Below are 55,840 nucleotides of genomic sequence, written 5' to 3' on the forward strand. Positions count from 1 at the left end.
CTGCGCGCGAGCCTCTCCTGCGCAGCCACCGCGTCGCCCGTTTCGTACAAGCGAAACAGCGGTGTGCCGCCGATGAGCCGCCAGCTTCGCGAATGCGCCATTGCATCGAGGCGAACACAGTCGCGCGCGAGCCGCGCCGACGTCGCCTCGGCCCAAGTCTGATCGCGCAAGGCACGACAGCCGATTTCGATCGCCGCGCCCGAAACAGGCCATGGACCCGACACGGCGGCAAGCTTGTCGATGTCGGCGGCATGACCGATGGCGAAGCCGAGCCGCAGGCCGGCCAACCCATAAAACTTTCCGAAGGAACGCAGGATCAACAGTCCTGGTCGATCCGCGTCCAGTGCAAGCGACAGCTGCGGATCGGGATCGGCAAAGCTCTCATCTACAACGAGACGGCCGACGCGCGGCAACAGCGCGAGCAGATCCTTGCGCGAATGGCACCGCCCGTCGGGATTGTTGGGATTAACGACGATGGCGAGGTCTGCACCCGCCAGCGCATCGAACTCCGTAATCTCGTGGACATCCAAGCCGGCGGCCGACAGGACGCCGGCGTATTCATTGTAGGTCGGCGCGAGGATGCGCGCCCGCCCCGGCGCCGCGAGTTGCGGCAGCAATTGAATGGCGGCCTGAGCACCGCCCATCGCAACGATCGGTGCGCTCGTGCGGTAGCCGTGCCGCGCCGCCTGATGCAATGCCTCGATCTCGGAGCGTGACGGCAGCGCGCTCCACGCGCGTGCGCTTACCTCGCCCACGGGATAGGGCACCCGGTTGATCCCGGTCGACAGATCGATCCAATCCTCTGCGCGTCCGCCGAAACGCCGCTGGGCCAGATCGAGATTTCCACCGTGCTCGCGCATGCCCCGTTGTTTCACGCGAAAGCCAGGATCGCAAGCACGCCGGCGACCAGCAGCATGGCGCGACGATAGACTGTCAGCGCCTCGGTGATATCGGCGGCGCGCGGATCGCGCGCACCCTCGTTCAGCCAGGGCTCGTTGGTCGCGTTGCCGTGATAGATGCGGGGGCCGCTGAGCCGCACGCCGAGTCCGCCCGCCATCGCCGCTTCCGGCCAGCCGGCATTGGGCGAGCGATGCCGGCGCGCATCGCGCGTCATGCACGCCAATGCCTCCGACCGTTGCGGTGCCAGCAGCACGAACAGAAATCCGGTCAGCCGCGCCGGGATGAAATTGGCGACATCGTCGATGCGCGCTGCCGCCCAGCCAAAGGCTTCGTGTCGTTCGCTGCGGTGGCCGATCATGGAGTCCAGCGTGTTGATCGCCTTGTAGGCGAGGATACCGGGCAAGCCCAACAGCGCGCCCCAGAACACCGGCGCGACGATGCCGTCGGAGGTGTTTTCGGCAAGACTCTCGATTGCCGCGCGCGCAATGCCGGCCTCATCGAGGCTTGCGGGATCGCGGCCGACGATGCGCGAGACCGCGTCGCGCGCCGCGGCAACGTCGCCGGCCAGCAAGGGCGTGGCGACGGCAGCCACATGATCATGCAGCGAGCGCAGCGCGACCAATGGCCAGGCCAGGATGCCAATCAGCACGATCTGGATCCAGCCCGAAGGAAGCAGTGATTGCAGCGCCCAGCCGAGCGCCGCGGAGAGCGCGATCACCGCAAGCGCGCCGGCGACGCCCGCGGCTCGGCGCAACGCCGGCGGATCGGACGCGCGATTCAAGGCGGTGTCGATGCCGGCAATCAGCCCGCCCAGCCAGGTGACGGGATGCCCGATCCGCGCGAACAGCCACGCCGGCCAGCCCAGAAGGGCATCCACCGCCATCGCCACCACCATCGCGCCCGCAAAGTCCACATCCAGCTCCTGTCCCGCCCCTGTTGCGCAAGACGGCGGCCTAGCGCAAGCCCCTCGCTGCCTGATTTCGGCTTTGTCTTTGGCCGCGTTTGATGATTAGTGCTGCGGCAGGAGACCTTTATGGCCATCATCTTGATCACCGGCGGGGCGCGATCGGGCAAGAGCACCCGGGCGGAGGCGCGCGCGCGCAGCTTTGCCGGCCAGCCCGTCTACGTCGCGACGGCCGAGGCGCTCGACGGCGAAATGCAGGAACGCATCGCAAGACATCGCGCGCGGCGCGGAGCCGATTGGATCGAGCGCGAGGTGCCGCTCGATCTCGTGCCCGCGCTGCTCTCGACCGAAGGTGGCGGCGCGAGGCTGGTGGACTGCCTGACGCTGTGGCTCTCCAACCTGATGCATGCGGCGCGCGATTGGGAGCGAGAGGTGAGAGAGCTCGCCGACACGCTGCCCCGCCTCAACAGCCCCGTCGTGCTCGTCACCAACGAGGTCGGCCTCGGCATCGTGCCCGACAACGCGCTGGCGCGCAGCTTCCGCGATGCCGCCGGAATCATGAACCAGATCATTGCCGGTGTCGCCGACGAGGTCGAGTTCGTCGTCGCCGGCCTGCCGTTGAAGCTGAAATGATCCCGCGCGCCGAGCACCTCAAGGACATCCTCGCCGATCTCAAGATGGCGACATCGTTCGTGACGATCCTGCCGGTGGCATCCTCGAAGCCTGCGGGCGACGGCGCCGTTGCGCGGGCAATGTGGGCGCTGCCGGTCGCGGGACTGCTGGTCGGCCTCGCCGGCGCCCTCACTTACAAGATCGCCATTCGCTTCGGACTGACGCCGAGCCTTGCCGCCCTCCTTGTGCTAGCCACGACCGCCCTCATCACCGGCGCGCTGCACGAGGACGGACTTGCCGACACCGCGGACGGCCTCGGCGGCGGCCGCACGCGCGAGCGCAAGCTCGAGATCATGCGCGACAGCCGGATCGGGACCTATGGCGTCTGCGCCCTGATCCTATCGTTCGGCCTGCGCTGGAGCGCGCTTGCGACGATCGCAAATCCATGGGCCGTCATGCTCGCGCTGTGCGCGGCGCACGTTGCTGCCCGTGCCGGCCTGCCGGCCTTCATGTCGCTAGTCCCGTCGGCGCGGCCTGATGGCCTCTCTGCCGGCGCCGGGGCGCCGCCCGGGCGCAGCGTGGCCATCGCCTTCGCGCTTGGAACGCTTGCGCTTGCCCTGACGTTGGGGCCGGGCAAGGCGCTGGTCGGCCTGATCCTGCTGTCACTGGCCGGCCTGCTGCTGGCGCGGCTTGCCATCCGCCAAATCGGGGGGCAGACCGGCGACATCCTCGGCGCGTTCGAGCAGACGGGCGAGATCCTGATCCTGCTGGTGGCGGCGTCCTTCCAAATGGGGCGATGACCTCATGGTCGAGTTCGACGATAGCTTCCGCCAGCACTTACGCGAGCTGTTCGTGTGGCGCCGCGACGTGCGCCGCTTCCGCAGCGATCCGCTGCCGGAGGGGGCGATCGATCGCCTGATCGAGACCGCCTGCCTCTCGCCTTCGGTCGGCCTCAGCCAGCCCTGGCGCTTCGTGATCGTCAATGATGCTGCAACGCGCCGCGCCGTGGTCGAAGATTTCAGGACGTGCAATGCCGACGCGCTGAGCTGCTACTCCGGCGACCGCGCCGCCCGCTATGCCACCTTGAAACTGTCCGGCCTCGAGCAGGCGCCCGGCCATCTTGCCGTGTTCGCCGACATGGGCAGCGACATCGGCCACGGCCTCGGCCGCGCGACCATGCCTGAAACGACGGAATATTCCGTGGTCGCCGCCATTACCGCGATGTGGCTCGCCGCCCGCGCCGAGGGCATCGGCCTCGGCTGGGTGTCGATACTGAACCCTGCGCGCATGCACGCTGTTCTCGACGTGCCTGACAGCTGGAAGTTCATCGCCTATCTCTGCATCGGCTATCCCGAGATCGAGTGCGACCGGCCCGAGCTGGAGCAGGCGAAATGGGAGCAACGGCGCAGCGCGGACGCGTTCACGCTGCGGCGCTAGGCCGCCGGGCACCAGATCGAAAGCCTGCGAACGAACATTCACATGCGCCTTTCGTCGATTGTGGGCACCCCGCTTTCGCGCTAAGCATCGAGCAAAGCAAGGCGATCGTGCAACGTAGTCCATGACGGGGCGATCTTTCGTTTCCTCGGCGGTCAATCGCCGCGGCTTCATTCGCCTCGCGACTGCATCGGTCGCGGGATGGATCGCGCTCGGCGCAACGCCGGATCGTATGCGGATCGTCGCCTCGCTCACCGCATTGCCGCTCGACGACGAGCTGACCAGACGCGGCATGATCGACAGCGCGAGCTCTCGCCTGGGCAACCTCGTCGCCGGCTTGCGGCAGCGCGGCTGGGTCGAAGGCGTCAACTTCCGCCTCGAGCTCCGTTCCACCTTCGGCGCGCCGGACCGGCTGAAGATGGCCGTCCAGGAATTGCTCGACCTCAAGCCGGACGTGATCCTGACGGGGTCGACGATCGAGACCGCCGCCGTCCTTGCCGCCACCAAGACCATCCCGGTCGTGTTTGCGACCGCGAACGATCCGGTCGGCAACGGCTTCGTCGAAAGCCTCGCGCATCCCCGCGGCAACGCCACCGGCTTCACCAACAGCAGCGCCGAGATGGGCGGCAAATGGCTCCAGCTGATCCGCGAGGCCGTGCCCGACGTCGCGCGCGTCGGCATCCTGTTCAACCCCGCGACCACGCCGCGCGGCGGACGCTTCTTCCTCGAATCGATCGAGCAGGAGGCTGCCGCATCCGGCGTCTCCGTGATCCCCGCGCCCGTCAACGCGCCCGCGGAGATCGACGACGCCGTCAAGCGCTTTTCCGAACTGCCCAAGGCGGCGATGGTCGCGCTGGTCGACAGCTTCCTCGGGTCAACCGCAAGGCGGTGGTCGCGGCCGCCGCCAAATACCGCGTGCCCACGATCTATCCGTTCCATTACTTCATCGATGCCGGCGGGCTGATGAGTTACGGCCCAACGCTCGAGGTGCGCTCGGCCGATTACGTCGACCTGATCCTGCGCGGCACCAAGCCCGGCGACCTTCCAGTGCAATCGCCGCGCAAATACGAGCTGTTGATCAACCGCACGGTCGCCCGCTCGTTCGGCTTGACGATCCCGTTCACGCTGCTCGCGCGCGCCGACGAGATCCGCGAGTGAACGATCCCGGCGACCAGGAACCTTCGCGCACGCCTTCCGGCCGGCTGTTCAGGAAATATCTCTACTCGATCGTCGCCCTCGCCTTCGCCGCGCTCGCCATCAACACCAGCTTCGACGTCTGGTTCTCCTATCGCGAGCAGAAGCAGCTGCTGGCGGCGACCCAGCGCGAACAGGCCGCCTCCGCAGCGATTCAGATCGGCCAGTTCATCGGCCAGATCGAGGACCAGATCAGGTGGCTCGCGCGCCTGCCGCCGGAGCTGTCGACCCACGAGGACGAGCGGCTGAACGCCATCCGCCTCCTGCGCCTCTCGCCTGCGATCGCGGAGATCGCCCAGCTCAATTCGGAAGGCCGCGAGCAGCTGCGCGTATCGCGCCGGATCGCCGACAAGGTCGGCAGCAACGCCGATCTCTCCGCTTCAGCCGCCTTCCGCGGTGCCAATGACAGCCGGGCCTATTACGGTCCCGTCTATTTCTTCGGCGACACCGAGCCCTTCATGACGCTCGCCACGCGCGGCACCGGGCGCGCTCCCGATGTGATCGTCGCCGAGGTCAATCTGCGCTTCATCTGGGACCTCGTCACGGGAATCAGGGTCGGCAACACCGGCAAGGCCTATGTCGTCGACCGCATGGGCGTGTTGATCGCGCATCCCGATTTATGGCGGGCGCTCCAGCGCAGCGATCTCTCCGGCCATGCCGACGTCCGCGCCGCGCTCGACGGCATCGGGCCGCCTTCGGGCGGCCTCGTCAAGGAGGATCTCTCCGGCCAGCGCGTGCTGTCGACCTATGCGACCGTGCCCTCGCTCGGCTGGCTGGTGTTCGTCGAGCTGCCGCTTACCGAAGCCTACGCGCCGATCTATGCCTCGATCGGCCGCTCGACCTTCCTGCTCGTGATCCTGCTCGCCTGCGCGGTGCTGGTCTCGCTCATTCTCAGCCGGCGCATGACCGTGCCGATCCAGCTGCTGACCCAAGGAGCCAGGCGGATCGGCAGCGGCGACCTCAACTCGCGACTCGCGATCAAGACCGGCGACGAGCTGGAGGCGCTCGGCGAGCAGTTCAACCGCATGGCGGCGCATTTGCGCGAATCCTACGCCACACTCGAGCGCAAGGTGATCGAGCGCACCTCCGAGCTGGAGAAGGCCCGCGACCACGCGCTCGCCGAGCACGACGCCGCCGAGCGCGCGCGCAGCGCGGCGGTGGCGGCCAACGAGACCAAGTCGCGCTTCCTCGCCGTCGTCAGCCACGAGCTGCGCACGCCGCTCAACGGCGTCATGGGCGTGCTGCAACTCTTGGACGACGGCAGCCTCAGCGAGGCCCAGCGCCGCCATCTCGCCACCGCAGCGGCGTCGGGCGAAACGCTGATCGCGCTGGTCGATGCGGTGCTGGAATATGCGCGCCTCGAGGCCAGCACGGAAATGCTGGAGACGCGCGACTTCCGTCTCGACCAGCTCATCGAAGCCGCCGGCGACCTGATGCGTCCGCAAGCCCTCGACAAGGGCCTGAGCTTCGATCTCGCCTGCGATGACACGGTCGACACCGCCGCGCATGGCGATCCCGTCAGGCTCAACCGCATCCTGCTCAACCTGATCGGCAATGCGATCAAGTTCACCCCGAGCGGCGGCATCGGCGTGAGCGCGGCAACCGAGCGGCGCGGCGATCACCTCCTGCTGCGCATCATCGTGCGCGACACCGGCATCGGCATCGAGCCCGAGCTGCACGAGCGGATTTTCGAGGATTTCGTCCAGGCCGACGACAGCATCGCGCGTCGCTTCGGCGGCACCGGCCTCGGCCTTGCGATCGCGCGCCGTCTCACCCGCCTGATGCGCGGCGAGCTCAAGGTCGAGAGCGCGCCCGGCGCGGGCAGCACGTTCACGCTCGAAGTGCCGCTCGGGCTTGCCGGAAGCAGCGTGGCGCAAGGCGCGCTTGCGCCGCCGTCGCGGCAGCTCCGCGTGCTCCTGGTCGACGATGACCCCGTCAATTGCGAGGTCGGCGCAGCGATCCTGCACCGGCTCGGCCACCACACGACGATCGCCAGGAACGGCGCCGCAGCCGTCGAGCTCGCCCGCGATCAGGCCTTCGACGTCATCCTGATGGATCTGCACATGCCCGACATGGACGGCGTGGAGGCGGCCTTCCGGATCGGCGAGCTCGGACTTGCCAAGATGCCGCGCCTCATCGCCGTGACCGCCGACGTCTCCGGCCGCGCCCGCGATCGGCTTGCCGGCGCCGACATCGCCAAGGTCGTCAGCAAGCCGATCCTGGTCAACGCGCTGCGCGAGGCGATCGAGGATGATCTGGTGGCCGAGCCGGCAGTCGCGCAACGCCCGGCGACCGAACTGATCGATCGGCCTTTCCTCGACGACCAGCGGGAGCTGCTGGGCGCCGCGCAAATCGACAAGCTCCAGCAGCTTCTCCAGCAGACGGGAGAACGATTGATCCACGACATCGCCGACGCCGCGGCGGCGGGCGATCACAAGCACCTCGCACGATCCGCGCATCAACTTGGCAGCGCGGCAAGTGCGCTCGGCCTCGTCCGCCTGTTCGAGCGCAGCCGCGACGTCGAGCTGGCGGCACCCGCGATGTCACCTGCCGAACTCGATAGTGCCGCACGCGAACTCGCCGAGATTCGGCAGGCGTCGATGCAAGCGCTGAATGATCTGCTTGAACCTGCCGGACAGCAATCTGTCAGCTAGATTTGCGCAGGTCGGAGCTCCCAAGCGTTCTCTCCTGCGGCACCAGCGGCTGGCCAAGCGGAAAGATCAATCCCACGACTCCAGCCGGTTCTTCAGCAGGTCGCCCGGCCGGCGCTGTGTTTCCGGCCGGGGCAGCGCGCCCCCCAAGAGATCAACTACCTTCGTGCGGGACCTGTTAGCATTCGCTATCACGAGCCCGAAGTTTTAACGACCAGCTTTATGTTGAGCAGGTTGACACCCTTGAATGGGTTCGGCGCGCTTTCGATGGTTCCCGTACCCGTTGCATTCGCGTAGGCACCAGTGCCCGACAGAATCGTGTATTCGCCCGTCGATTTGCCGTCTTTGGCCGATCCGGTGTAGCGCGCCGTAATCGAGCCTTCCTCGAACGTGTAAGTGCTATAGCCGAAGAAGGGGCCAGACCCTTTGAGCTGGTCCGAACTATTGACGAACTCTTTCACGCCGATACGGCCATCGCTGAAGACGGCCACTCCGAAGAATTTCCCGGACACGACCGTCTGTCCTTCAACATTTGCGGCCTCTATGACCTTGAGGTCGAGCGGCTTGGTGACGAGCTTGAACTCGAGCACCCGCTCACCGGCTACGGCGGTTGACGCCGCGACGGCCAATGCCACACCAGAAAGGAAAAAGGTGAGAGACTTCCGCATAGCTTCCTCCTGCGCTTGTTGAAACCAAGTCGAGAAGTGCGGGCGACTCATCGAGCCAGGCTCTTCGCGGTGGCACGGAAGAGAGCCCTCGGCAACGCCCGACAGCGGCTGAACTCTCTCTGTCCTGAGGCGAAGTCGGGACGCGAATATGAGTCCCAAGCCACGGGAAGAAAGTTCAAGTCTCCGTTGCGATATAATCTTATCCAGCCACTGCGCGGGACTCTCAGCAGAGGCACAATCATCATGGCCTCTGCTGGTTGCCGGACTTCATCTTATCATTCGCGCAAGAGTAATTCCGAGGAATCACTGTCAACAACGCTGACAATGGGAGAACCCATGCCACTCGCAATTTCAGCGGCAGAGTCCCTAGACTGGCGCTGCGAGCCGTTGCCCCGGCAGATTCGTGGCTTCACGACCCAGCCTCCGCACGTCTGCGCCCGCCAACTTCCTCATCCTCCCGCCCGAAACGCTCCACCAGAAAATCGATGAACAGCCGCACCTTCACCGACAGATGCCGCGTCGGCGGATACACCGCATAGAGCGCAAGCGGCGGCGCGGAATAATCATCCAGCACTGTCCGCAACTCGCCTTTCCGCAACGCATCGGCCGCAATGAACTCCGGCAGCAGCGCCAGTCCCCTGCCCTTGATGGCGACATCGCGCAGCACCTCGGCATTGTTGACGCAGAGTGACCAGGCCGGCTGGATCCAGTGGTCGCCGTCGCGGCCGGTGAGCTTCCACTGATTACCCGTGAGCAGGAAGCCGTAGGTCAGCGAAGCATGCTCGCGCAGATCCTGCGGATGCTTCGGCGTGCCGTGCCGGGCGAGATAATCCGGCGACGCGCAGATCATGCGCGCCACCGGCATGATCTTGCGCGCGATCAGGCTCGACGATTCCAGCTCCGCGATCCGCAACGTGACGTCAAAGCCGTCCTGCACGGGATCGAGCAGATCGTCGCTGAGCACGATCTGGAGCTGCAGCTCCGGGAAGCGCGCCATGAAATCGGCGAGGACCGGCCCGAGCCGCATCGTGCCGAACGACATCGGCGCGTTGACGCGGAGCAGTCCCCGCGGCGCCGATTGCGCCTGCGTCACCGCCTGGTCCGCCGCTTCGATCTCCGAGAGGATCACGACCGCGCGCTCGAAATAGCGCTGGCCGTTCTCGGTCGGGCTGGCGTGCCTTGTGGTGCGGTTCAGAAGCTGGACCCCGAGGCTCTCCTCGAGGTCGGCGATGTATTTGCTGATCGCCGAGCGCGACAGCCGCAGCTGCCGGCCGGCCTCGGCAAAGCTGCCGCTTTCCACCACTTTCACGAAGGCCCGGAGGCTGCCGAGCTTATCCAAGGGATCGCCCCGTCGACTGTTTCCAAATCGTAGACATAGCCGTCATATTTGCATGGATTGTCTCCAATCCAAAGCGGAACGATATTTCCGGCCAGAGCAAGACCGCTCCCCGAATCTGGAGGACGACAATGTCTGGACTGCACCATGTCACCGCGATCGCTGGCGATCCCATCCGCAATTTCGGCTTCTACACGCGGGATCTTGGCCTGCGCTTCGTCAAGAAGACGGTCAATTTCGACGATCCCGGCACCTACCATTTCTATTACGGCGACGAGACCGGCCGCCCCGGCACCATCCTGACCTTCTTTCCGTGGGCGGGCGTCTCGGCCGGGCGCCGCGGCGTCGGCGAGACCCATCAGACCGCCTTCCGCGTGCCGCAGCGCTCGCTCGGCTATTGGACCCAGCGCTTTACTGAGAAGGGCATCGCGTATGAGGCGTTGGAGAAGCGCTTCGGCGAGTCCGTGCTGCCGTTCACCGATCCCGATGGCATGGCGCTCGCGCTGGTCGGCATTCCCGGCGCCGAGAATGAGCCCGGCTGGAGCAATGGCGACGTGCCGGCCGAGCATGCGATCCGCGGCTTCCACGGCGTGACCCTGCTGCTCGACAGCGCAGCGAAGACGGCGGCCATCCTCACCGACGTGTTCGGCTTCAAGGAGAGCGGGCGTGAGGGCTCGGTGATCCGCTTCAAGGCACCCGGCGACGCCGAGGGCAGGGTCGTCGACATCTACGAGGCCAAGGGCTTCCTGCGGGGCCATCAGGGCGGCGGCTCGGTGCATCACATCGCCTTCCGCGCGGCTGACGATGCCGAGCAGGGCCAGATGGCCGAGAGGCTCGTGAGCAATCACGGCCTGCACCCGACCGAGCAGCGCGACCGCAACTACTTCCGCTCGATCTACTTCCGCGAGCCCGGCGGCGTGCTGTTCGAGATCGCGACCGACATCCCCGGCTTCGCGGTCGACGAGCCCGTGGCGAGCCTCGGGCGCGAGCTGAAGCTGCCTGCTTTCCTCGAACCGCACCGCAAGCAGATCGAGGGCGTTCTGCCGAATCTGGAAGAGACCGCGTCATGACCGAGACTGCATTCATCCATCGTTTCGAGCCCGCAGGCGACGCGGGCTCTCCACCTCTGCTGCTGCTGCACGGCACCGGCGGCGACGAGAACGACCTGCTCGGCCTCGGCCAGATGATCTCGCCCGGCTCTGCCCTGCTTTCGCCGCGCGGCCGCGTGCTCGAGCACGGCATGCCGCGCTTCTTCCGCCGTCTCGCCGAAGGCGTGTTCGACGAGGAGGACGTAGCTCGCCGCGCGAACGAGCTCGGCGACTTCGTCGCGGAGGCGCGGCAACGCTACGGCCTCGCCGCGCCGATCGCAGTCGGATTCTCCAACGGCGCCAACATCGCCGCGGCGCTGTTGCTGCTGCAGCCGGACGTGCTTGCCGGCGCGATCCTGCTGCGCGCGATGGTGCCGTTGTCGGATCCGCCCAAGGCTGCGCTCGGCGGCAAGCCGGTGATGCTGTTGTCCGGTCAGGCCGACCCGATCGTGCCGGCGAGCAATTCGGCACGGCTCGCCGCACTGCTGTCGCAGGCAGGTGCGAGCGTCACCCACAAGGTGCTGCCGGCAGGCCATCAATTGTCGCATACTGACGTAACGCTCGCCCGCGACTGGATCAGCAAGGCGGACGCCAAGGCCGCATGATCGAGCAGCGGCGCATCGTTTGAACGATGCGCCGCTGCCATCACTCGAACCAGCCGCGCCGCTTGAACCAGATCAGCGGCAACAGGCCACTGGCGATGATTGCGAGCCAGGCCAGCGGATAGCCGAAGCTCCAGTCCAATTCGGGCATGTGCTTGAAGTTCATGCCCCAGATGCCGACCATGATGGTCGGCGGCACGCCGACGACTGAGACGATCGTCAGGATCTTGAACAGCTCGTTCTGCTGGATGTTGATGAAGCCGAGCACGGCATCGAGCAGCAGCTGGATCTTGTCCGACAATCGCGTCTCGTAATCGCTGAGCGAGACGACGTCCTTGGACACGGCTTCCAGACGCTTCTTCGAGGATGCCGTGATCCACTCGCTGCCGACGTCGCCGGCAAACGCGGCAACGCGGCCCACCCCGAGCAGGACATCGCGCGCCTTGGCGAGCCGGTCGGCCAGCTCGCCGACAGTCTCCAGGGCCTCCCGCATCCTGCGGCTGGAGCGCACCGGGCGCTGGGTGCGCACCAGCCCGCCCCTAAAGACACCGCGCGAGAGCTGGTCGACCTTGCCGCCGAGATGCTCCAGGACATCGGCGCCGCGATCGATCATGGCCTCGAGCAGGCTGACGAACACGCACATGCCGTTCTCCAGGCTGTCATCGGAGCCGATGCGCTTGCCGATGTCGTCGAAGATCGGCAGCTCTGCGAAGCGCACCGTCACCAGCACATGCGGACCGATGACGAAGCCCACCGGCGTGATCTCGGCCTCGTCGGCCTCGGTGACCCGGACCGCGGGCGAACTGAGATAGAGCGTGCCGTGGTCGAAGATCAGGCGGCTCGACGCCTCGATCTCGCTGAGCGAGTCTTCCGAGGGAATGCGGATGCCGAGCAGCCGCTCGACGAACTGCTTTTCCTCGTCGGTACCGTTTAGAAGATCGGCCCAGATGACCTCCGTGGGCATTTCCGCGCCGATGCCGTGCCAGTCGTCGGACGGCCACCTGTAAAGTCTGAGCAAGAACCGAACTCCGTGGCCGCATCGTCATGCCGGATGGCGCCGCCGACTAACGCATGAGAGTTCCAGACGTTCAAGACCCTCCAAGTGACAGCGGCATTCCAGGGGACATCGAGATACCGACCCGGAACACGGTCGAGCGATGCACGTTGACGGACGCGCGGGTGATCCATGGATACGCGTAGTGCATCCCGACATGACGACATTCCTAGGTGTTGAGGCCTGCGACCTGACCGCCCCACCGCCGGCGGCTGACGCGATCCTGTTCGGCGCGTCGGATGCCACCCCGTACCTCGCAGGTCAGACCAGCCATGCCGCAAGAGCGCCCGACGTCATCCGTCGCGCGCTGCGTCACTATGAGAGCGATCTCACCCGCTGGGATTTCGATCAGGACGCCGAGCTGCTCGATCCGAGCAAAATGAGGGTCTTGGACGGTGGAAACGTCCCGACCGACCCAATGACGCCGGAGAGCAACCGTGATGCCATCAGAGCAGCCACGCAGGCCGTCCTTTCGGTCGGCGCCGTTCCGATCCTCCTGGGCGGTGATGATTCCGTCCCCATTCCTTTCTTCGAGGCGTTCCAGGACTGCAAGGGACTGACAGTCGTGCAGATCGACGCCCACCTTGATTGGCGGGATCAGCGCAACGGATCGGGCTATACCTTCTCCAGCACGATGCGGCGCGCCAGCGAATTGCCCTGGGTCAAGCGCATCGTGCAGGTCGGCTTGCGCGGCATCGGCGGCTCCGGTCGCGCCGAATTCGACGATGCAAAGGCGTGGGGCGCGAAGATCTTCACGGCAAGACATGTCCAGCATCACGGGATCGCAAGCGTGCTCGACGCGATCGAGGATGACGGCGAGTGCCTGATGACCATCGATTGCGACGGTCTCGATCCATCGGTCATCCCCGGCGTGCTCGTCCCGCAGCCGGGCGGCCTGTCCTATTTCGACATGGTCGATCTCATACGGCGCGTCGCGGCAAAGTCCAGAATAGTCGGCCTGGACATCGTCGAATTCGTTCCCGAGCGCGACGTGCAGAATCTTGGAGCGATTGCGGTCGCGCGGATCATCTGCAATGCGCTGGGTTGCGTTCGCAAGCGGAAGGTATAATTGCTACGGCATCTGAATCGTGGCGGCGATCGGTGCGCACGCCTCGTCCTTCGAGACGGCGCTAACGCGCCTCCTCAGGATGAGGCTCATCAGCATCAGTGCCCGTTGAAACTGCTTCCGCGCATTCGATCCTCATCCTGAGGAGCCCGCCCAAAGCGGGCGTCTCGAAGGATGGCCGCAGCGAAAGCGCCCAAATGCTTCTGGCGCAACAACAGAGGTCTCAAGTCCACCATCCCTCACCCGGATAGGCAACACTCTCCGCGGAAGAGATTTCCATCCCCACGCCCCTTCGAAGACGGCTGGCGTAGAATGCGAGAGGCGTCCCTTCATTGTGCCGGCACCAGCGCACCTCGCCGATGAAGAGCGTGTGGTCGGCGATATCGATCGATTGGACCACATCGCAGGCGAACTGCGCGATGGCCTGCGGGAGCACGAAAAATCCCTGGCGAGGGACGAGTGGCGGAGCGTCGCGCAACGAAGGCCTTCCGGCAAAGTGCGCGCAGAGCGCAGCGTCTTCCGCATGCAGGACGTTGACCGAATAGACGCCGGACCTGGCGACAGCCTGCCACGTCCGCCCGTGCATGAGAGAGACAAGCACCGTCGGCGGATTCGCCGAGACGGTCGTGAAGCTGTTGGCGGTCATGCCGAGCGGCGCACCATCCTGGTCGACGGTCGCGACGACCGTAATGCCCGTTGCGAACCGCGATGCGGCCGCGCGAAAACCGGCCGGTTCGGCATGATAGCCCATTACGCGCCTTCGATCGTGAAATGGCAGAGCGTCGCCCCCTTGGGCGAATAGTTCGGCACGTCGGCTGCGACCTTCCGGCCGATGCTTGAGCCGAGCGCCGCCTCCATCGCAGCCGCGTCGGGGAAGAAGGCCTGGAAGATGCAGAAAGGCGCCTCCCCCGGTCCAAGCCGTTGGGGGAAAGCGTAATGATGACGCACCAGACCAGGCAGCGTCGCTGCCAGGGGGACGTGCTTGTCGACGTAATAGACCCTGAAGGCCGAGGGATCGTCGGGCGTCGGGTAAAGAACGGTCAGGCAGTGCATTGGTGTTCCTCTCAGACATGGTTCAGCCAACCGCCCGGGAGCGGGACTGATTCCGTATTGCGGCTCGTCGTTAGGCCGCGATCTTGCCGCAGTTATCGATCCAGGCGTGGATGCGCTTGTCGCTCGCCAGACGATCCCACTGGCGCTCCGGATAATTGAAGTTCTCGGTGAACTCGTCGCAAAGCTCCCGGTCCTGCGACATGGCGAAAATCAGCCGGCCCATGGCTTCCGAGGGCGGCTGCAGCATCATGTTGGTCCAGCGGGCCGCGGCAAGCACGCGGTTCTCGCGCGCGCGGTCGACGTCCTCGACGAAGCGCGCATCGAATGCCACCGCATCGACGATCGCCTTGCCGAGTTCGAAGGCCGCATATGAGGCCATGTTGGCGCCCTGGCCCATCAAGGGATCGACGACGGAGTGAACGTCGCCCAGGGCAATGGCGAGCTTATCGCCGTCGAAAGCCACCCAGGACTGCCGCACCGTTGGCACCACCGCGCCCTGCAGCAGGTCGAGCGGCTGGGCCAGCCCGAAGCGGTGCGTGTCGATCCGGTTGTAGGTGTGCGGATGATGCTTTTCAAGCTTGTCCAGAAGGGTCTGGCGGAATGCTGCCGGGCTCGCATCGTAGCTGAGCGAGACCAGGTCGGCCATGTCGCCGCCGGGAATGTTTTCCATCAGCAGCGCCGTTTTCATGCCGCCGAAGGTCAGCGTGGGAATGACGATCATCTCGCCATGGCCGGGCGAGACGGACAGGGTGACGCCGCGCGGATCGTCGCCATCCGGGCTGCCGTGATCGACGCCGTCGTACAGGCCAACGCAAAGCAGGCGCTGCGGCCGGCTGTACGGAGAGAGTTCGGGCCGGTGAGCGAACATGCGCCCGAGGGCGCCCTTGCCGGTGGAGACGACGAGAAGGTCGAAGCGCGAGACCAGCGCCGGGATGTCGTCGTCCTGAATGCTGGCATATTCGATCCGGCCGCCGCGATCCTCGAAGTCCTTCATCAGTGCCGGCAGGTAGATCCGATAATCCACCGCGCGGCTCGGCCGCTGAAATGCACCGCGGAACAGGAGCCCGCCGTCCGGGAAATTGAAGTAATGATCGTGGTGGTGATAGACCACTCCGGGATCGTCCCAGTGGTTCACCCCGAGCTCGTTCTCGCGCGCGATGGTGACGCTGTGATGCGCGACGGTGTTCATCAGCCGCGTCGCCGCATATTGCTCCGGGGCGCGATCCGTCAGCACGGTTGCCGCGATGCCCTGCTTCTGCAGGTAGAGTGCCAGATGCAGGCCGCCGATGCCGGCCCCGAGAATGCCGATCGATTTGCTCATTCGTGTCCTCCCCTGATCGCAGGAAGGCTAGACCGGACCAGCCATGCCGTATATGGAATGGTCAGAATAATATAAATTCCGGCGAGGAATGAATGGACCGGATCGAGGCGCTGCAGACCTTCATCCGGGTGATGGAGGCAGGGAGTTTCACCCAGGCCGCCGACGACCTCGGTTTGGGGCAGCCGGCGATCAGCAAGCGCATCGCGCTGCTGGAAGCCGAGTTTCGCTGCCGGCTGTTCGTGCGCACCACGCGCAAGCTGCGGCCGACCCCGGAAGCCGACCGCGTCTTGAAATACGCCAAGGACATCGTCGCGCTGCTCGAGAGTGCCGGCGCGCCGACGCAGAGCCGGGTCGGCAATCCGTCAGGGACGTTGCGGATGACGGTGCCGACGTCGTTCGGCCGCTTCTTCTTCCGTGAGATCTTCGCCGAATACACCCGCCGCTATCCTGATGTCCGGCTGGACGTCAGCTTTACGGAACAGTTTGTCGACCTCATCGAAACCGGGACCGAGCTTGCGATCCGGATCGGCAGCCTCAATTCAAGCTCGTTGGTGGCGCGCAGGGTGGGCACCATCAAACGGCTGCTGGTGGCGACGCCCGCGCTGCTTGCGCGTCATCAGGTGCCCTCGCTGCCGGATCATCTGCGCCGCATGCCCTGCGTCACCTATTCACGCCTGTCGCAGAAGAATCAGTGGACGTTCGAATCCGAAACCGGCCGTTACGTCGTGGACATCGCGCCGGCGATGACCTGCGACGATGCGGACGTGATGACGCTGGCTGCATTGGAGGGGATCGGCGTCGCCGTGCTGCCGAACTGGTGTACCGTCGAGCACATCGCGGCCGGCCGTCTCGTCCATGTGCTGCCCGACTTCGTCGTGCCGCCGCTGCCCATGCATGTCGTCTATCCCGACCCGCAATGGATGTCACACCGGGCACGACTGTTCCGCGATCTGATCATCGAGCGTGCGGACGTCTTTGCGCTCGCTGATCGCTTTCGAAACGCCGATCTCGCCCCTTCGGCAACCACGGAAACTGGCTCGTTCCGTTGAGTGTTCGGCGTCTGTAAAGGGTCACAACGCGAAGAACTCAGGTTGAGCAAACGCGGAAGTCGCGCTCATTCGATCAGCTCGTTGCGCAGATAAGTCCTTGGGCTCAGATTTCATTTCGTTAGCCCGGGCAATGTGCCAGCACGCCGGTTGATGGAAACGCGGTCGGGGATGAGAAAAAAAAGGAGCTTCCGATTTCGGCGCAGCGGAGTTGATACCGCACGGGATCAACACAGTGGTACCCTGACCTTCCGCCGCCGCTGTGGAGCCAAGTCGCTCGGGCGGGGGTCGCATGGTGGTCGGCACGAGCCGGAAAGTTCCACTCCGGCGGCCTGCCTGTGACGGCGTCCGTATAGGCAAATCGCGGAACGACGCTCCGACGTCGATTTTCGGGGAGCACACGCGTCATGGATGAAATCCTGCGTTGGGTGGCGACAGTCGGCACGATCGGCGCCGGGCTGATCCTAGCTGCCCGGGCGCGGCCACTCATTACCGGCTGGGCCTTCGTCGTACTGAGCGGTGCATCGGTGATCTGGATCGTCGTCGGCTATCTAACAGCGGAATATGCGCTGATGGTGCAAAACGCGGTGGTGACACTTATCAACGTGTTCGGCGTCTACCGATGGCTGATCTGGAAAGGAAATGTATGAAAGCGTTCTGCCTGCGCGCTCTGCCGTCCGAGCGCCAATTGTCGGCACGCAGGTTACTTCCGATTTCCGCGATGAGCCGAGAACAGAGACGCTGCCTGGACCTGCACCTCTGGGCCACATTCGGACATGTGCGTCGTTAGGCTGACGAAGGTCCTTCAACAATCTTCCAATACGAGTCCTTGCGGATCACCTCGTCCGCGCGAAAAGTGTAAAAGTCACATCCTCGGACCTCGATCTTTTTTCCTTCGCCTGTAGTGCCCGTTAGCGTCCATTTTGAAATGCCCGTGTTTGCCATCGTATCCACAAAATGCTCGGCGTCACCGTAGTGAACATCCGGTAAGCCTTCAAAGCGCGTCGCGAGCCCGTCTCGTACGTTGCGTTTGCCCTCGAAGCGAGATCCCCAAGGCTTGCTTCCCCTCGGCATCTCCAAGACACAATCGTCAGCAAAGAACTCCATGATGGAATCCAAGTCGTGCGCGTTGAACGCTTCACACAGCGCCGTCAATTTCGATCGAATGTCCATCCTTACCTCCATCGAGTTCTCGAAGGGGATACAATAGCACAAGGGCACACAGGTGAGTTGAAGCGGCCGTTTAGACGTCTGGTCGATGTCGCCTTCGGATCAAAAGCGCCGGTTTGAACGGCGCCGCTTCACTCCCGGTGTGCCCCGATTAGCAGCCCATTTCTGATCCAAACCGAACTTCGCCATCGGGCCAGCAACGGACTCATGCACCGCAGCAAACTACGCCCTCATTCGATGACCTCGTCGGCGCGGGCGAGCAGCGATGGCGGCATGGTCAGCCCGAGCGCCCTGGCAGCGCTGAGATTAACAATAAACTCGAACTTAGTTGGCTGTTGAACTGGAAGATCCGCAGGCTTGGTGCCCTTCAGGATCTTGTCTACGTAGGTCGCAGCGCGCCGGGACAAATCCGATAGGCTCGCGCCATAAGCGATGAGGCCTCCAGCCTCCACAAACTCCCGAACGCCGTGGATGGCGGGGAAGCGATTTCTCGCTGCAGACAGCCTCGGGCCAGTTGTGGATACTGGCAATGTTTCAGTTCAATTCTCTTCAGAGAGCATTGCACAACTTCTAATGAAGTTGTGAACGGCCGTTGAAAGAGCCCGTGGTAGATTGAGCGAATGGGCAGAACGATAAAAACCGTCCTTCATGTGATCTGGGCGATTTGCACGATTACGTTGGGCACCGTGATTGGCGCGGCGACCGGCTGGGCATCTCACGGATTAGTCGGGGCTGCTGCGGTTGGCTTCGTCGGGTTTTGTGTCGGAGCGCTGGCGGCTGCATCACCTGAAGCGGTGCTTCAGTTCCTGCACCGTTAGAGGTCCAAGCAGACTTCGATCCCTCGCCTCGACTATGGCAGCTACGGGCCAATAGCCGACGTTCACCCGTCTTCGCTCCTCCCAGGTCAGTCGCGATAGCCCTTGCACTTGGTCTCTTCCTTGTACTCGCCGTGCTTGCCCCATTTGCGCTCGATCTTGCAGGGGCCTCGGCGGTACTCTTGCTTGTATTCGCGATCGTAGTTGTAGGCGCGGTAATGACCACGATCGTAGCCCCAGCGCCCCTTGCCGCTTTCATCTTTCCAGGGATCGGCAAAACAGGGCGATGCGAGTAGTCCGAGGGTGACGATCACCAGAAGAGACTTCATCGAGTTGCTCCGCCTGAGGTCGGAGAGGCACCAGGTCGCGGGAAATGGGGATGCGAGCCGGTGCCTCGCCTTAAACGCGGCATCAGCGATCGGGAAAACGTGGCAAACGACCTATCGTTCCGGGCCGGGTCTGCGTCCCGTTCGCTCCCTCAGGGTGCCGGTTCGCTCTCCTCAAGAGGGCCCTAGCGCCATCGAAAGAATCATGAGGAGACCGATGGCGGCTATTGCCCAAGCCAATAGATGCATCATCCACGTAGGGCGATTACTGAACATTCCCTACTCCTCAGCGGAGCCAACGGGCGCGCGCGGAATAGCTCTAATCCTTGTTTAGAATTCGCTGAAGGGGGGCAAAGTTTGATTGGCCTCATCTCTCGAGCCATCCAATGCAGCTGACCAAGACATTGGCGACTTTGCTCGCGGGCCGTTCGGTTTTCCCCGTGCAGGCGACGGCTCTCCATAATCGCATCATCCGCGCGCTTGAGCAGTTCGTCGGATAGGTTCGTGGTTTGAGCAGCCAACTTTCCGTGTGGCACGGGTTATCTCCAAGGCTTGAGAGAGCTAAGGAATACCCACTTTTGTAACTTAACGCGGAGTGATCGGGCGAGTTCCCGCACTCTGTGTCCTCGCGTCCCCTCCCTCAGGGATAGGGCATCCACCTAACGGCTGCATTTCCGCAATGGGTCAAAAGCGGCGGTCGGGCAAGCTCAAGCCCCGCGTCCGCTCTGGCTCCCTCAGCCGAAATCGCAAATGCCTCAGCCCGGTTCGGCTAAGGGCCACAACCCGACTCTCTCCCATTATAGTAGAGGCTGCTGAAATGGAGAGAGCATGAGCGTGCCAGAAATCATTCGACGAGCCATCGAAATCGGTCAACGTGACGGTAAGATTACCTTCGATGAGTTGAATGAGCTGTGTGACAGCCGAGTATTGGACCCGAAAGACATCGACCGCATTCTAAGCGCCCTTAGCGAAGCAGGAATTTGGATTGAAGGAGAGTAGGTCTGCAATACGCCCAGGGCAGGTCGGCGCGTCCGCTGTATCGGTGAGAACGGACAGCGGATTTGTCAGCACATGCCACCAGCCGGCGCACGCACAGTGCACTCTAAAGCGCCGGCAAGCCGGGTGGCGGCTTGCGCATATTGGAGGCCTGCTCATACGCGTAGGCCAGGCGCAGCAGCTTGTGCTCGCTCCAGGCGGGGCCGGCGAAGGTGACGCCGAACGGATAGTCGGGCGTATCCTTGCCGTCGACCCCGGCGACAAAGCCGCACGGCACCATGACACTGGGATAGCGCGCCCTAGCGGCGATCGCGGCGCCTTCGCTGCCCGGGAACAGCACGGCGTCGAGCTTGTGCTGGTTCATGTAGGCATCCATGCCGCGAGTCCTGGCGCTGAGCAGGTCCATGGCGAGTGCCGCCTTGTACTCGCGTTCGCTCAGGTCGCCCCGGGTGAGGTCGGCTGCGAGGAAGTTGTCCTGGCCGAAGCGGAGCGCCTTGCCCGCATTCGCCTCGTTGAAGGCCACGATGTCGGTCATGGTCTTGAAGGTGGTGTTGGTCGCCCAATCCCTCAGGTAGAGGTTGAGGTCTCGTTTCAGCTCGTAGATGAAGACGATCCGCTGCGCGACCGCATTGCCCCTGTTGGCGCTCAGCGGATTGCGGTTGAGCACGGCCATGATCGTACCCGGTCCGCTCATCCAGCCGGCTGTCGGCATGCTAGCGCGCACGATCACGGCGCCGAGATCCTCCAGCACCTTGATCGCTTCCGCCACCACCTTCGCTCCTTTGGGGGGCAGCTTGCGGAAGAAGGGATCGTTCAGCGGATCGGCGGGATCGCTGGGCACGCCGATACGCGCCCCCTTCATCGCATCGCGCGTCAGGCCGGCGGTGAAATCGGCCGGCCGCCGCTGCTTTTGCGTCGCCGGATCGAGCGGGTCCTTGGCCGCGAGCACGTTGAGCAGCAGCGCCGCGTCGCGCACGGTCCGCGTCATCGGCCCCGCGGTGTCCTGACTATGTGAGATCGGCACGATGCCGGCACGGCTGATGAGCCCGACCGTCGGCTTCACGGTGACGAGGCCATTCTGGCTAGCGGGAAAGAGCAGCGAGCCCGAAGTCTCCGTGCCGATCGAAGCCGCACACAAGCCTGCCGCCACCGCGACCGCCGAACCCGCGCTCGAGCCGCCCGGGGACACGACGGGCATGCCGTGATCGTCGGCCAGCGCCGGCGCATAGGGATTTTTGACCTGACCGCCCAGCGACGAATAGCCGGAGGGCATGTCGACCGCGAGCATGTTGGAGAACTCGGTCAGATTCGCCTTGCCGAGGATCACCGCGCCGGCCTCGCGCAGCAGTTTGACGAGCGTCGCATCGTCCCGTGCGCGCGCGCCTTCCAGAGCCAGCGAGCCCGCCGTGGTCGGCTGAGCGTCGCCGGTCGCGATGTTGTCCTTTACCAGGATCGGGATGCCGGCCAGCGGCCGCTTGGCCGACGGCTTGACGCCCGTCGAGCCTGTCCGCAATCACGAGCGCGTCGGGATTGAGCGCGCGGACCGCATTGAGCTTGGGCCCGTCGCGGTCGTAGGCTTCAATGCGCGCGAGATAGGCTTTGAGCAGCGCCGTGGCAGTGACATGCCCATCGGCCAAAGCATGAGCGATATCGCTCATCGACGCATGATCGAGCCTTGCATGATCAAGCTTTGGGGAGATCGGCGCCTCGGCGCTGACGGCCGCCGCGGCAATGCCGGCATTGCGGCGGGATGATTTCTGCACGGCTGCCTCGACCGACGGCGCGCGTCTCCACCACGAGACTCGAGCATGCCATCATGCCAGTGTTTTGCCCGACGGGTCAACTTTCGGGCGCATCGCGTCGATCACACAGGCGCAACGTGTAAGCCATTGAAATGACTGACCCCGGCTACTGTGCATGGGGTTGTTTTTCAGGTTTTGTTTGGCGTCTTCCTTCTCCCCTTGTGGGAGAAGGTGGCGCGAAGCGCCGGATGAGGGGTATCTCTCCGCGAATTCCGATGAGAGATGTGCTCGCGGAGAGAACCCCTCACCCGTCTCGCCGCTGCACGGCGAGCCACCCTCTCCCACAAGGGGAGAGGGGAAGAAAGGCAGCGCGCGGCCTCAGCGGCGCGCCCCTTCGCCTATTCCCAATACCAAGCGGAGAAGTCGTTCTCGAACTGCGGGACTTCCTTCCAGACGCCCTTCAGCTTCTTGTTGATGACGGTGGGCCATTGCGGCTGGAACAGGTAAGCCGAGACTGCATCGGTCGCCAGCATGCGCTGGGCATCGCCAAGCAGCTTGGCACGGCCGGCTTCGTCCGGCGTCGAGACGATCTGCTTGTAGAGCGCGTTGAACTTCTCGTTGTTGTAACCGAGGTAGTAGTCCGGCTCCGTGATCTTGACGAGGTCGAACGGCTCGACATGGCTGACGATGGTGAGATCGAAATTGTGCGGGCCATTGCCGGCGAACACCTGCGACAGCCATTGCGCCCATTCGACGTTCTCGATCTTGGCGATGATGCCGACCTTGGCGAGCTGGGCGGCGACGATCTCGCCGCCTTGCCGCGCATAGGGTGGCGGCGGCAGCTTCAATGACAGTTCGAGCGGCGTGGTGACGCCGGCTTCAGTCAGCAGCTTCTTGGCCTTCTCGGGATCGTACGGGTTGATGCCGGTGGTGTCGACATAGCCGAGCGATCCCGGCGTGTAGAAGCTGCCGATCGGCGTGCCGTAACCCTCGACCGCGCCGTCGATCAAGGCCTTGCGGTCGATCGCGGCGAGGATGGCGCGGCGAACGCGGACGTCGTCGAGCGGCTTCTTGCGATGGTTGATGGCCACGATGGTCTTGGCCCTGGAGCCGCCGATCAGCACCGTGAAGCGCGGATCAGACTTGAACTGAGCAACCACGCGGGTTGCGATGCGCGGGAACGCGTCGACGTCGTTCGAGAGCAGCGCCGCGGCCTGCGCCGCCGGATCGGAGATGAAGCGGATCGTCACCTTCGACAGCTTGATCGCAGAGGCGTTGCGGTAGTCGGCCCATTTGTTCAGCGTGATCGAAGAGCCCTTGGCCCAGGCGCCAAGCTGGTATGGTCCGGTGCCGACCGGCTGCGTGACATTGGTGCCAGCGCTCTTCGGCTCGACGATCGAGCCGCCCGCCTGGCCGAGCAGGAACGGCAGGTTCGGCTCGGAATATTTCACCGTGATCACGACGGTGTCGGCGTCGGGCGTCTCGACCTTCTCGAAGGCCTGGTACAGGCTCTTGTCCTTGTTGGTGCTGGTGGGCGCCGCGTTGCGCTCGAACGAGAACTTCACGGCCGCGGAATCGAACGCTTCGCCATTGTGGAATTTGACGCCCTTGCGCAGTTTGAACGTATAGGTCTTCAGATCGGGCGACGCGGTCCAGCTCTCGGCGAGCAGCGGTGAGGTGGAGCCGTCCTCGTTGATCTTGGTCAGCGTCTCATAGATATTGTAGAGCGTGACCTCGGCGATCGCGGCCGCGGCGGCGTTGGTGGGGTCGAGCCCCGGCGGCTCAAGGGTCATCCCCATGACGACGCTGTCCTTCTTGCTCTGCGCCAGCACCGGCAAAGGCGCCGCAACGAGCGCAGCGGCAAATGCGACGATCGATAGTTTCCTGAACATGCGCGAACTCCCCGGCCAATCCTGTTTCCAGCTTAACGCCAATCCTGCCCCGGACACTAACCTTCCATGGCCGCCTGCGGCAACGCCATCACAGCCTCGGCCTTGTGGCAGGCGGCAAGGTGCCCCTCGCCCACCTTGCGTAACTCAGGCGGAACCTCGCGGCAATGCTGGTCGGCAAGCGGGCAGCGCGATGCATAGGGGCATCCGGTCGTCACCGCCGAGTGCGAGGCGATCGCCTGGGCCCCGCGGCGGCGCCGGCCACCTCCGGCGCGAGCCCGCGGCACCGCCTCCAGCAGCGCCCGCGTATAGGGATGGGCGCAGCGCTCGAACAAATCCTCTGGCCGCCCCTGCTCGACGATGCGGCCGAGATACATCACCGCGACCTCGTCGCAGAGATAGTCGACCACGGCGAGGTCATGGCTGATCAGGATGTAGCTCAGGCCGAACTGCTCCTGGAGGTCTTGCATCAGGTTCAGCACCTGGGCCTGCACGGAGACGTCGAGCGCCGAGACCGGCTCGTCGGCAACGATCAGCTTCGGCTGGGTGATCAGCGCACGCGCAATCGCGATGCGCTGGCGCTGGCCGCCGGAGAATTCGTGCGGATATTTTTCCATGTCCGCATCGCGCAAGCCGACCTGGCGCAGCACCGCGGCGACGCGGTCGCGGAACGTGGTGCGGTCGGCACCTTCCAGCACGGTCAGCGGCTCGGCGACGATCCGCGCGATGGTCTGCCGCGGATCGAGCGAGCCGTAGGGATCCTGGAACACCATCTGGAAATCACGCCGGGCGCGGCGCAGCTCGTCGGCCGGCAAGCGGTTGAGATCGCGCCCGAGCAGCGCGACCTGTCCTGCGGTCGGCCGCTCCAGCGCCATCACGACGCGCGCGAAGGTGGACTTGCCGGAGCCGGACTCGCCGACGATGCCGAGGCTCTTGCCGGCCCGGACCTGCACACTGACGCCATTGAGCGCGCGCACCTGCCCCGGCGGACGGAACAGGCTCTCGCGCGGCAGCGTGTAGCGCTGTTCGAGATCCCTGACCTCGAGAAGCGGCGCGGTGCTCATGCGGTCAGCGCTCCGACGCGTTCGGCCATCGACACGTCCGTTCGGATGCAGCGCGCAAAATGGCCGGGGCCGACGTCCACCATCGGCGGCAGCGCCGCGCGGCACTGGTCGATCACGAGCGGACAGCGATCGGAGAAGGTGCAGCCGGACGGCAGATCGGCAAGCTCCGGCACCGTGCCGGAGATCGTCTTCAGCCGCGTCCCCTTGCGCGCGCCGAGCTTGGGCCGGGCACGGAACAGGCCCTGTGTGTAGGGATGGCCCATGCGACGAAACACCTCGTTGGTCGGGCCGCTCTCGACCACGGTGCCGCCATACATCACCATCATGCGCTGGACGTTCTCGGCGATGACGCCGAGGTCGTGCGAGATCAGGATCATGGACATGCCGCGCTCCTCAACGAGATCGGCGATGAGGTCGAGGATCTGGCCCTGGATGGTGACGTCGAGCGCGGTGGTCGGCTCGTCCGCGATCAACAGGTCCGGCTCGCAGGCAAGCGCCATCGCGATGGTGATGCGCTGACGCTGCCCGCCGGAGAACTGGTGCGGATAGGCATCGACGCGACGCGCGGCGTCAGGCAGCCCGACGCGGTCGAGCAAGGCGATTGCTTCCTGACGTGCCTGGGCCGCCGAATAGTTTTTGTGACGCCGCAGCGGCTCGGCGACCTGGTTGCCGATCGTGTGCATCGGATTGAGCGCAGTCATCGGCTCCTGGAAGATCATGCTGATGCGGTTGCCGCGCAGGCGGCAATAGTCGGAATCCGGAAGTCCGACGAGTTCGTCGCCGTCCAGCTTGACGCTGCCGGTCACGACGGCACTGTCCGACAGCAACCCCATCAACGACAACGCCGTGACCGACTTGCCGCAGCCGGACTCGCCCACGAGCCCGAGCGTCTCGCCGCGCGTCAGCGCAAAGCTGACACCGCGCACGGCCTGCGCTGGCCCGCGGCTGGTGTTGAGGCGAACGCCGAGATTGTCGACCACGATTAGCGGCATGTTGGAGCACTCGGCCATCGTCATCGCTCCCGCGCCAGCCGGGGATCGAGCAGGTCGCGCAATCCGTCACCGAGCAGGTTGAGGCCGAGCACCGAGATTGCGATCGCAACGCCCGGATAGACCGCGAGCATCGGCGACTGGAACAGCAACGTCTGCGCATCGTTCAGCATCCGTCCCCAGGACGGCTGCGGCGGCTGCGTGCCGAGGCCGAGATAGGACAGCGCGGCCTCGGCGAGAATGGCGAGCGCGAACTGGATGGTGACCTGCACGATCAGGATCGACAGGATGTTCGGCAGCACATGCTCGATGGTGATGCGGAAGCGCCCCTTGCCCGCCGCCCGTGCCGCCAGCACGAATTCACGCGCCCAGATCGCATTGGCCGAGCCGCGCGTCAGCCGGGTCAAGGTCGGGATCTGGAAGATGCCGATCGCGACGATCGAGGTCACCATGCCCGGCCCCACGACGGCGGCGAGCATGATCGCGGACAGCACGGCCGGAAAGGCGAAGGTGAAATCGGAAAAGCGCATGATGATCTCCTCCGTCCAGCCGCGCCGGGCCGAGGCGATCAGGCCCAGCGTGACGCCGAAGGTAAGACCGATGCTGACAGCGATGACACCGACCATGATGGTGGACCGGGCGCCCGCAAGCAGCAGCGAGACGATGTCGCGGCCGAAGGAATCGGTGCCGAGCCAATGCGCCGCCGAGGGCGGGCGGAGCTTTGCGGCGATGTCGATTTCGTAAGGCGACCACGGCGTCCATACCAGCGACAACAGCGCCGAAACCAGCACCAGAAGGCTCAGCGTGCCACCGAGGACGAAGCTGCGGTGGCGCAGCGCGCGGCGCCAGAACGTGCGCGCCGGCAGCGGACGCGTTGCGACGGGCGCGTCGATGGTGATGGGCGCGCTCACAGGTCGTGCACCTTGATGCGGGGATCGATGAAGGCATAGAGCACATCGACCACGAAATTGACGATCACCACCATCGCGGCGAGCAACATCACGCAATTGCGCACCACGATCAGGTCGCGGTTGGCGATCGACTGGAAGATCAGGCGACCGAGGCCCGGCAGGTAGAACACGTTCTCGATCACGATGGTGCCGGCGAGCAGATTGGCGAATTGCAGGCCCATCACGGTCATCACGGGGATCATGGCATTCCGCAGCACGTGGCTCCACAGCACCTCGCGCTTGCCGAGGCCCTTTGCGCGGGCGGTGCGGACGAAATCCTCGCGCAGCACTTCGAGCACGGCCGAACGCGTGACGCGCGCGAGGATCGCGGCCTGCACCACCGCGAGCGAGATCGCGGGCAACAGCAGCGACCTGATCCCCGGCCAGATGCCGTCCTCCCAGCCGGCAAAGCCACCGGCCGAAAGCCATTGCAGCCGCACCGAGAACAGCAGCACCAGGAGAATCGCGAACCAGAAATTCGGCAGCGCGATGCCCACTTGGGTCAACGACATCACGCCGACATCGCCGAGCTTGTTGTGGTTGGCGGCGGTGTAGATACCGGCCGAGAGCGCCAGCGTCACCGTGATCGTCATGGCCATGATCGCGAGCGGAATGGTCAGCACCAGCCGCTCGGCGATCAGGCTGCCGACCGGGGTGCCGTAGACGTAGGAATTGCCGAGATCGCCGACGAGGAGGCCCTTGATCCACTGCAAATAGCGAACCGCCAGCGGCTGGTCGAGCCCGAGCTTGACGGTGAGCGCGCGCACCGCGTCGGGCGAAGCATCAGCGCCCATCAGCATCTGCGCTGCGTTGCCGGGCAGCGCGTCCAGCACCAGGAAGATGATCAGCGATGCGCCGACCAGCGTCGCCAGCAGAGTCAACAGACGTCGGAGGACAAAGACGCTCATGCGCGCTCGGCTTCAGGGCTCACCCAGGCCACGATCAACATGTCCGGACGCCTTAAGCAAGCTCTTTGCTGCATCTCCATCTCCTCAAGACGGCCAGCGGGACAGAAGGTCGCTTGACGCCTCGAACAGAGCGCTCACGCGCAGCAATTCCGCGTCGGCCCGGAAACGGCCGACCAGTTGGAGCCCGATCGGCAGCCCGTCGCGGGCAAAGCCCGAGGGAAGGCTGATCGCGGGGTGACCGGTCATGTTGAACGGCATTGTAAAGGGGAACCAATGCGGCCGGACGCTGTCGTAATGCCTGCCGTCGATCTCGATATTGCCGAACAGGTCCTGCTTGATCGGCAGCGCGGTGCGCGTCAGCGTCGGCATCGCCAGCAGGTGACCGCGCGCAAGCAGCGATTGCACGCGGCGGAACAACGCGGTGCGCGCGAACATCGCCTCCTGATAGTCGATGCCGCTGACTTCGCTGGCGAGCGCGAGCTGCTTGAGGAAGGCCTCGCTCAGTTCGTCCCGATGCTCGGCCGCAAGCTTGGCAAAGCGCGTGCGCCAGACGGTGTGGTTGATGGCGCGCCAGATCGGCTCGATGTCGAACCCCTCACCGGAGAATTCCTCGAGCTCGGCCCCTAACCCGGCCAGCCGGTCGAGGCTCACCTTGAAATTGGCGGCGACTTCGGCCGATACCGGACGGCCCGGCGGCGTCAGGCAGTACAGGATCCTCAGCCCGCGCAAATCACCATGCGGGGCGGCGGTGCCGATGAAGTCGGGCACGGGCACGCCGATCGACCAGGGATCGATAGGATCTTCGCCCGCCATCGCCTGCATCATCAGCGCAGTATCGGCGACGGTGCGGGTGGTCGGCGTGACATAGGTCTGGTTGCCGAACACGTCGAGCGCCTGGCTGTGCGGGATCACGCCGTTGCTCTGCTTCAGGCCCACCACGCCGTTGCAGGCGGCCGGAATTCGTGTCGAGCCGCCGCCGTCGGTCGCAATAGCGAGCGGCGCGATGCCGCTCGCCACAGCGACCGCCGCGCCGCCGCTGGAGCCGCCGGAGGAACGGCAGGCGTCCCACGCATTGCGGGTCCGGCCGAACAAGGGTGAATCGGTGAGGCACTTGCTGCCGAACTCCGGCGTCGTGGTCTTGCCGATCAGGATCGCGCCTTCGCTGCGCAACCGCGCGACGGCGACGGCATCCTCGGCCGGCACATTATCCTTGTAGGGAACGGCGCCGAAGGTGGTCTTGACCCCCTTGGTATTGACGATGTCCTTGACGGTTACGGGGATGCCGTGCAGCAGGCCGAGCGGTTCGCCCGCCATCACCTTGCGCTCGGCTTCGCGCGCCGCTGCGATCGCCTCGTCGCCGCACAACGTGATGAAGCAGTTCAATTCGGGCTGGAGGGCCTCGGCGCGGGCAAGCACAGCGCGGGTGAGCTCGACTGGCGAAATCCGCTTTGCCGCGACGAGACCGCGCAGCTCGGTCGCGGACAACAGACAGGGATCGCCGTTCATCGTCACATCACGCTCCGAAGCGGGCCGCCGTTGGCCCGAAGACATTGACAGCGAGAATGACAGTTTTGTTAACTCGCCGTCCAATACGATTTTTATCGCCAACCCATACGCTCTCGGTATGCCAATGGATCTTCGCCGGCTCCGCTATTTTGTCGCCGTCGCCGAGGCGCGCAGCATCGGCAAGGCGGCCGAGCAGCTCCGGATGGCGCAGCCGCCGCTCTCGGTCCAGATCCGCAAGCTCGAGGCCGAGATCGGCGCGCCGCTGTTCCGCCGCGGCACCCGTGGCATGGATCTGACCGAGGCCGGCCAGGCATTGCTGGCGCGCGCCAGCGAAGCGCTGGCGTTGGCAACCGACGGCGCCGAAGCCGCACGCGCGGTTGCTTCGGGACGGCGCGGCCGGCTGTCAGTCGGTTACATGTTCGTGCTGGCGAATGCGATGTTGCCGCGACTCATCCCCGAACTGCGCCGCGCAGTTCCCGGCGTCGATCTCAGCTTCGTTGAGCTGAGCGCCTCAACGCGCGAGGCCCGCGTGCTCGACCGCAGCGTCACAGTCGCGCTGTGTATGCCCGCAATCAATCATCCCGAGATCCAGGTGGCAAAGATCGGTGCACAGCCTTTCATGCTGGCCATGCCGATCCGCTCGCCACTCGCCCGCTTGAGCTCGGTGCCGATGGCCCGGCTGCAGGGCCGCCCGCTGATCGCACTCCCGCATCCGGACCATGGGCCCGCCTCCTCCGCGGTCGTCCCTTTATTGCGTCGGCACCAGGTGGTGATGCCGATCGCCAGCCGGGTGGAGACGGTGCATTCGGCGATGAGCCTGGTCCTGGCCGGCGAAGGTCTCGCCATCCTGCCGGCCTGCGCACAGCTCGGCGCGCCACGCGGAGTCGTGTTCAGACCCCTGCGTGACGTCACTGACTCCCTCGACATCGCAGTCTGTTGGCGGCGGGACTCCCACAGTCCGTTGATCGGAACCTTCCTCAAATGTGCCGAGAAGGCCGTCGCGCGGATGTGACGTGGGCTACCAGTCCCAATTGATCTCGTGGCTCCAAGGCGGATCGGCGCCCGGACGGGTGCAGGTCAGGCCGGCACAATTGGCGGCGAAGGAAAGCGCACGGCGGAGCTCGTCCGCGCCGATGTCCTTCAATCTCGGCCGGGCGATGCGATCCTGCTTGTAAAGTGCCAACAGCAGCGCCGCCTGAAAGCTGTCGCCGGCGCCAATAGTGTCCGCCACCTCGACCTTCGGTGCTTGCACTTCGATCTGCCCTGCTTGCGCATGCCAGGCTATGGCACCGTTGTTGCCGCGGGTGATGACGACGAGGCTCGTCCCCTGCCCCAGCAATGTGCTCGCGCGCTGCTGATACGGCTCCTCGCCGAAGAGATAGGCGAAATCGACGTCCGACATCTTGATGAGATCGGCGCTTCCGGCGAACTCGGCCATTCGGCCGAGATAGGTTGGCTTGTCCTTGACGAGGTTCGGTCGGCAGTTCGGATCGAAGGAGATCGTGGACGACGCCCGCGCGTCTGCGATCAGCGCCTCGGTCTCGGCCGCACCCTGGTCGTTGACCAGCGTGGTCGAGCCGACATGGACGGCCTCGACAGTATCGAACGGAATGGACCCATGCCGGTAAGTCCAGTTCCGCGTCGCGGTCTCGGCATCGTAGAAGGCGTAGTGCGACTCGCCCTCGACAATGCGGACAAAGGCGAGCGTGGTCTGGTGGTCGCTGCGGGTGGCGAGATCGAGTGCAACCTTCGATGCGGAGGCATGATCGGCGATCATGCGCCCGAACAGGTCGGTCGAGATGCCGCCGACGAAACCAGTCGGCGCGCCCAGCCGCGCCATGCCGATCGCGACGTTGAGGCAGGAGCCGCCGACCGCGGGCATCACCGCTTCGCGCCCTTCGACGTTTCGCGTCGGCACGAAATCGATCAGCGCGTCGCCGCAGGCAATCAGCATGTCCTTCAACCTCTCGCGACGCTGCGCATCGCGGCACGGCTGCCGCGATCGAGCTCGCGCAGCAGCTTGTAGACCTCGCGCTTGCGGGCGTGAAACGCGGCCATATCAGGCGCGGTCGGCTCGCTCTTGCGCCCCAGCGCCGACATCTTGGCCATGGTCTCACCGATCGAGGCATAGGCGCCACCGGCGACCGCCCCTAACATCGCGGCGCCCAGCAGCACCGGCTCCTTCGTCTGCGGCAACGCGACCGTGAGACCGGTGGTATCCGCCATGATCTGCCGCACCAAAGGACTGCGGCTGGCACCGCCACCCATGATCATGATGCTGGAGCGGACCCCATGCGCGGCAAAAGCCTCGATGACCTCCGCAAGCCCGTAGGCAAGACCGCAGAGGCCGGCGACGAACAGCCGTTCCATCGCGGCGATGTCGGTGTCGAGATCAAGGCCCGCGATCACCGCGCGCGTGTCGGGATCGGCATAGGGCGAGCGGTTGCCAATGAATTCCGGCAGCACGTGGACGTCGCGCGCCAGCAGCGCGGCGCGGCTAGCACCGCCGGAGCGCGCGATGATGCGGCGCTCGAGGAAATCGATGAGATCGAGGCCTTCGCTGCGTGCCGCCGCGCTCGCCTCGCCATGGCCGGGATGCGACTTGAGGAGATGATCGATCGCAGCGCCCGCGGCGGACTGCCCGCCTTCATTGAGCCAGAAATCCGGCACCATGCCGGAATAATAGGGACCCCAAACGCCCGGCACGAAGCACGGCTCCTTCGTCGTCGCCATGATGCAGGCCGACGTTCCCATGATGTAGGCGAGACGATCGCCGACATCGCTCGGGCCGGCTGCCCCGTCACGGCCGCCAATCGCACCGATACCGCCGGCATGGGCATCGATCAGGGAGGCGCCGACCGGGGTGCCCGGAGGAAGGCCGAGCTCGACTGCTGCTGCCGGCGTGAGCCCGACGCCGAGGCGCGTACCGGGCGCAACGATTTCGGTGCCGATGCGCGCGTATTTTTCGGCGACGAAGTCGGACAGGCCGATGCGCTTGAAGAACGGCGCGCTCCAGCCGCCGCCGTCATGGGCGAGATAGTTCCACTTGCAGGTGACGGTGCAGGTCGAGCGCTGCAGCGCGCCGGTCGCCCGCCAGGTCAGATAATCGGCCAGGTCGAAGAAGTGACCGGCGGCATCGAAACTCGCGCGCAGATGCCGCTTCAGCCATAGCAGCTTCGGCATCTCCATCTCCGGCGAGATCGAGCCGCCGACATAGCGCAGCACGGCATCCTCGGTCTCGTTGATCAGCCGCGCTTCGGCCGTGGCGCGATGGTCCATCCAGACGATGACGTTGCGCTGCGCCTCGCCGGAGGTGCTGACGGTGAGCGGCTCGCCTTGCGGATCGAGCACCACGAGGGAACAGGTGGCGTCGAAACCGATGCCGCCGATGCTGCCCGGCGTAATCGCTGCTTCCGACATCGCCGCGCGCACCGATTTGGCGCAGGCCTGCCAGATGTCCTCCGACGACTGCTCGACGATGTCGCCGGCCTCGTGCCAGATCCTGATCGGATGCCGGGCCGTCGCGAGCAGCGTGCCGGCCTCGTCAAACACCCCTGCCCGCGTGCTCGTGGTCCCCACGTCGACGCCGATATACGCTCGCGGCATGGTCTCTCCCGGTCCGTCCGTTTTGACGGTGAGCCTACCAGCAAGTGTAGCCGCCATCCACCAGCACGATACTGCCGGTCATCAGGCTCGCGGCCTCCGACGAGAGGAACAGCACGACGGAGGCGATCTCCTCAACCTGCCCCATGCGCGCCATCGGAGTTCCACCAATCCAGGCGTCATACATTTTCGGATTGCTCTTCACGAAGGCGTTGAGCGGCGTCTCGATATAGGTCGGCGCCACCGCGTTGACGCGGATGCCGCGCGCGCCCCATTCGGCGGCCAGCGACTTGGTCAGATGGTGCACGGCGGCCTTGGAGGCGTTGTAGAAGCACTGCTCCTGCGGCTTGTTGACGATGAAGCCGCTCATCGAGCCGACATTGACGATGGCGCCGCTTCCAGCCTTCAACATGTGCTTGCCGAACTCGCGGCAGCACCAGAAGGTGCCGTTGAGATTGACGTCGATGACGTTGAGCCAGTGCTCGTCGGTAACGGTCTCGGCCGGCGTCTCGCTCCGCGCGATGCCGGCATTGTTGACGAGGATGTCGACCTTGCCATGGCGGGCGACGAGATCATTTGCCACCTCCGCCACGCGTGTGGTGTTGGTGACGTCCATGATTGCGGTCTCGATGTCGTAGCCCTTCGCCCTCAGGCTGGCTTTGGCGCCGTCGGCGACCTTGCCGTCGCGGTCGCCGATGATGACCTTCGCGCCGGCCTCGGCCAGTGCCTCCGCGCAGGCGAGGCCGATGCCCTGGCCGCCGCCGGTGATGAACGCGGTCTTGCCGCTCAGCCTGAATTTTTCCAGATACATGATCGTCTTTCCGTCTTCTTGCCGTTTCTTGTCAGCCCCGAAGAGCGTTGCCGCTCTCGTCGAAGCGGTGAATGCGCGCAGGGTCGGGCATCAGCGACACCCGGTCGCCGCCATGCAGGCTCAATTCGCCGATGTAGCGCGCCGTCAGCATGCCGAGCGCGCCGGCGTCGACGTAGAGGAAGGTGTCACTGCCGAGATGCTCGGCCACCGCAATGGTTCCCTGCCAGCCGCCACCGCCGTCGCGCTCGATCTTCAGATGCTCCGGCCGAACGCCGATCGTCGCCGCCCCCTTCTGCAAAGCAGGCTCTCCGGTGACGAAATTCATCTTGGGCGAGCCGATGAAGCCGGCGACGAAGAGATTGGCGGGTCGCTCGTAAAGCTCCAGCGGCGAGCCATATTGCTCGATCTTGCCGCCGTTGAGCACGACGATCTTGTCGGCCATGGTCATGGCCTCGACCTGGTCGTGGGTGACGTAGATCGCGGTGGTGCCGAGCTGCTTCTGAAGTCGCGTCACCTCGATGCGCATCTGCACGCGCAGCGCGGCGTCGAGGTTGGAGAGCGGCTCGTCGAACAGGAATGCCTTGGGCTCGCGGACGATGGCACGGCCGATCGCGACGCGCTGGCGCTGGCCGCCGGAGAGCTCGCGCGGCTTGCGGTCGAGGTAGGGCGTGAGATTCAGCGTCGCGGCGGCCGCCTCGACCTTGCGGTTGATCTCGTCCTTCGGCAAGCCCGCCATCTTGAGGCCGAAGCCGATATTGCCGCGCACGCTCATATGCGGATAGAGCGCGTAGGACTGGAACACCATCGACAGCCCGCGCTTGGCGGGCGGCGTATCGACGACGTTCTTGCCGTCGATCAGGATCTTGCCGCCGCTGACGTCCTCGAGCCCCGCGATCAGCCGCAGCAGCGTGGTCTTGCCGCAGCCGGAGGGACCGACGAACACCACGAAGGAGCCATCGGCGATCTCGAGGTCGGCGCCCTTGATGATGTGCACGGGGCCGAAGGATTTCTGCACGCCCTGAAGTGTGATCTGACCCATGATCCGGCAGCCCCCTATTTCACCGCGCCAAAGGTGAGCCCGCGCACGAGCTGCTTCTGGCTGAACCAACCCAGGACGAGAATGGGCGCGATCGCCAGCGTGGACGCCGCCGACAGTTTTGCCCAGAACAGCCCTTCGGGGCTCGAATAGGAGGCGATGAACGTGGTGAGCGGCGCAGCGCTCGAGGTGGACAGGTTCAGCGTCCAGAACGCCTCGTTCCAGGCCAGGATCAGATTGAGCAACAGCGTGGACGCCAGTCCCGGGATCGCCATCGGCGTCAGCACATAGACCAGCTCGCGGCCGATCGTGGCGCCGTCCATGCGCGCGGCCTCTAAGATGTCGCGCGGGATCTCCTTGAAATATGTGAAGAGCATCCAGATGACGATCGGCAGATTCCCGAGGCAGAGGATGAAGACGAGGCCGATGCGGGAATCGAGCAGCCCGAGGCTCTTGTAGATCAGGTAGATCGGCACCAACACGCCGACCGGCGGCATCATCTTGGTCGAGAGCATCCAGAGCAGGATGTCCTTGGTGCGCTTGGTTGGCGAGAACGCCATCGACCAGGCCGCCGGAATGGCGATCAGCAGCGCAATGAGCGTCGAGCCGCCGGCGATGATGATCGAGTTCATCGCGTGGTGCAGATAATCGCTGCGTTCCTGCACGGTCGCGTAGTTTTCGGTGGTCCAGTGGAAGAACAGGAAGGATGGCGGGATCGCGAAGGCCTCGAGCTCGGTCTTGAAGCTCGCCAGCCCCATCCATAGGATCGGAAAGAAGATCAGGAAGCCGAACAGCCAGGCCGCCGCCGTCGATATCATCACCCGCCGCGTCGTCGCCATCCGTGCCATGTCAGGCCTCCAGGTTGCGGCCGACGATGCGGACCAGGAAGAAGGCGACGATGTTGGCGATGACCACCGCGACGAGCCCGCCCGCCGAGGCGCTGCCGACGTCGAACTGGATCAGCGCCTGCGAATAGATCAGGAAGGCGATGTTGGTGGTTTGCAGGCCCGGCCCGCCGCCGGTGGTGACGAAGATCTCGGCGAACACCGTGAGCAGGAAGATGGTCTCGATCAGGATCACCACCGTGATGGGACGCGCGAGGTGCGGCAGCGTGATGTAGATGAAGGTCGAGACGGCGCTGGCGCCGTCCATCTCGGCGGCTTCCTTCTGCTCTTCGTCGAGCGATTGCAGCGCGGTGAGCAGGATCAGGGTCGCGAACGGCAGCCATTGCCAGGTCACGATCAAAATCACCGCAAACAGCGGCACGTCGTTGAACCAATCGATCGGCGTCAGGCCGAACAGCGAAGCGAGCCAGGCGAACAATCCCGACACCGGATGCATCAACAGGTTCTTCCAGACCAGCGCGCTCACCGTGGGCATCACGAAGAACGGCGCAATCACCATCAGCCGCACGAAATTGCGGCCGACCACGGGTTGGTCCATCAGCAGCGCCAGGGGAATGCCGAGCAGGATGGTCAGCGCCAGCACCGAGCCGACCAGCACCAGCGTGTTCTGAAGCGAGGCGAGGAAGGCAGGATCGGTGAGGAAGTAGCGGAAGTTTTCAAGGCCGACGAACGATTCCGAGCCGGGATCGAGCAGGCTGTAATGCAGCGTCGAGAAGTAGATCGTCAGCGCCAGCGGGACGATCATCCAGATGAACAGCAGTCCGACGGCCGGGGTCAGGAGCGACCGCGCAAGAAGCTGCGTCTGCCGGGTTGCCATTCTTGGCGCTCCGCTCGGAGGAAGAAGGGCGGCCATCCAGCAAGGATGGATGGCCGCAAGTTTGAGCTCAGGGAGAGCCCGGGTTCACTTGATGTAGCCGGCGCGCTTCATCTCGCGCTCGGTAGCGGACTGCGCAGCCGTGAGCGCCGCATCGACCGTCATCGATCCCGCAAGCGCCGCCGAGAACTGCTGGCCCACCTGCGTGCCGATGCCCTGGAATTCAGGGATGGCGGCGTATTGCACGCCGACGTAGGGAACGGGCTTCACCGTCGGCTTGTTGGGATCGGCGGCGTTGATCGAGGCCAGCGTCAGTTTCGCAAACGGCGCGACCTTCAGGTACTCATCGTTCTGGTAGAGCGAGGTACGCGTGCCCGGCGGCACGTTGGCCCAGCCCTCCTTCGAGGCCACCAGCTTGGTGTAGTCCTTGCTGGTGGCCCAGGCGATGAACTTCTCGGCTGCTTCCGTCTTCTTGGAGCCGGCAGGGATTGCGAGATTCCAGGCCCACAGCCAGTTGGCGTTCTTGCCGAGCCCGGTGTTGGGCGCGAGCGCGAAGCCGACCTTGTCGGCGACCTTGGACTCCTTGGGGTTGGTGACGAAGGACGCCGCGACCGTGGCGTCGATCCACATCGCGCATTTGCCGGCGTTGAATAGCGCCAGATTCTCGTTGAAGCCGTTGGAGCTGGCGCCGGGAGGCCCGGCTTCCTTCATCAGGTTGACGTAGGTGGTGAGTGTCGTCTTCCATTCCGGCGTGTTGAACTGCGGCTGCCACTTTTCGTCGAACCAGCGCGCGCCATAGGAATTGGCCATTGCCGAGAGGAACGCCATGTTCTCGCCCCAGCCTGCCTTGCCGCGCAGGCAGATGCCGTAGGTGCCGGCGCTCTTGTCGGTCAGCTTCTTGGCCGCATCGATCACGAAATCCCAGCTCGGCTTTTCCGGCATCTTCAGGCCGGCCTTCTCGAACAGATCGGTGCGGTACATCACCATCGAACTCTCGCCGTAGAACGGCGCGGCGTAGAGCTTGCCGTCGGCGGAGACCGCGTCCTTGATCTTGGGCAGGAGGTCGGCGACGTCGTAATCGGCGCCGAGGTTGGCGAGCGGTACCAGCCAGCCCTTCTTGGCCCAGATCGGCACCTCGTAGGTGCCGATGGTGAGGACATCGAACTGGCCACCCTTGGTGGCGATATCGGTGGTGACGCGCTGGCGCAGCACGTTCTCCTCCAGCGTCACCCATTTCACGGTGATGTCAGGGTTCTTCTTGGTGAACTCACCCGTCAGCCCCTGCATGCGGATCATGTCGCCATTGTTGACGGTGGCGATCGTCAGGGTCGTTTCGGCCATCGCCGGGACGGCCAGTAGCAGGCAAGACGCGCCGCAGACGGCGCCCAGGACATGTTTCACGGTGACCTCCCCTCAGTTCGCGTTTTGGGCATATGCCCACGCGTTGGGCGTATGTTCAGCGCAAGGGCGGCACGTTGTCAAGCAGGCGCGTGGGCATTCCAGCAACTTGTGAGTGCTGCGGTGCGGGAAGGATGGGGAGGTTTTGCTTCACCCACGGCTGTCGTGCTCCGCGAACGCGGAGCATCCAGTGTGGTAGGCACGCGAAGCGTGAGCGCTTTACCGCTCCAGAATCGCTCTTGCCGTCGCCTCGTCCGTGATCAATCCGTTGATCAGCCCGCCGCTCAGCGCGGCTGCAATCGCCGCCACCTTGGCTGCGCCCACCGCCGCACCGATGGTCGTGGTCTTCGCCGGCACTTCCGGCGGAATGCTGGTGAGGCGCTTGTTGGTGCCGGCCTTGAGCAGGCGCCCCTTGGCGTCATAGGCCCAGCCGGTGATCTCGCCGATGGCGCCAAGCCGCATCATCTCGAACAATTCGTCGCGGGTGACGAAGCCGTCGACGTGCACCTGCGCCTTCTGATCCATCTGGCCGATGCCGACGAGGCGCAAGTCAGCCCTTGCCGCGACCGCCTTCACCTTCGCGATCGGCTCGATGCGCACCATCCTGTTGCGCTCGTCTTCCGACGACATCAGGAACGGCAGCGGCATCGGATAGTGCCGCGCGCCGGTGCGGTCGGCGAGCCGGCCGACGGTGTCGTAGAAGCTCGCCGAGCCGTCGGCGGAGATATTGCCGACCAGCGAGACGATCTGGTGATTGGGCCGCTCGATCGGCGTGACGCGCTCGACGGCGGCACGCACCGCCCGGCCCGTGCCGAGCGCGACGATCACGGGCGTCTCCGAACGCAGCGTGGAATCGAGCAAATTGGCGCAGCGCTCGGCGATTCCAGCCACCGCCTGCGGCGCGGCCGGATCGGCCGGCACCACCTCGCAATGAACGAGGTCGAACCGTTGCTTCAAGCGCGCCGCCAGCTCCATGCAGGCTGCGATGGGGTGCTCGAGCCGGAAGGTGATGAGCCGCTCGGCGAGGCACAACGAGACCAGCCGCTGCGCCGAAGCCCGCGACACCTGAAGCATCTTTGCGATCTCGTCCTGTGTGTGACCGGCAATGAAATAGAGCCAGCCGGCGCGCGCGGCGTCGTCGAGTCTCGACTTGTCGTTCTCGGCGGCCATGCGCGCTCACACCTCCCAGAGATCGCTCATATGTGTAAAGACCCGATCGGCCCCGGCGGCCGATAATATAGCCCGGCCATCGCGGCTGCGATAATGGCCGCCGCCGACAAATCCCCAGACGGTCATGCCGGCCGCCTTACCCGCCTGCACGCCGCTGACGCTATCCTCGATCACCAGCGTGCGCGATGGCGGCGTGCGCATGCTCTCGGCCGCATGAAGAAAGAGATCAGGCGCCGGCTTGCCGTGCCTGACCATCTGCGCGGTGTAGATCCGATCGCCGAAATATGCCCGAAGACTGGTGACGTCGAGCGAGAGCGAGACGCGGTCGAGATCGCTCGACGAGGCCACGCAGAACGGCACGGTCAGTCCGGAGATCGCCGCCTCCACCCCGGGAATCGGCGCGAGCGAGGCGGCAAAATTCTCCAGCACACGCGACTTCAGTCGGGGCGGGAAGGCGTCCGTCAGCGAGTGCCCGAGATCGCGATAATGCTGCTCGACGGCCTTGGTGCTGCGTCCGAGAAACAGCTCGAGCGCCTGCTCCTCGCTGAGCACGAGACCGAATTCCGCCAGGACCTCGGACAGGCAGCGGCAGCTCAAGAGTTCGCTGTCGACGAGCACACCATCACAGTCGAAGATGATCAGATCGGGATTTGGCCGGCCCTGCTCCATCCGGCCATTCGATCATATACCCAAGCCTTGAGCAATAGCCCAACGCCCAGTTGCATGAACCGCATCAGTGTGCCACCTGCCGGTAGATCGCCGGCAGTGCCGCGGGCAATCGTTTGATGTTGCCGACGATCGCATAGCCGCTGCGCCCGAACAGGGCCGGAAAATAGGATTGCGCCCCCGCGTCGATCGTTACGCCGAACACCGTGATCCCGAGCCGGCGCGCTTCCTGCACGGACTTTCTGGTGTCTTCGACCGCAAAGCGCCCTTCATAGTGGTCGACGTCGTTCGGTTTGCCGTCGGTGAGGACGAGCAGCAGCTTCTTGCGCTGCGGCTGGCGTGCAAGCTCGGCGGCGGCATGCCGTACCGCCGCACCGATCCGCGTGTAATAGCCGGGCTTGAGCGCGCCAATGCAGCGCTCGACCACGTCACTCATCGGCTCGCCGAACGCCTTAACCGTCTCGAGCCGCACCCAGGAGCGCCGGCGCGAGGTGAAGGTCAGGATGTTGTGGTGATCGCCGCAGGCGGATAGGCCGTGGGCAAGCACGAGCAGCGCCTCCTTCTCGACGTCGAGCACGCGGTAGCCATTGGCCCAGGCGTCCGTGGAGAGCGAGACGTCGACCAGCAGCGTGACAGCGAGATCGTGACCTTGCGGGCGCATCGCCAAATGGACGCGATCAAGACCGCTGCTGCTGCCGGCGCGGAGATCGCACCGCGCACGCACCAGCGCGTCTAGATCCAGATCATGCCCGTCGGCCTGAGCCCGCATCAACTCATGGCGCGGCCGCAGGACCTCGAAGCGGCGGCGCACCTGGCGGATGTGCCGGCGCATGGTCTCGTTGGGCGTCCAGCTTTCCCCATTCTCGGGGGCGGCAGATGCGAGTACGCGGCAATGATCCGGCAAATAGGAGCCGCTGCGATAATCCCACTCCGGATAGGTCAGGTCCGCAGTCAAGCGCGAGGCATCGAGGGCCTCCGGCGGGAGGTCGAGATCAAACTTGAACCGGCCCGCCGGCTTGCCGCTGCGGCGGCTGAGCGTTATCTCCTCGAGATCGTCCGCCGCCTTCTGCGCATCCTCCTCCTCACTGTCATCGGTGGGGCGGTCGACATTGACCATCTCGGCCATCGCGAGAATTTTCTCGAAGCGGTTGAGTACGAAGGGATCGCGGCGATTGGCGCCGTCCTCGCGCTCGCGCACGGCAAAGTGCTTGCGATTGTCCTCGCTCGCGGCCTCCGCACCATCGGCGCATTCATCCACGCCCGCATGCGCAGGCGACAGCTCGCGGGTCCAGCAATCGCCCCACAGCGGGCACGGAAGCATCGAGCGATAGCCAGGCGGCGCCTTGACCAGCAGCGGCTCCGTTCCCATCATCGCGGGCCACAGCTTGCCCGCAGGCGCCTTTCCGGTTCCGAGTAGCCCCAGCACGATCTGCTCGACCTCCTGCTCGATGCGCGGCAAGGGGCGACGCGGCCTGGCTTCGGCAGTTGCTGCGGCGAGTTGCGCATAGTCGTCGACGAGGCCGGGAAATTGCGCGAGCACGAAGACCGCCGTCTCGCTGGCCCGGCGCAACACCAGAAGATCCCGCCGCAGCGGATCGGATTCGGTGATGGTTTCGATCGGCGCGGCTGCGAACCATGTCGCGAGCCAGCGATAGAGCGCTGCATTCAGCGCGTTGTCGGGAAAGATCGCGATGCTTTCAGGAAGGAAGATGGAGGTGGCATCGCGGCCCGGCTGCTCCAGGCGCTCGTCACCGAGACCGATGCGTTGCCGCCAGCCGAGCCGATGCCCGGACTTGCGCGCGCCGGCACCGGCGATCTGCACACCCGCCTCACCGCCCAGCGCGCGGAACATCACCGCGAGCCTGTTTCTCATTTCCGCAAGCGAGACCGCATGCTCGGCATGAACCGGATAGCTGGCGGTGCCACCGACCATGCGGTGCCAGGCGCGGCCGACGGTCTCTTCCAGTTCGAGGAAATCGAGCATCGGAGCCGCCTCAGCCGATCACGGCACGCGCGACGTCCAGCAGCGCCGCCTTGACATCGGCATCGTCGGTCAGCGGCTCGATCATGCCAGCGAGCACGGCATCGGCCGTCGGCATGCCGGCCGCAATCAGGGTCGCGCAATAGACGACGAGCCGGGTCGAGACACCCTCCTCCAGGTCGTGGCCCTTCAGCGCGCGCAGCCGGCCAGCCAGCCCGACCAGCGGCCGCACGCGCTCCGGCGATAGTCCGCTCTCGGCGGCGACCACCGCAATCTCCTGCTCCGGCGGCAGGAAGCCGAACTCGATCGCGACAAAGCGCTGCCGCGTCGACGGCTTGAGCGCCTTGAGCAGCGTCTGATAGCCTGGATTGTAGGAGACGACGAGCATGAAGCTGTTCGGCGCAGCAAGCTGCTCGCCGGTACGCTCCAGAGGCAGGATGCGGCGATCGTCGGTCAGGGGATGCAGCACCACCGTTACGTCCTTGCGCGCCTCCACGACCTCGTCGAGATAGCAGATGCCGCCCTCGCGCACCGCCCGCGTCAACGGGCCATCGCTCCACACGGTATCGCCGCCCCTGAGCAGATAGCGGCCGGTGAGATCGGCCGCGGTGAGATCGTCGTGGCAGGCGACGGTGTGCAGCGGCAATCCCAGCCGCGCCGCCATATGCGTGACGAAGCGCGTCTTGCCGCAGCCGGTCGGCCCCTTCAGCAGCACCGGCAGCTGATTGCGCCAAGCGTGCTCGAACAGCGCGCATTCGTTGCCACTGGCAATATAGGCGGGCGGCTGAGGTTCGGGCTTCGCCACGGCGAGAAGTGCTGCATTCATGGTCTTTCTCCGGAATTCACATAGTGACGGCGGCCGCAGCGAGCCACGGCCGCCTTTGGGCGCTCACTCGGCCGGCTGCAACGCGCCGGGGATGACCGGCTGACGGGCGCGACCGGGCACAAGCACGGCCCACACGAACATCAGCGCGGAGATCGCGACGAACACGCCGGACCCCAGCCGGACCCAGTAAAACATCGCGAGTTGGTCCTGCACGTCCATGTAGCCCTGGCCGAGCACGCGCTGGAGATGGACCTGGACCACGCCGGCGAAGGTCAGCGCGAAGGTCATCACCATCATGGCGGTGCACATGATCCAGAAGCTCGCCATGGAGAGCCATTGATTGTAGGGCGCACGCCCTCTGATCTGTGGGATCGCATAGGCCATCACGGACAGGTTCAGCATCACATAGGCGCCGAAGAAGGCGAGATGGCCGTGCGCGGCGGTAACCTGGGTGCCGTGGGTGTAGTAGTTGACCGAGGACAGGGTGTGCAGGAAACCCCAGACACCGGCGCCGAGGAACGCCATGACCGAGCAGCCGACCGACCACAACAATGCAGCGCGGTTCGGGTGCTTGCGGCCGGCCTTCCAGGTCATCTGCACCGTGAAGATCACCATGGTGAAGAACGGCGCGACCTCGAGCGTGGAGAACAGCGAGCCGATCCACTGCCAGTAACCGGGCGCGCCGATCCAGTAGAAATGATGGCCGGTGCCGAGGATGCCGGAGAACAGCGCCAGCCCGATGATGACGTAGAGCCACTTCTCGACCACTTCGCGGTCGATGCCGTTGAGCTTGATCATGAGATAAGCGAGCACGGAGGCCATGATCAGCTCCCAGACGCCCTCGACCCAGAGATGAACAACATACCACCAGTACATCTTGTCGACCGCGAGATTTACCGGGTTGTAAAAGGCGAACAGGAAGAAGATCGCAACGCCCCACAGCCCGAATAGCAGGATGTTGGTGATCGTGGTCTTACGGCCCTTCAGCGCCGTCATGGTGACGTTGAACAGGAACATCAGGCAGACGACGACGATGCCGACCTTGATGATGAAGGGCTGTTCGAGGAATTCGCGGCCCTCGTGGTATTGGAAGAGATAACCGACCACAGCTACACCCGCAGCACCGAAAAACATCCAGAACTGGATCTTGGCCAGCAGCGGGCTGTAGAGCTCTGTCTCGGTTTCCTCGGGCAGCAGGAAGTAGGTCGCGCCCATGAAGCCGATCAACGACCACACGATCAGCGCGTTGGTGTGGATCATCCTGACGACGTTGAACGGCAGCAGGGTCGACAGCGTGTTGGGCAGGACGTAGATCGTTCCAGCGACGAGGCCGAATAGGACCTGCGCCACGAACAGGGTCAGCGCGCCGTAGAAATACAGCATCGCGACTTTCTGGGTCTGATATTTCATCTCAGGCTCTCTGTCTTGAGGGATTTCAGGAAGCGATGCGCTCAGCCCGCCTTGTTCGGCGGCCACTCTTGGCGCTTGATCTTGCTGGTCCATTGCAGGAAGTCGGCGAGATCATCGAGCTCCTGGTCGGTGAGGTTGAATTGAGGCATCTGCCGGCGGCCCGGTGCGCCCGAAGGCTGCGACTGCATCCAGGCCTTCAATGTCTCGCGCGCGGCGGCCGGATCCTCGTTGCCACCCCAGCGATCCCAGACATTGCCGACTTCAGGCGCAAAGTAGGCGCCCTCGCCCAGCAGGGTATGACAGTTGATGCAAGAATTCTTCTCCCAGACGTGCTTGCCGCGGGCAACCGAAGACGTCAGCGTGGCTGCGTCGGTCGATGTCGTGGCCATGTAGTAATGGCTGTGCGCCGTTAGCCCTATGAAGATGGCGAAGAAAAAGGCCGAGCCGCCGTAGAAGACGTTTCGAGCGGCCGACTTGGTCAGGCGTTCAGCCATTGCCAATCCTTTCCGGTTGATTCCTGCGAAATTGCGATGGTGTGATTTATTGCCGCTTTGCCCGGCCCGTTCTTTGTCAGGGCGCAATGAGCGCGTCAGATCAGGGCGACGAGCGCCGAGGCGAGCCAGGCAAGCAGCAGCACGATGAGGATCCAGCTCGCGACGAGACCGCGCCAGAGTGCGACGACGGCGCGAAGATCCATGAAGTCGAGCGCGATGCGATGCCCCTTGAGCGCGGCGAAGGCAAGCAGCAGAGCGTTGCCGAGCAGCGCCCGTGGTATCAGCGGCGGCAGCAGGACGGTCGCAAGCGCAAGGCCGATCAAGGCGATCCAGGTGACGTCGACACGATCTGGCATCGTCATTTCACCAGATACAGGATCGGGAACATCACGATCCAGACCAGATCGACCATGTGCCAGAAGGCCGTTCCCGTCTCGACGCCTGATATCCCGGCTCGGCGGCAGACCACGGCGAGAATGATGATGCCGAGGCCAACGTGCAGGAGATGAAAGCCGGTCAGCAGGAAGTAGAGCGTGAAGAAGGGATTGGTCTCAAGCCCGACCCCGCGCCCGGTTTCTTCGGCGTACTCTGCGAGCTTGATCGCGATGAAAAGGCAGCCGAGCGCCATGGCGCCGAGAAGCCAGTATCGTGTCGTTGCCCGTTGTCCATTCCGCACGGCCTTGGTCGCCCGGGCCGCCGCCCAGCCGCTGGTCACCAGCACGACGGTATTGAGGCCGGCGAGATGCGAATCGAGCGTGGCCTGCCCGGCCGCGAACATCGCGGGGTGAATCGCGCGGGCGACAGAGAAGGCGCCGAGGAGCAGGCCGAAGGCGACGAGTTCGCTGAAGATCAGCACCCAGATCATGGGATCGCCGGGGAGATCCTGCAGGATTCCCCAGCCTGTTTCCTGCTGTTCGCACTCGGCCGTCGACATCGTCTTTCCGGATCAGGACACCGGTCAGACTTAGCTCGGCCACCCGGTTCCGAATTTGTTGCCGGACAAACTGGAGGACTGCAGGGCTCCTGTTTGCGCCGACACAACGTTCAGCCAGCCGTTTCGCGGTACGAACCGGCTCAGAGCTTCACGGAGCGCCGGACGATCCCATGAGCGATGCACAGATCGGGCTGATGACCGCAACACCCATCATCATTGCCTTCGCCATCGCGCTCAGGCGCATGGGCGTGCTGTCGACGGTGGGAACCGTATCGGCGGTGGGGCTCTCGATCGGGATCGCGACCGTGCTGTTCACGACGCAATCACCGCTGCCGTAGTGCTTAGGACCGTAGCCCGGATGCAGCGCAGCGCAATCCGGGAAATCTCACCAAGCGCAGAGACCCGGATTACGCTGCGCTGCATCCGGGCTACGAAGCGCTACCGCCGCTGATTGTACACGTCGATGCACACCGCGCCCAGCAGCACCAGGCCCTTGATGACCTGCTGATAGTCGATGCCGATGCCGAGGATGGACATGCCGTTGTTCATCACGCCCATGATCATGGCGCCGACCACGGCACCGCCGACTCGCCCGACACCGCCATAGGCCGAGGCGCCGCCGATGAAGCAGGCGGCAATGACGTCGAGCTCGAAGCCGAGGCCGGCCTTCGGAGTCGCCGTGTTGAGCCGCGCGGCGAAGACGAGGCCGGCAAGCGCGGCGAGCACGCCCATGTTGACGAAGGTGAGGAAGGTCAGGCGCTCCGTCTTGATGCCCGACAGGCTCGCCGCCTTGGCGTTGCCGCCGACGGCGTAGATCTGCCGGCCAATCACGGTGCGGCGGGTGACGAAGCCGTAGAGCGCGATCAGCGCGGTCATGATCACCAGCACGTTCGGCAGGCCGCGATGCGAGGCGATCAGATAGGTGAAATACAGCACGGCGCAGGCGAGCAAGATGCTCTTGCCGAGGAAGAACGCATAGGGTTCGACCTCGATGCCGTGCGACTGCTCGCGCGACCTTCCCTTGGCGCTGGCATAGACGAGCCCGAGCGCGAGAACGGCGCCGATCAGCATCGAGGTCGGATGCAGCGTGCCGGCCTCGGGCAGCAGTTCCGGAATGAAACCCGAGGACAGCTTCTGGAAGGTGGCCGGGAACGGCCCGAGCGACTGGCCCTGCAACACCGCGAGCGCTAGGCCCTTGAACACCAGCATGCCCGCCAACGTCACGATGAAGGAGGGGATCTTGAAATAGGCCACCCAATAGCCCTGCGCCGCACCGATCGCGCCACCGAGCGCGAGGCAAGCGATGAAGGCGAGCGTATAATCGACCTTGTAGGTCACCATCAGCAAGGCCGCCACGGCGCCGATGAAGCCTGCGACCGAGCCGACCGAAAGGTCGATATGGCCAGTGACGATGACCAGCAGCATGCCCAGCGCCATGATGACGATGTAGCTGTTCTGCAGCACCAAGTTGGTGAGGTTGAGCGGCTGCAGCAGCGTGCCGCCGGTCACGACCTGGAAGAACAGCATAATTGCAACCAGCGACATCAACATGCCGTAATTGCGCAAATTGTTCTTGATGAAGCTGCCGTGCCGGCGCTCCTCGGGCAGCGAAACCGTCTTGTCGGTCATAGCTGCGATCCTCCCATCTCCGCGGCCGCGGGCGCGGCGTTCCCAATGCTTCGTTCGTTGCGCATGATGGCGCGCATGATCTTTTCCTGTGTCGCCTCTGAGCCCTTGAACTCGCCGACGAAGGCGCCGTCGTTCATGACGCAGATGCGATCGCAGATGCCGAGCAGCTCGGGCATCTCCGAGGAGATCACCACGACGCCGCGGCCGGCTTCCGCAAGCTCGTTGATGATACAGTAAATCTCATATTTGGCACCGACGTCGATACCCCTGGTCGGCTCGTCCAGGATCAGGACCTTCGGGTCGGTCATCAGCCATTTCGACAGCACGACCTTTTGCTGGTTGCCGCCGGAGAGCTGGCCGGTCTCCTGGTAGACGTCGGAGCAGCGGATGCGCATGCGGTTGCGGTAGTCGCTGGCGACCTTGAGCTCGGCGATGTCGTCGATCACCCTGCCAGGTGCAACCTGGTCGAGGCTCGCCAGCGTAATGTTCTTGCGGACGTCGTCGGCAAGGATCAGGCCGAGCTGCTTGCGGTCCTCGGTGACGTAGGCTAGGCCGGCGTCGATCGCGGCGGCGACGCTCGGCAGCGCGATCTCACGGCCTTCGAGCCGGATAGTGCCGCTGATATTGGTGCCCCAGGAGCGGCCGAACAGGCTCATGGCGAACTCGGTGCGCCCTGCCCCCATAAGCCCGGCAATGCCCACGACCTCGCCGCGCTTGACACCGAAACTGACGTTCTTGATCACCTGCCGCTCGGGATGGATGGGGTGATAGACCGACCAGTTCTCGACGTCGAGCACGGGCTCGCCGATCTTCACGTTGCGCTCCGGGAAGCGGTGCGCCATATCGCGGTTGACCATGCTGCGGATGATGCGGTCTTCCTGGATCGGCTCGGCATGGCAGTCGATGCTGTCCACCGTGCGGCCATCGCGCAGCACGGTGATGTGGTCGGCGACCTTGGCGACCTCGTTCAGCTTGTGTGAGATCAGGATCGAGCCGATGCCCTGCTCGCGGAAGGTCATCAGGCGTTCGAGCAGCGCGGCGCTGTCGGCCTCGTTAAGGCTCGCGGTCGGCTCGTCCAGGATCAGCATCCGCACCCGCTTGGACAGCGCCTTGGCGATCTCGACGAGCTGCTGCTTGCCGACGCCGAGATCGGTGATCAGCGTATCCGGCGATTCCTTCAGGCCGACCTGCGCCAGCAGCTCGCGCGTGCGCCGGTAGACCTCGTCGCGGTCGATCACCCCCAACTTCGACGGCGGATGCGACAGGAAGATGTTCTCCGCGATCGACATCAGCGGGATCAGCGCCAGCTCCTGATGGATGATGATGATGCCCAGCGCCTCGGAATCATTGATGTCGCGGAAGCGGCGCTCCTCGCCCTCGAAGACGATGGTGCCCTCGTAGCTGCCGTGCGGATAGACCCCGCTCAGCACCTTCATCAGCGTCGACTTGCCGGCGCCGTTCTCGCCGACGAGCGCATGGATCTGCCCGGCGCGAACCGAGAAGTTGACGTCGCGCAACGCCTGCACGCCGGCAAAGCTCTTGCTGACGTTGCGCATCTCCAGCATGGCGGTCATGGCTTTGGTGTCCCTTGCGTTACTTCGCCTCTCCCCGCGTGCGGGGAGAGGTTGACTGATATCGGTGCATCCACATCGTCATTGCGAGCGCAGCGAAGCAATCCAGACTATTTCCGCGGTGGCAGACTGGATTGCTTCGCTGCGCTCGCAATGACGGAGTGCATACCAACCACTGCCCGTATGGAAAGAGGCCCCTCACCCTAACCCTCTCCCCGCAGGCGGGGAGAGGGGAAAAAGAGAGAGTCTTACTGGAACTGCGACTTCTTGTAGTAGCCGCTGTCGACCAGGGTCTTCTCCCAATTGTCCTTGTAGACCACAACCGGCTTCAGCAGATAGGACGGCACAGTCTTGACACCATTCTCGTAGGTCTTGGTGTCGTTGACGGTGACCTGCTTGCCGGCGAGCGCGGCGTCGACCATGTCGGCGGTCACCTTGGCGAGGTCGCGGGTGTCCTTGAAGATGGTCGAGTACTGGTCGCCGCGCAGCATCGCCTTGATCGAGGGCACCTCGGCATCCTGGCCCGAGATGATGGGCATCGGCTGGCCGGCACTGCCGTAGCCGACGCCCTTCAGCGAGGAGATGATGCCGATCGAGAGGCCGTCATAGGGCGACAGCACGGCGTTGACCTTCTTGTTGCCGTAGTAGGCGCTGAGCAGGTTGTCCATGCGGGCCTGCGCCGTGGCGCCGTCCCAGCGCAGGGTCGCGACCTTATCCATGCCCATCTGGCCGGACACGACGACGAGCTTGCCGCTGTCGATATATGGCTTCAGCACGCTCATGGCGCCGTTGTAGAAGAAGTAGGCATTGTTGTCGTCGGGCGAGCCGCCGAACAGCTCGATGTTGAAGGGGCCCTTGCCGTCCTTCAGGCCGAGACCTTGCACGATCGACTCCGCCTGGAGCACGCCGACCTGGAAGTTGTCGAAGGTCGCGTAATAGTCGACGTTCGGCGTGCCGCGGATCAGGCGGTCATAGGCGATCACGGTGATGCCTTTTGCTTTCGCCTGCTTGAGCACGTCGGACAAGGTGGTACCGTCGATCGCGGCGATCACCAGCGCCTTGGCGCCCTTGGTCACCATGTTCTCGACCTGGGAGAGCTGGTTCGGGATGTCGTCCTCGGCATATTGCAGGTCGGTGTTGTAGCCGCGCTCCTTCAGCACCTTGACCATGTTGTTGCCGTCGTCGATCCAGCGCGCCGAGGACTTCGTCGGCATGGCGATGCCGACCGTCGCCTTCTGGGCGAAGGCAGCGACGCCTGTGGCCATCGTGGCGGCACTGGCCAACGCCAGCGCGAGAAATGTTGTCTTCAGTTTCAGCATGTTTCACTCCCTTTGGGTGTCAGACTTTCTTCGTGATGTCGAGAACGACGGTCGTGTACGGCTTGGGCCTCCTATGCGAGCTTGACGTCGGGTTCCGCGCGTCCGCGCGCGGTTGCTTCGAGCAGAAAGGTGCAGCCGGCTTGCGGATCGGCAGCGCGTGCCGCCGTGTCCATATCCTGCCAGGCCGACGTGACGAGCAGGCGCGACAGGTCGGGGCCGACGAAGGCGGGGCAGCTCGCCTGCTTCGCCGGCACGCTAAGCGAACGCAGGCGCTCGCCTTGCGGCGAGTAGACGTCGATCCGGCTCGCGCCCCAGCACGCATTCCAGATCTGCCCGTCGGCGTCGCATACCGAACCGTCGAGACCGCCGATGCCGCTGTGGCGCAACAGCACCTCCGGCTCGCCGCGCGGCAGGCCGGTCGCGGGGTTGAGCGGCACGGCATAGAGCACCGCACGCGGCGTGTCGGTGAAGTAGCCGGTGGCGCCGTCGGGCGAGAAGCAGATCGAATTGGGAATGCTGATGCCGGGAAACAGCGTCGAGATCTTGCCGCGATGAAGGGCGTAGATCGCGCCCGCCTTCGGCTCGGCTTTCTTGCCCATGGTGCCGATCCAGAACGTACCGGATTGATGCACGCGGCAATCGTTTGAGCGCGTCGCCGGATTGTCCGCTTCGAGCGGACAGAACAGCGTCATCGCACCATCAGCGAGCTTGCGGATATAGAGGCCGTCCTCGGCGACGATCAGCTGCCGCTCGGCGTCGATGCGCCCCAGCGCGCTCGCCATCCGACCGAGCGCGTGGGTGCGGACAGCGCCGCTGCCGAGTTGCGCCTCGAACAGCTTGCCTTCGCGGATGTCGAACCACCAGGCCGTATTCGTGGTCACGTCATAGGTCGGACCTTCGCCGAGATGGCAAGGATGGTTCGAGAGGACAGCCGTCGGCACCTGCTCCATCATGGCGACCTCACTGAGAAGCGATAGACCGTGTGATGGCGATAGACCTCGCCGGAATCGAGGCGCGGGCTCGGAAAGTCCGGCCGGTTCGGCGCGTCGGGCCAGATGTGCGGCTCCAGGCACATGGCGTCCGATTGCCGGATCAGCTTGCCGCCCTTGCCGGACATCGTACCGTCGAGATAATTGCCCGAATAGACCTGAAGTCCGGGCTGATCGGTGAGCAGCTCCATGATGCGCCCGGAGCGCGGCGCCTCCAGCCGCGCCGCGAGCGCAAGCTTGCCGTCGCGCCCGAGACAATAGGTGTGGTCGTAGCCCCTGCCGTTTTGCAATTGCGGGTCGCCTTCGCGGATGCGCTCGCCCACCGGCCACGGTTTGCGGAAATCGAACGGCGTGCCGGCCACGCTGCGCGGCGGCTCCGGCAGCGGAATGGCGGTGGGATCGATGGCGAGGAACTGCTCGGCGGCGACCATCAGGCGGTGGTCGAGAATGGACGTCTCTGACGTCGCACCCTCGAGATTGAAGAAGCTGTGGTTGGTCAAATTGACGACGGTCGGCCGGTCGGTCCGCGCTTCCATCAGCAGCGACAGCTCGGTCGGCCCGGTGATGCGATAGGTCACGCGAACGTCGAGCCTACCGGGATAACTCTCCTCCCCGTGCGGGCTGACATAAGTGAGCGTCACGGCGGGCTCGGCGCCCTCGTCGATGTCCGCGATCTCCCAGAGCTTGCGATCAAAACCCTCGAGCCCGCCATGCAACGCATTCGGACCGTTGTTGACCGCAAGCTGCACCGTCTCGCCTTGAAGCGAAAACTGTCCCTTGGCGATGCGGTTGGCATAGCGGCCGACGGTGGCGCCCAGAAACTTCCGTTCGGCGAGATAGCCGGCGAAGGCATCATGACCAAGCACGACGTCCTCATATCCGCCGTTGGCATCCGGCGCGATCAACGCCTGCAGCACCGCGCCGTAGCTGATGATGCGCGCCTCGAAGCCGCCCTCCCCGCGCAGCACGACGCGCTCGACCTCGCGGCCGTCGGGCAGCGTCCCGAACACGTCTCTTGTGATTGTTGATGCGGCCATGCTCAATCCACAAACGGTTCGACGATCGTGCGCTTGCCGAGCAGGAAGGCGTCGGCGACGAGACGGAGCGGCGTCAGATCGACGTCACTTGCGCCGGTTGCTGCGAGCGCGACGAAGCGTCGGTAGAGCCCGCGATATTCCTCATCGGGCCCTTCGGCAAGCACCTTGCCGTCGACGGCCATGCGCGCGCCACCGCTGGACAGCGTCAGCCGGCCCTGATCGGTTTCGACGAGGATATCCCAGCTCTGCGGCCCGGTCTGGCGGAAGTCGAACTCAGCGGTCACGGGCAGGCCGCTGATATCCGTCAGGTTCACGTTCGCCGCGATCGGCGCCTGGCAATTGGCTGGAAAGGCCAGCTCGGCCGCGGTGACGAACACGGGCTTCGGCAGAATCCTGGTCAGGATCGACAGCGCATTGATGCCCGGATCGAACACGCCGAGGCCGCCGGGCTCCCAGATCCAGCCCTGCCCGGGATGCCAGACACGCACGTCTTCCTTCCAGCTGATGTGAACGGATTTGATGTGCCGATCAGTGAGCCATTGCCGGGCCGGCTCCACCGCCGGCGCATAGCGCGAATGCCAGGTCGCAAACAATGTCCGCTTCGTACCCGCCGCCATCGCGATCAACGGATCAAGCTCGGCAACGCCGGTGCCCGGCGGCTTCTCCAGCATGACGTGCTTGCCGGCGGCGAGCGCCGCCGCGGCCTGGGCCCGTCGCACCTGCGGCGGCGTGCAGAGCGAGACCGCGTCGATCGGCGGCCCCTTCTGAAGCAATTCCTCGATGGTCGTAAAATGCGGCACCCCCTGCAGCGAGGCGTTGCGGCTCGCCACGGCGGCAAGCGTTGCGCCCGGTGTGGCGGCGATCGCCGCCACATGCTGGTCCCGCGCGATCTTGCCGAAGCCGACGATGGCGATGCGAAGGTCTGTCACGCTTGTTCTCCAGTGTCGGCCGACGGTGGCGGCTCGGCCGGGGCGGTCTCGATCGCCGTACTGTCATGGCGGCGCATGCCGTTGTGAATGACATAGACCATGGCCTCGGATGCGGCATGGGCATCGCCCGCGACGATGGCATCGACGATCTTCTGATGCCAGAGCAGCACGGTATCGCGATCCTCCGGCTCGACCGGAGCGCTGAGCAGGAAAGAGGCGCGCAGCGCTGCTTCAATGACATGCCCAATCGAGCGCATGAACAGATTGCCCGAGGCACGCGCCACGGCAACATGAAGCGCGAGATCTGCATCTGCAAAACCGACCGAGTCGGACGCTTCATGCCGCATCCGATCCATGCTGCGGCGCAGCTCGCTGATGTCTTGCTCGGATCGCTGTGTTGCCGCCAGCATCGCCGCGCGCGGCTCCACGGCGAGACGGATCTCGGCGAGGTCGTCAAGGAAGCGCTTGTCGATGCCGGCATCGAGGTGCCAGGCCAGCACGTCTGCGTCGAACATGTTCCAGGCACCTCGCTCGCGCACGACGGTGCCGACCCGCGCCTTGGTGGTGAGCAGGCCCTTGGCGACCAGCGTCTTGACGCTCTCGCGCAGCACCGGCCGCGACACGCCGAACATTGCGATCATCTCGGCATCCCCCGGCAGGCGCGTGCCTTCCGCATAGCGGCCGGCGATGATGTCGACGCCGATCGAACGCGCCACCTCCGCATGGTTGGAATGGGCCCGCCGCGTCGGGATGACGACAATCCGCGAGGTCATGACGCCGCTCCCGCATGCTTCGCCGTCGGCCGGCGCGCAAGCGCGACCAGCCCCTGCAGCAGGGCAATGAAGGCGAATAGAAGCACGCCCGAGGTGCGGGGGATCAGCAAGAGCTTTGGCGCGGTGCAGGAGGTCGACTTCATGCTGAGACGGACGTTTCGGCCGCGCGCCAGCCGGATTCCGATCCAATCTGCGAGAAGCCGATCGTGAGCTGGGCGCTGGCCGGCGTCGCGAGCAACAAGGCGGCCATGGCGCTGGCCGCACAGAGAGCTTTAGGGGGCATCAGGCGCGTCTCCCAAGATGTTTTATCCGGGGGCGCCGATTGGTAGCATGGCACCCACAGGCCGGCCTTCGCGCCAGCGGCGGGCACTATTTCACGGAAGTTGAGTTCCGACTAGTCATATTATTTGACTATTTGGAGCAAACGCAGCGAGGTGGGGCGAGCTGAGTTATGACACGTTCAGCGCGATTTTGCTCCCTTCATGCAACGGAGGGATGAAAAAATTAGGCGGCGCGATGGAGCCTCAGCTGTCAGCGGGGCGAAGGTGCGCCCCGCTTGCGGGAGGCGAAGGGCAGCAGCGCTAGATCAGCTTCCGCTGCGCCAGGTTCTTCATTAGTGCGCCGATGCCGAACGTCCAGGGCTCGCACTCGTCGCTGGTGCGCATGCGGTTGACGAGCTTGCCGAGCTGAGGCGCTGCGATAGTGACAATGTCGTCGCGCTTGTGGGTGAATCCCTGCCCCGGCGCATCGCGATCCTTCACGGGTGCGAACATGGTGCCGAGGAACAGCACGAAGCCGTCAGGATATTGATGCACCTTGCCGATGGTCTGCGCGACGAGATCGGTCGGATCGCGGCTGATCTTGCTGATCGAGGAATGGCCGTCGAGAACGAAGCCGTCCGTCCCCATGACGTTCAGGCTGATGTCCAGCCTGCGCGCGTCGTCGAGCGTGAAGGTGTCGTCGAACAGGCGCAGCAGCGGACCAATCGAACAGGACGCGTTGTTGTCCTTGGCCTTCGACAACAGCAGCGCCGAGCGGCCCTCGAAGTCGCGCAGGTTCACGTCGTTGCCAAGCGCGCCCCCGACGATCTTGCCGCGGCTCGACACGAACAGCACGAGCTCGGGCTCGGGATTGTTCCAGGTCGATTTCGGGTGCAGGCCGGCATCCATGCCGGTGCCGACCGACGACAAGGTGGGCGCCTTGGTGAAAACCTCGGCATCCGGACCGATGCCGACCTCAAGATATTGGCTCCAGGCATTCTGATCGATCAGCACTTGCTTCAGGTGCATCGCCTGATCCGAGCCCGGCTTGAGCTTTGACAGATCGTCGCCGATCAGGCGCGTCACTTCTTTCCGGATCGCTTCGGCCGAGGCCGGATTGCCCTTGGCGCGCTCTTCGATAACGCGTTCCAGCATCGAGATCGCGAACGTGACGCCGGCGGCCTTCAGCGTCTGGAGATCGACGGGCGCGAGCAGCCAGGGCTTTTGGGGATCGCGCCCGTCCGGCGGGGTGTTGGCGACGATCGCCTCGAGATCACCGATGCGCTCGCCCTTGGTGGCGGCAAGCGCCTTGGCGGGATCGTCCGTCTCGCAGAGCGCACTGATGGTCGGAAATTTTGCTGTGACGTCATACACACCGTCACCGCGCATGGCGGCGACGGCCGGACCGTTGACCTGCGGCAGCCAGACGCGGCCGACCAGCGTCCCGTTCGTGCCGTCCTCGGGGAGAAGGTCCTTTACAGTCAATGTCGTCATGGCCGCGTCCTCGCTGTTCTAAGGAATGGCCGCATTCGCAGCGGCCGTTCCCGTTAGCGAAGACCAATAAACGTCTGGCGCTGGAAGTCCAGAGCGGCGGCGCGCCGTGCGCTTATGCCCCTGCCCGCGCCTTTCGCGCCGCAATCTGGTGCAGTGCCCAGCGCGCATTCTTGCGGACATCAGGATCAGGATCGTCGGCGATCACGGCCAGGAATGCCTCGCCGTCGGGATGGCCGATCTCGCCTAGCGCGGCCGCGGCCTCTTTGCGCAAATTCGCCTGGTCGTGATTGACGCAATTGCCGATCGGCCGCACCGCGCGTTCGATCTTCATCTTGCCAAGGCTGCGGATCGCCTTCAGCCGCACCTGCCAGAAATCATCCGCGAGGCAAGCGACGAGCTGATCAGCCGCGATTGCACCATTCACGTTCAGACCCAGCGTCTCCGCTGCCATCTCGCGGACCATCCAGTCGCCATCCTTCAGCGCGCGGGTGATGGTCTCCGCCGCCG

Annotated in this window: 58 protein-coding genes and 1 pseudogene (2 of these 59 only partly in view); 15 read left to right on the forward strand and 44 right to left on the reverse strand. The window is 64.7% G+C overall.

Annotated features, from left to right (window positions below; translation table 11 throughout):
* A protein-coding gene (gene cobD / locus I6F31_RS24625; protein WP_225145932.1) for a threonine-phosphate decarboxylase CobD crosses the window boundary here: on the reverse strand, window positions 1–860 show its 5' portion. The gene continues 106 nt to the left of window position 1, outside the view; 860 of the gene's 966 nt are visible here — the first part of the coding sequence; its start codon is at window positions 858–860; the stop codon falls past the left edge of the window.
* An 11-nt stretch (window positions 861–871) separates the two neighbouring features.
* Window positions 872–1,813, reverse strand: coding sequence for an adenosylcobinamide-phosphate synthase CbiB (gene cbiB / locus I6F31_RS24630; RefSeq protein ID WP_225145933.1), 942 nt, complete (start codon window positions 1,811–1,813; stop codon window positions 872–874).
* 120 nt (window positions 1,814–1,933) lie between these two features.
* Between cbiB and cobU the strand changes: the two genes are divergently transcribed.
* From cobU to I6F31_RS24655, 6 genes are all read left to right on the forward strand, one after another.
* Window positions 1,934–2,437, forward strand: a complete 504-nt coding sequence (gene cobU, locus I6F31_RS24635; RefSeq protein WP_036023498.1) for a bifunctional adenosylcobinamide kinase/adenosylcobinamide-phosphate guanylyltransferase — start codon at window positions 1,934–1,936, stop codon at window positions 2,435–2,437.
* Window positions 2,434–3,216, forward strand: a complete 783-nt coding sequence (gene cobS / locus I6F31_RS24640) for an adenosylcobinamide-GDP ribazoletransferase (protein ID WP_036005415.1) — start codon at window positions 2,434–2,436, stop codon at window positions 3,214–3,216. The genes cobU and cobS overlap by 4 nt, the downstream gene beginning before the upstream one ends.
* A 4-nt stretch (window positions 3,217–3,220) precedes the next feature.
* Window positions 3,221–3,853: a 5,6-dimethylbenzimidazole synthase gene (bluB, locus tag I6F31_RS24645; protein WP_225145934.1), complete on the forward strand. Its 633-nt coding sequence runs from the start codon at window positions 3,221–3,223 to the stop codon at window positions 3,851–3,853.
* A gap of 121 nt (window positions 3,854–3,974) precedes the next feature.
* Window positions 3,975–4,814 (forward strand): ABC transporter substrate-binding protein, encoded by an 840-nt coding sequence (locus I6F31_RS24650; protein WP_346656499.1) that lies wholly within the window; start codon window positions 3,975–3,977, stop codon window positions 4,812–4,814.
* Window positions 4,766–5,008: an ABC transporter substrate binding protein gene (locus I6F31_RS36545; protein WP_346656500.1), complete on the forward strand. Its 243-nt coding sequence runs from the start codon at window positions 4,766–4,768 to the stop codon at window positions 5,006–5,008. The genes I6F31_RS24650 and I6F31_RS36545 overlap by 49 nt, the downstream gene beginning before the upstream one ends.
* On the forward strand, window positions 5,005–7,698 hold the full coding sequence (locus I6F31_RS24655; protein WP_225186248.1) for a hybrid sensor histidine kinase/response regulator: 2,694 nt from the start codon (window positions 5,005–5,007) through the stop codon (window positions 7,696–7,698). The genes I6F31_RS36545 and I6F31_RS24655 overlap by 4 nt, the downstream gene beginning before the upstream one ends.
* A gap of 188 nt (window positions 7,699–7,886) precedes the next feature.
* Here I6F31_RS24655 and I6F31_RS24660 read toward each other — a convergent pair whose 3' ends face one another.
* Together I6F31_RS24660 and I6F31_RS24665 are read right to left on the reverse strand one after the other, a co-directional pair.
* A complete protein-coding gene (locus I6F31_RS24660) occupies window positions 7,887–8,363 on the reverse strand; it encodes a hypothetical protein (RefSeq protein WP_036005431.1) in 477 nt (158 codons plus the stop codon).
* Between the two features lie 409 nt (window positions 8,364–8,772).
* Window positions 8,773–9,702, reverse strand: coding sequence for a LysR family transcriptional regulator (locus I6F31_RS24665; protein WP_036005433.1), 930 nt, complete (start codon window positions 9,700–9,702; stop codon window positions 8,773–8,775).
* Between the two features lie 128 nt (window positions 9,703–9,830).
* On the opposite strand from I6F31_RS24665, the gene I6F31_RS24670 reads away from it, so the two are divergent.
* Window positions 9,831–10,769, forward strand: coding sequence for a ring-cleaving dioxygenase (locus I6F31_RS24670; protein WP_225186249.1), 939 nt, complete (start codon window positions 9,831–9,833; stop codon window positions 10,767–10,769).
* Window positions 10,766–11,392, forward strand: a complete 627-nt coding sequence (locus I6F31_RS24675; protein ID WP_225186250.1) for an alpha/beta hydrolase — start codon at window positions 10,766–10,768, stop codon at window positions 11,390–11,392. The genes I6F31_RS24670 and I6F31_RS24675 overlap by 4 nt, the downstream gene beginning before the upstream one ends.
* A 40-nt stretch (window positions 11,393–11,432) precedes the next feature.
* Here the strand turns inward: I6F31_RS24675 and I6F31_RS24680 are convergent, their stop codons facing one another.
* Entirely contained in the window at window positions 11,433–12,407 is a 975-nt protein-coding gene (locus tag I6F31_RS24680; RefSeq protein WP_225128897.1) for a magnesium transporter CorA family protein, read from the reverse strand.
* A gap of 193 nt (window positions 12,408–12,600) precedes the next feature.
* On the opposite strand from I6F31_RS24680, the gene I6F31_RS24685 reads away from it, so the two are divergent.
* Window positions 12,601–13,512: an arginase family protein gene (locus I6F31_RS24685; RefSeq protein ID WP_225186251.1), complete on the forward strand. Its 912-nt coding sequence runs from the start codon at window positions 12,601–12,603 to the stop codon at window positions 13,510–13,512.
* Window positions 13,513–13,732: 220 nt separating this feature from the next.
* Here the strand turns inward: I6F31_RS24685 and I6F31_RS24690 are convergent, their stop codons facing one another.
* The 3 genes from I6F31_RS24690 to styA form a co-directional block, all read right to left on the reverse strand.
* The gene (locus I6F31_RS24690; RefSeq protein WP_225186252.1) at window positions 13,733–14,260 is read right to left on the reverse strand and encodes a flavin reductase family protein; all 528 of its coding nucleotides are present in this window, start codon (window positions 14,258–14,260) and stop codon (window positions 13,733–13,735) included.
* The gene (locus tag I6F31_RS24695) at window positions 14,260–14,562 is read right to left on the reverse strand and encodes an EthD family reductase (protein ID WP_225186253.1); all 303 of its coding nucleotides are present in this window, start codon (window positions 14,560–14,562) and stop codon (window positions 14,260–14,262) included. Before I6F31_RS24695 ends, I6F31_RS24690 begins: the two co-directional genes overlap by 1 nt.
* Before the next feature lie 70 nt (window positions 14,563–14,632).
* Window positions 14,633–15,883, reverse strand: a complete 1,251-nt coding sequence (gene styA / locus I6F31_RS24700) for a styrene monooxygenase subunit StyA (RefSeq protein WP_225186254.1) — start codon at window positions 15,881–15,883, stop codon at window positions 14,633–14,635.
* 92 nt (window positions 15,884–15,975) lie between these two features.
* On the opposite strand from styA, the gene I6F31_RS24705 reads away from it, so the two are divergent.
* Together I6F31_RS24705 and I6F31_RS24710 are read left to right on the forward strand one after the other, a co-directional pair.
* Entirely contained in the window at window positions 15,976–16,932 is a 957-nt protein-coding gene (locus tag I6F31_RS24705) for a LysR family transcriptional regulator (protein ID WP_225186255.1), read from the forward strand.
* A gap of 404 nt (window positions 16,933–17,336) precedes the next feature.
* Entirely contained in the window at window positions 17,337–17,579 is a 243-nt protein-coding gene (locus I6F31_RS24710; RefSeq protein ID WP_225186256.1) for a hypothetical protein, read from the forward strand.
* A 136-nt stretch (window positions 17,580–17,715) separates the two neighbouring features.
* Here I6F31_RS24710 and I6F31_RS24715 read toward each other — a convergent pair whose 3' ends face one another.
* From I6F31_RS24715 to I6F31_RS24725, 3 genes are all read right to left on the reverse strand, one after another.
* Window positions 17,716–18,102: a nuclear transport factor 2 family protein gene (locus I6F31_RS24715; protein WP_036035076.1), complete on the reverse strand. Its 387-nt coding sequence runs from the start codon at window positions 18,100–18,102 to the stop codon at window positions 17,716–17,718.
* Window positions 18,103–18,329: 227 nt separating this feature from the next.
* Window positions 18,330–18,629 (reverse strand): ABC transporter substrate binding protein, encoded by a 300-nt coding sequence (locus I6F31_RS24720; RefSeq protein WP_225186258.1) that lies wholly within the window; start codon window positions 18,627–18,629, stop codon window positions 18,330–18,332.
* A 374-nt stretch (window positions 18,630–19,003) separates the two neighbouring features.
* A complete protein-coding gene (locus tag I6F31_RS24725; RefSeq protein WP_225186259.1) occupies window positions 19,004–19,243 on the reverse strand; it encodes a hypothetical protein in 240 nt (79 codons plus the stop codon).
* Window positions 19,244–20,068: 825 nt separating this feature from the next.
* Here I6F31_RS24725 and I6F31_RS24730 point away from each other — a divergent pair.
* Window positions 20,069–20,239, forward strand: coding sequence for an RNA polymerase sigma factor region1.1 domain-containing protein (locus tag I6F31_RS24730; protein ID WP_082641515.1), 171 nt, complete (start codon window positions 20,069–20,071; stop codon window positions 20,237–20,239).
* A 103-nt stretch (window positions 20,240–20,342) separates the two neighbouring features.
* Here the strand turns inward: I6F31_RS24730 and I6F31_RS24735 are convergent, their stop codons facing one another.
* A complete protein-coding gene (locus I6F31_RS24735; protein ID WP_225186260.1) occupies window positions 20,343–21,749 on the reverse strand; it encodes an amidase family protein in 1,407 nt (468 codons plus the stop codon).
* On the opposite strand from I6F31_RS24735, the gene I6F31_RS24740 reads away from it, so the two are divergent.
* Window positions 21,724–21,990: a hypothetical protein gene (locus I6F31_RS24740; protein WP_225186261.1), complete on the forward strand. Its 267-nt coding sequence runs from the start codon at window positions 21,724–21,726 to the stop codon at window positions 21,988–21,990. The two genes, I6F31_RS24735 and I6F31_RS24740, sit on opposite strands and share 26 nt — an antisense overlap.
* Before the next feature lie 386 nt (window positions 21,991–22,376).
* Here I6F31_RS24740 and I6F31_RS24745 read toward each other — a convergent pair whose 3' ends face one another.
* The 6 genes from I6F31_RS24745 to I6F31_RS24770 all read right to left on the reverse strand — a co-directional run bounded on the left by I6F31_RS24745 (window position 22,377) and on the right by I6F31_RS24770 (window position 29,284).
* A complete protein-coding gene (locus tag I6F31_RS24745; protein WP_225111803.1) occupies window positions 22,377–23,870 on the reverse strand; it encodes an ABC transporter substrate-binding protein in 1,494 nt (497 codons plus the stop codon).
* Between the two features lie 56 nt (window positions 23,871–23,926).
* A complete protein-coding gene (locus I6F31_RS24750; protein WP_225186262.1) occupies window positions 23,927–24,931 on the reverse strand; it encodes an oligopeptide/dipeptide ABC transporter ATP-binding protein in 1,005 nt (334 codons plus the stop codon).
* Complete coding sequence (locus I6F31_RS24755; protein ID WP_225186263.1) at window positions 24,928–25,941, reverse strand: ABC transporter ATP-binding protein; 1,014 nt, start codon at window positions 25,939–25,941, stop codon at window positions 24,928–24,930. The genes I6F31_RS24750 and I6F31_RS24755 overlap by 4 nt, the downstream gene beginning before the upstream one ends.
* Before the next feature lie 2 nt (window positions 25,942–25,943).
* On the reverse strand, window positions 25,944–26,831 hold the full coding sequence (locus I6F31_RS24760) for an ABC transporter permease (RefSeq protein WP_225186264.1): 888 nt from the start codon (window positions 26,829–26,831) through the stop codon (window positions 25,944–25,946).
* Complete coding sequence (locus I6F31_RS24765) at window positions 26,828–27,778, reverse strand: ABC transporter permease (RefSeq protein WP_036005490.1); 951 nt, start codon at window positions 27,776–27,778, stop codon at window positions 26,828–26,830. Before I6F31_RS24765 ends, I6F31_RS24760 begins: the two co-directional genes overlap by 4 nt.
* 84 nt (window positions 27,779–27,862) lie before the next feature.
* A complete protein-coding gene (locus tag I6F31_RS24770) occupies window positions 27,863–29,284 on the reverse strand; it encodes an amidase family protein (protein WP_225186265.1) in 1,422 nt (473 codons plus the stop codon).
* A 124-nt stretch (window positions 29,285–29,408) separates the two neighbouring features.
* Between I6F31_RS24770 and I6F31_RS24775 the strand changes: the two genes are divergently transcribed.
* Window positions 29,409–30,296 (forward strand): LysR substrate-binding domain-containing protein, encoded by an 888-nt coding sequence (locus I6F31_RS24775; RefSeq protein ID WP_225186312.1) that lies wholly within the window; start codon window positions 29,409–29,411, stop codon window positions 30,294–30,296.
* Window positions 30,297–30,302: 6 nt separating this feature from the next.
* Here the strand turns inward: I6F31_RS24775 and I6F31_RS24780 are convergent, their stop codons facing one another.
* The 15 genes from I6F31_RS24780 to I6F31_RS24850 all read right to left on the reverse strand — a co-directional run bounded on the left by I6F31_RS24780 (window position 30,303) and on the right by I6F31_RS24850 (window position 45,332).
* On the reverse strand, window positions 30,303–31,238 hold the full coding sequence (locus I6F31_RS24780; protein WP_225186266.1) for a carbohydrate kinase: 936 nt from the start codon (window positions 31,236–31,238) through the stop codon (window positions 30,303–30,305).
* 5 nt (window positions 31,239–31,243) lie between these two features.
* On the reverse strand, window positions 31,244–32,890 hold the full coding sequence (locus I6F31_RS24785; protein ID WP_225145946.1) for an FGGY-family carbohydrate kinase: 1,647 nt from the start codon (window positions 32,888–32,890) through the stop codon (window positions 31,244–31,246).
* A gap of 34 nt (window positions 32,891–32,924) precedes the next feature.
* Complete coding sequence (locus I6F31_RS24790) at window positions 32,925–33,698, reverse strand: SDR family oxidoreductase (RefSeq protein ID WP_036023419.1); 774 nt, start codon at window positions 33,696–33,698, stop codon at window positions 32,925–32,927.
* Window positions 33,699–33,729: 31 nt separating this feature from the next.
* A complete protein-coding gene (locus I6F31_RS24795; RefSeq protein ID WP_036023416.1) occupies window positions 33,730–34,737 on the reverse strand; it encodes an ABC transporter ATP-binding protein in 1,008 nt (335 codons plus the stop codon).
* Window positions 34,738–34,751: 14 nt separating this feature from the next.
* A complete protein-coding gene (locus I6F31_RS24800; protein WP_036005504.1) occupies window positions 34,752–35,582 on the reverse strand; it encodes a carbohydrate ABC transporter permease in 831 nt (276 codons plus the stop codon).
* Window position 35,583: 1 nt separating this feature from the next.
* Entirely contained in the window at window positions 35,584–36,456 is an 873-nt protein-coding gene (locus I6F31_RS24805; protein ID WP_225141348.1) for a sugar ABC transporter permease, read from the reverse strand.
* Between the two features lie 84 nt (window positions 36,457–36,540).
* Complete coding sequence (locus I6F31_RS24810) at window positions 36,541–37,854, reverse strand: sugar ABC transporter substrate-binding protein (protein WP_225141346.1); 1,314 nt, start codon at window positions 37,852–37,854, stop codon at window positions 36,541–36,543.
* A 216-nt stretch (window positions 37,855–38,070) separates the two neighbouring features.
* On the reverse strand, window positions 38,071–39,021 hold the full coding sequence (locus I6F31_RS24815; protein ID WP_057030032.1) for a sugar-binding domain-containing protein: 951 nt from the start codon (window positions 39,019–39,021) through the stop codon (window positions 38,071–38,073).
* Window positions 39,022–39,027: 6 nt separating this feature from the next.
* Window positions 39,028–39,690, reverse strand: a complete 663-nt coding sequence (locus I6F31_RS24820) for an HAD family hydrolase (protein ID WP_225111795.1) — start codon at window positions 39,688–39,690, stop codon at window positions 39,028–39,030.
* Window positions 39,691–39,754: 64 nt separating this feature from the next.
* On the reverse strand, window positions 39,755–41,671 hold the full coding sequence (locus I6F31_RS24825) for a VWA domain-containing protein (RefSeq protein ID WP_225186267.1): 1,917 nt from the start codon (window positions 41,669–41,671) through the stop codon (window positions 39,755–39,757).
* A gap of 10 nt (window positions 41,672–41,681) precedes the next feature.
* Complete coding sequence (locus I6F31_RS24830) at window positions 41,682–42,494, reverse strand: CbbQ/NirQ/NorQ/GpvN family protein (protein ID WP_225133530.1); 813 nt, start codon at window positions 42,492–42,494, stop codon at window positions 41,682–41,684.
* A 63-nt stretch (window positions 42,495–42,557) separates the two neighbouring features.
* On the reverse strand, window positions 42,558–43,904 hold the full coding sequence (locus tag I6F31_RS24835) for a cbb3-type cytochrome c oxidase subunit I (RefSeq protein ID WP_036023400.1): 1,347 nt from the start codon (window positions 43,902–43,904) through the stop codon (window positions 42,558–42,560).
* A gap of 41 nt (window positions 43,905–43,945) precedes the next feature.
* A complete protein-coding gene (locus I6F31_RS24840; RefSeq protein WP_036005521.1) occupies window positions 43,946–44,398 on the reverse strand; it encodes a cytochrome c in 453 nt (150 codons plus the stop codon).
* 95 nt (window positions 44,399–44,493) lie between these two features.
* Window positions 44,494–44,754, reverse strand: a complete 261-nt coding sequence (locus I6F31_RS24845; RefSeq protein ID WP_225186268.1) for a cytochrome C oxidase subunit IV family protein — start codon at window positions 44,752–44,754, stop codon at window positions 44,494–44,496.
* 2 nt (window positions 44,755–44,756) lie between these two features.
* Window positions 44,757–45,332: a cytochrome c oxidase subunit 3 family protein gene (locus I6F31_RS24850; RefSeq protein WP_225111792.1), complete on the reverse strand. Its 576-nt coding sequence runs from the start codon at window positions 45,330–45,332 to the stop codon at window positions 44,757–44,759.
* Window positions 45,333–45,502: 170 nt separating this feature from the next.
* On the opposite strand from I6F31_RS24850, the gene I6F31_RS24855 reads away from it, so the two are divergent.
* A complete protein-coding gene (locus tag I6F31_RS24855) occupies window positions 45,503–45,670 on the forward strand; it encodes a hypothetical protein (protein WP_085974376.1) in 168 nt (55 codons plus the stop codon).
* A gap of 100 nt (window positions 45,671–45,770) precedes the next feature.
* Here the strand turns inward: I6F31_RS24855 and mmsB are convergent, their stop codons facing one another.
* From mmsB to I6F31_RS24910, 11 genes and pseudogenes are all read right to left on the reverse strand, one after another.
* Window positions 45,771–46,961, reverse strand: a complete 1,191-nt coding sequence (gene mmsB / locus I6F31_RS24860) for a multiple monosaccharide ABC transporter permease (RefSeq protein WP_036005525.1) — start codon at window positions 46,959–46,961, stop codon at window positions 45,771–45,773.
* Window positions 46,958–48,535, reverse strand: a complete 1,578-nt coding sequence (gene mmsA / locus I6F31_RS24865; RefSeq protein WP_225141340.1) for a multiple monosaccharide ABC transporter ATP-binding protein — start codon at window positions 48,533–48,535, stop codon at window positions 46,958–46,960. Before mmsA ends, mmsB begins: the two co-directional genes overlap by 4 nt.
* Window positions 48,536–48,780: 245 nt before the next feature.
* The gene (gene chvE / locus I6F31_RS24870; protein WP_036005529.1) at window positions 48,781–49,851 is read right to left on the reverse strand and encodes a multiple monosaccharide ABC transporter substrate-binding protein; all 1,071 of its coding nucleotides are present in this window, start codon (window positions 49,849–49,851) and stop codon (window positions 48,781–48,783) included.
* 71 nt (window positions 49,852–49,922) lie between these two features.
* Window positions 49,923–50,801 carry an SMP-30/gluconolactonase/LRE family protein gene (locus I6F31_RS24875; protein WP_225186313.1) on the reverse strand — a complete coding sequence of 293 codons (879 nt, stop codon included), beginning with the start codon at window positions 50,799–50,801 and terminating at the stop codon, window positions 49,923–49,925.
* Window positions 50,801–51,877 (reverse strand): aldose epimerase family protein, encoded by a 1,077-nt coding sequence (locus tag I6F31_RS24880; protein ID WP_225186269.1) that lies wholly within the window; start codon window positions 51,875–51,877, stop codon window positions 50,801–50,803. The genes I6F31_RS24875 and I6F31_RS24880 overlap by 1 nt, the downstream gene beginning before the upstream one ends.
* 2 nt (window positions 51,878–51,879) lie before the next feature.
* On the reverse strand, window positions 51,880–52,806 hold the full coding sequence (locus tag I6F31_RS24885; protein ID WP_225155648.1) for a Gfo/Idh/MocA family oxidoreductase: 927 nt from the start codon (window positions 52,804–52,806) through the stop codon (window positions 51,880–51,882).
* Window positions 52,803–53,579, reverse strand: coding sequence for a FadR/GntR family transcriptional regulator (locus tag I6F31_RS24890; RefSeq protein WP_036005559.1), 777 nt, complete (start codon window positions 53,577–53,579; stop codon window positions 52,803–52,805). The genes I6F31_RS24885 and I6F31_RS24890 overlap by 4 nt, the downstream gene beginning before the upstream one ends.
* The gene (locus I6F31_RS24895; RefSeq protein ID WP_225186318.1) at window positions 53,576–53,722 is read right to left on the reverse strand and encodes a hypothetical protein; all 147 of its coding nucleotides are present in this window, start codon (window positions 53,720–53,722) and stop codon (window positions 53,576–53,578) included. Before I6F31_RS24895 ends, I6F31_RS24890 begins: the two co-directional genes overlap by 4 nt.
* 5 nt (window positions 53,723–53,727) lie before the next feature.
* A pseudogene (locus tag I6F31_RS24900) lies at window positions 53,728–53,862 on the reverse strand (sugar ABC transporter substrate-binding protein); the annotation flags it as partial.
* Between the two features lie 298 nt (window positions 53,863–54,160).
* Entirely contained in the window at window positions 54,161–55,333 is a 1,173-nt protein-coding gene (locus I6F31_RS24905; protein ID WP_225133524.1) for a fumarylacetoacetate hydrolase family protein, read from the reverse strand.
* Window positions 55,334–55,445: 112 nt separating this feature from the next.
* Window positions 55,446–55,840, reverse strand: the 3' end of a protein-coding gene (locus I6F31_RS24910; protein WP_225186270.1) for a HEAT repeat domain-containing protein. Its footprint extends 583 nt past the window's final position; 395 of the gene's 978 nt are visible here — the last part of the coding sequence; its start codon lies off the right edge, out of view; it ends in the stop codon at window positions 55,446–55,448.

The sequence above is a fragment of the Bradyrhizobium sp. NBAIM01 genome (assembly GCF_020194115.1).
In the GTDB taxonomy this organism is placed as follows: Bacteria; Pseudomonadota; Alphaproteobacteria; order Rhizobiales; family Xanthobacteraceae; genus Bradyrhizobium; species Bradyrhizobium yuanmingense.

Coding starts and splice junctions, on each gene's coding strand:
- cobU (WP_036023498.1), top strand. CDS start 1,934: ATGGCCATCATCTTGATCACCGGCGGGGCGCGATCGGGCAAGAGCACC.
- cobS (WP_036005415.1), top strand. CDS start 2,434: ATGATCCCGCGCGCCGAGCACCTCAAGGACATCCTCGCCGATCTCAAG.
- bluB (WP_225145934.1), top strand. CDS start 3,221: ATGGTCGAGTTCGACGATAGCTTCCGCCAGCACTTACGCGAGCTGTTC.
- I6F31_RS24650 (WP_346656499.1), top strand. CDS start 3,975: ATGACGGGGCGATCTTTCGTTTCCTCGGCGGTCAATCGCCGCGGCTTC.
- I6F31_RS24660 (WP_036005431.1), bottom strand. CDS start 8,363: ATGCGGAAGTCTCTCACCTTTTTCCTTTCTGGTGTGGCATTGGCCGTC.
- I6F31_RS24670 (WP_225186249.1), top strand. CDS start 9,831: ATGTCTGGACTGCACCATGTCACCGCGATCGCTGGCGATCCCATCCGC.
- I6F31_RS24675 (WP_225186250.1), top strand. CDS start 10,766: ATGACCGAGACTGCATTCATCCATCGTTTCGAGCCCGCAGGCGACGCG.
- I6F31_RS24685 (WP_225186251.1), top strand. CDS start 12,601: ATGACGACATTCCTAGGTGTTGAGGCCTGCGACCTGACCGCCCCACCG.
- I6F31_RS24690 (WP_225186252.1), bottom strand. CDS start 14,260: ATGGGCTATCATGCCGAACCGGCCGGTTTTCGCGCGGCCGCATCGCGG.
- I6F31_RS24695 (WP_225186253.1), bottom strand. CDS start 14,562: ATGCACTGCCTGACCGTTCTTTACCCGACGCCCGACGATCCCTCGGCC.
- styA (WP_225186254.1), bottom strand. CDS start 15,883: ATGAGCAAATCGATCGGCATTCTCGGGGCCGGCATCGGCGGCCTGCAT.
- I6F31_RS24705 (WP_225186255.1), top strand. CDS start 15,976: ATGGACCGGATCGAGGCGCTGCAGACCTTCATCCGGGTGATGGAGGCA.
- I6F31_RS24710 (WP_225186256.1), top strand. CDS start 17,337: ATGGATGAAATCCTGCGTTGGGTGGCGACAGTCGGCACGATCGGCGCC.
- I6F31_RS24715 (WP_036035076.1), bottom strand. CDS start 18,102: ATGGACATTCGATCGAAATTGACGGCGCTGTGTGAAGCGTTCAACGCG.
- I6F31_RS24725 (WP_225186259.1), bottom strand. CDS start 19,243: ATGAAGTCTCTTCTGGTGATCGTCACCCTCGGACTACTCGCATCGCCC.
- I6F31_RS24730 (WP_082641515.1), top strand. CDS start 20,069: ATGAGCGTGCCAGAAATCATTCGACGAGCCATCGAAATCGGTCAACGT.
- I6F31_RS24745 (WP_225111803.1), bottom strand. CDS start 23,870: ATGTTCAGGAAACTATCGATCGTCGCATTTGCCGCTGCGCTCGTTGCG.
- I6F31_RS24750 (WP_225186262.1), bottom strand. CDS start 24,931: ATGAGCACCGCGCCGCTTCTCGAGGTCAGGGATCTCGAACAGCGCTAC.
- I6F31_RS24755 (WP_225186263.1), bottom strand. CDS start 25,941: ATGGCCGAGTGCTCCAACATGCCGCTAATCGTGGTCGACAATCTCGGC.
- I6F31_RS24765 (WP_036005490.1), bottom strand. CDS start 27,778: ATGAGCGTCTTTGTCCTCCGACGTCTGTTGACTCTGCTGGCGACGCTG.
- I6F31_RS24770 (WP_225186265.1), bottom strand. CDS start 29,284: ATGAACGGCGATCCCTGTCTGTTGTCCGCGACCGAGCTGCGCGGTCTC.
- I6F31_RS24775 (WP_225186312.1), top strand. CDS start 29,409: ATGGATCTTCGCCGGCTCCGCTATTTTGTCGCCGTCGCCGAGGCGCGC.
- I6F31_RS24780 (WP_225186266.1), bottom strand. CDS start 31,238: ATGCTGATTGCCTGCGGCGACGCGCTGATCGATTTCGTGCCGACGCGA.
- I6F31_RS24785 (WP_225145946.1), bottom strand. CDS start 32,890: ATGCCGCGAGCGTATATCGGCGTCGACGTGGGGACCACGAGCACGCGG.
- I6F31_RS24790 (WP_036023419.1), bottom strand. CDS start 33,698: ATGTATCTGGAAAAATTCAGGCTGAGCGGCAAGACCGCGTTCATCACC.
- I6F31_RS24795 (WP_036023416.1), bottom strand. CDS start 34,737: ATGGGTCAGATCACACTTCAGGGCGTGCAGAAATCCTTCGGCCCCGTG.
- I6F31_RS24800 (WP_036005504.1), bottom strand. CDS start 35,582: ATGGCACGGATGGCGACGACGCGGCGGGTGATGATATCGACGGCGGCG.
- I6F31_RS24805 (WP_225141348.1), bottom strand. CDS start 36,456: ATGGCAACCCGGCAGACGCAGCTTCTTGCGCGGTCGCTCCTGACCCCG.
- I6F31_RS24815 (WP_057030032.1), bottom strand. CDS start 39,021: ATGGCCGCCGAGAACGACAAGTCGAGACTCGACGACGCCGCGCGCGCC.
- I6F31_RS24820 (WP_225111795.1), bottom strand. CDS start 39,690: ATGGAGCAGGGCCGGCCAAATCCCGATCTGATCATCTTCGACTGTGAT.
- I6F31_RS24825 (WP_225186267.1), bottom strand. CDS start 41,671: ATGCTCGATTTCCTCGAACTGGAAGAGACCGTCGGCCGCGCCTGGCAC.
- I6F31_RS24830 (WP_225133530.1), bottom strand. CDS start 42,494: ATGAATGCAGCACTTCTCGCCGTGGCGAAGCCCGAACCTCAGCCGCCC.
- I6F31_RS24835 (WP_036023400.1), bottom strand. CDS start 43,904: ATGAAATATCAGACCCAGAAAGTCGCGATGCTGTATTTCTACGGCGCG.
- I6F31_RS24840 (WP_036005521.1), bottom strand. CDS start 44,398: ATGGCTGAACGCCTGACCAAGTCGGCCGCTCGAAACGTCTTCTACGGC.
- I6F31_RS24845 (WP_225186268.1), bottom strand. CDS start 44,754: ATGCCAGATCGTGTCGACGTCACCTGGATCGCCTTGATCGGCCTTGCG.
- I6F31_RS24850 (WP_225111792.1), bottom strand. CDS start 45,332: ATGTCGACGGCCGAGTGCGAACAGCAGGAAACAGGCTGGGGAATCCTG.
- I6F31_RS24855 (WP_085974376.1), top strand. CDS start 45,503: ATGAGCGATGCACAGATCGGGCTGATGACCGCAACACCCATCATCATT.
- mmsB (WP_036005525.1), bottom strand. CDS start 46,961: ATGACCGACAAGACGGTTTCGCTGCCCGAGGAGCGCCGGCACGGCAGC.
- mmsA (WP_225141340.1), bottom strand. CDS start 48,535: ATGACCGCCATGCTGGAGATGCGCAACGTCAGCAAGAGCTTTGCCGGC.
- chvE (WP_036005529.1), bottom strand. CDS start 49,851: ATGCTGAAACTGAAGACAACATTTCTCGCGCTGGCGTTGGCCAGTGCC.
- I6F31_RS24875 (WP_225186313.1), bottom strand. CDS start 50,801: ATGGAGCAGGTGCCGACGGCTGTCCTCTCGAACCATCCTTGCCATCTC.
- I6F31_RS24880 (WP_225186269.1), bottom strand. CDS start 51,877: ATGGCCGCATCAACAATCACAAGAGACGTGTTCGGGACGCTGCCCGAC.
- I6F31_RS24890 (WP_036005559.1), bottom strand. CDS start 53,579: ATGACCTCGCGGATTGTCGTCATCCCGACGCGGCGGGCCCATTCCAAC.
- I6F31_RS24895 (WP_225186318.1), bottom strand. CDS start 53,722: ATGAAGTCGACCTCCTGCACCGCGCCAAAGCTCTTGCTGATCCCCCGC.
- I6F31_RS24905 (WP_225133524.1), bottom strand. CDS start 55,333: ATGACGACATTGACTGTAAAGGACCTTCTCCCCGAGGACGGCACGAAC.